The following is a 42,985-nucleotide window of genomic DNA, read 5'->3' as shown; positions in this document are numbered from 1 at the left end:
TACACCAAAAGTGTCTGTTGCCATATTTATATTTTAGGTTTGCGTGTCTATCGAATATTATCAGTGAACTTTTTCCTTTTAAATATCCCATTATTTGTGATATTGAGTACTTTGGTGGTATTTCTACCAGCATATGGATATGATCTGGACATAACTCTGCTTCTATTATGTTTATCCCTTTTCTTGAGCATAATTCTCGAAGTATGCTGCCTATGTCTTTTCTTAATTGTCTATATATTTCTTGTCTTCTGTATTTTGGTGCAAATACTATATGGTATTTGTATCTCCAACTTGTATGTGATAAAGTATTTTTATCCATGATTACCTCCTTGTTTAATTGTGCATGTGACTATCACAATTATACATTTAAGGAGGTTTTTCTTGGTGCTTAAAGCTAAAGCTTAATACCTCCACCTGCATAGCAGGTGGTTTTTTGTTCGCTCTCTTTCGTTCGCTCAACTCACTTAAGTGGACAAAAAAATACCAGAGCAAGCTTTATGCTAACTCTGGTATCAGATCTAATATTTGCTTAGCTTATATTAGGTCTTTTTATTTTCTTTTTTTAGTCTTGAACAAGGCAAGGCTTGCTGCAAATAATCCCATAACTACTGATGATAAGCTCTCTACTCCTGTTTTAACATTTTTGCTTATTGGAGCTTTCTCATTCTTTTCTTGTGATTTTCCCTCACTTCTTTGGGTCTTATTTTCCTTTGCTTCTTCTTTATCCTTATCTTCCTTAGTATTTTGAACTAAGGTATTGCCTTTTGAAGGATCTCCTTCAAGCTTTTTAGTCTCTGAGCTTGCCTCCACTACTAATCCTTGATTATCTTTTTGATTTTCACTCTTATGAGCTAAATTTATTTCTGGAATTTGTGGATTTTCTGAAGGAATTACAGAAGGATTCTCTGAAGGAGTTACAGAAGGATCGTCTGAAGGAATTTCAGAAGGGTTTTCTGAAGGAATTACAGAAGGGTTCTCTGAAGGAGTTTCAGAAGGATTCTCTGAAGGATCTTCTGAAGGATTTTCTGAAGGAATTTCAGAAGGATCTTCTGAAGGATTTTCTGTATCACTTGGGCAAGTTATATTCCAAATCTTTGAATAATCCTCATCTTTTTTCTTTGTTTCATCAAAGGTTTGTTTATTTTCTTCTTTAACTTCTTTAGGAAGCTCGTAGAAGTCTGGTTGAACACTTAGATCTTCCATAGCAAATAGGAAGGCACCTTGTGCTTTAATTTCTTCTTTTCCGTCTTTGCCTATGACTTTCCAACCCTTGAAGCCTTTACCTTCTGGAACTTCTCCCTTGTATTCTGGTAATTGGAAATCCTCTCCCTTCACAAGTTCATTTTCCTTATTATCTATTGTAATCTTGACTTTTTCTGGAGCTTTAGGAGTTAATTTGCCACTTTCTTTATCAAAGCTAAATTCCTTTACACTAGTATTGTTTGCAAAGTCTTTTACTACAAACTTGATTGTTAGCGTATTGTCCTTTATATCTTTTATATCAGCTAAGGACTTGTATGCTCTACCATTTACAAAGATTTGTTTGTATTGGATTTCTCCAGCTTTATCGCCATCTCTCTTGTCTGTAACATTGAATTTGATAAATTTATCTTTATCATATTCAATAGCTGTGTTACCATCCTCTTTTTGTTCGATTTCTGGTTTTACAGTATCATAGAGGAATTGATAGTGAACTCCAACAGCCTTGGCATTAAGATTACTATAACCAGTTTGTAGGTAGACATTGCCATCCATATCTTTGACCTTGTCTGGGAATCCATTTGCCTTGTAGTCCTTCATTCCCCAGTCCATGATGTCCCCATCTTTTACATCAAGCTTAATGTTAAAGTCTCTTGTATTATCTATGTGTAAATCACCATAGATTAGGTAGTTGTCTACAACTGACTCGTTAACTCTCATTTCCCAGTTGAAACCACCCTTATCTCCTATTTTTCCTCTTAAATAGAATTCTGGTTTTCTTACATAGATTTTATTGTCCTTTGTTGGATTGAAATAGTTTCTATCCATAGTCAAATCTACTGGTTTTGCATCTATAAATAGCATTGCTCCGTCTTCTTTGATGGCTTCTACGTTGGATTTATCATCTCCAAGGTATTCCTTGCCATCTTTGCCAAGAAGAACTAGTTTAGAAGGATCATCTACAAGATTTCCATCTTTATCTATAGCTTCTCCCTTTTCATTAGTTTTGAATTTAAAGACTTGATATCTAACTATATTAAATCCGTCCAAGGCTGACATGAGAACTGATTGAGTGCTTCTACCATCTTCAACATTTCTACTATCACAGTAGATTGTTTTTTGTGATAGGGCCTTGATGTTAGGGGCAGTATTTTGGATTTTTTCTATAACTTCCTTGCTATAAACTCCATTACCATCAAGCATATCAGTTTTTCCTGGGTTAAATGTCGTAACTCTTAGGGCATATCCCTTTCTTACAATCATATTATCATTTAATACATATTGACCCTTTTCATTATCGAAGAACATCTTGTTTGTATCCATCTTGCTTGGATCTTTTGGTTTTTGTTTAGTTAGTTCACCTTCACCTAGTTCGATAATATTTCCATAGCTTGAAGCATATGGTGAAGCTTCCTCGGCTTCATCCTTCTTTTCTGACATTCTTATTATAGTTTTAGCTTTTGTTTGACCCTTATCTTTTACGATAATATTCATATCTCCAGTAAAGGATAGACCATCGACTACATCATTTGTGTTTGCAAATAAGTCAAAGGTTAGAGTTTTTGTTTGTGGGTCGTATTTACTTGCCTTGATTTCTATTAGTTTAAAGTCATTACCATAGTAGGCCTTAGCATCTTTTGATACATTATTTACTTCTCCAAGAATTTCAAAATGGCCATCCTTTGATGGACTTAACACTCCACCAAGCCTTGATTTAACATCATCAAGTTTCTCAGTTTCATATTCTAGATCACTTCCATCTTCGTAGGATTTTACATTTCCTTTTTCATCATATAGATAATCAAGCTCTACTGTTTTCATTCCACCAGTTGTAAAGTCTTCTATTTCCTTATATTTCTTTTTAATTAGTTTCTTTAGGTCTTTATTTTCAAATTCTCTAATTGTTGAAATATTTTTATCTATTTCAAGGCTAGCTTCTCCCTCAACTGAACTTTCTTCAGCTGGTTTTGAGTCTTCATCCTTAGCTTTATTATTATTGGTATTTTCCTCTGAGCTTATTGCATTTTTGAGTTTTTCTTCAGAAATTTCTCCAAGTTTTTTGTAAGAAGAAGAATCTTTGTCAGGATCTACTAGGTAATAAGAAATCATTCCCTTTGCATCAGCTTTACTATCAAATTTTATCCTATGGATTTTGGTGAAGTTGCTTGCACCATCTAGGGCGATTACTTCGATAATTTTTCCTCTTAAATCTCCAGCTCCTTTAATTTCGTAGATAGTATTTCCTTTAGCATCAAGCTTTCTATGTCTACCTTCGCCTTCTCCTGCATATTTTACATCAAGGTTTCTTTCAACATCACCATACTCGTCAACTATAGCTGCACCTGCATACCATACTTCGTTGGCTACTTCTTCAAATTTCTCTGGATGGTCTTTTTGATCTCTTACAAACAAGGTTTCGTTTTTGTACTTATCTTTTGCCTTGTGGTAAGTATCTTTTGCTATTAATTTGATTTTGTTTGGATCAGAGAAATCAACATCGACAATTGTTGGAGCTGTATTGTCAACTTTTACTGGTATATAAGAAACTTGCCATGGATAATCCTTAGTTAATCTGTATTTGAACTTGTAGAAGTATTGACCCTCAGCTATTGGTTCAAATTGACCCCTAAGTTTTGTTTCCAAGTCTTGGTTATTATTATCATCATTAGCGCCTTCTTCTCTTCCTCTAGGATTGTAAATAAGGCCATCCCATTTCAAATCTCCCATAACTTTTAACTTGGATGACTTAATACCCTTAGCATCGTTTCTCTTTGAGTTTAGGATTCCTTTGATGAAGTGCTCTCTTGATACAACCTTGAGGTCTTTTTGTCCTTCGCCCTCTTTGTCTGTATTTACAATTGAGATTAAGCCTTCTTCTGCACTTCTTAGAACGAGTGGGGAAGGTGTTAGCCCTCTTTCTATTTGAACTTCTTGTGTTTCTCCCTTATTATCAAGTGGATAAATTCTTGCGACTTTTGATTCGCTTTGTGATGGATCAAATAATCCTTGGTTGTTATTTAGTGCAAATAAATCAGGATCTTGATCAAGTGATTTTGTATTTCCATCTTTTCTGTTTTGGATAACGGCAGCTGGATTGAATTTATCGATGTCATGTTCTCCACCTATACCCTTGTTCAAGGTTCCAGGTATTTTTGGTTTACCATCATCGTCATAACCTTCCATGGTTTTTGATTTAGAGCCTTCTTCCCAAGCCCACTTGTCAAGGATTGGCTCCTTGTTCCAGTTTCCAGCAAAGCCCATAAGTGGCATTGATAGAGATGGTTGGAATACTGTCTTGTTTTCCCCACCACACATTGCCTCAAGTTCTTCTTTAGATTCAAGTCTAATGAAAGATTCTACAAATTGGTTTTTATCTTTTGCTTCTCCTACATTTATTACAGCCTTCAATTCATATGAAGAGTTTGGAGCAATTGTAAATACATCGTGTTCGAAAGTAATATTTGCACCCTTAATCTTTGCTGGATGAATTTCTGGAACAATTTGTTTGCCATCTAATGATTTCTTATCCTTGTAAGTTTCATCAAGTTTTAGCCTATTGGTAAGGGAATCTGTGGTGATTGCAGATGATGAAGCCTTAAATGTAAGAGGCCTATCTGATGTATTAATCAACTTGATTGTGAAATATTTCTTGTCTCCCTTAATTTCTCTAAGTGATATAGATCCATATGAGTTTACTAGACCTGCGGAGTCAACATTTTTAAAGCTTGCTATAACATCACTTCTTAGTGCATTAGCAACGTTAATTAGACCTGCACCTTGTTGTCTTGGCGAAGCATAATATAGTGATTTTTCCTTCCAAGCTGTTGGATCCATCATTGGTCTTGCTGTGTTTTGTAGGGCAATCTTTGTAAGAGTAGTTAAGTCGATTTTATCCTCACCTTCTAGGTTTTTGAGGACAGATTTTTCGAGCATCTCTTTTAGTTTTGGTCTAATCAATACTGTTGATGCTGCGACCACTGGTGTTGCCATACTTGTTCCTGACATATAACCATAAGTTGATTTGCCATCAATTACATTTAGGGTTGATTTGATGTTCTTTCCTGGTGCTGATACATCTGGTTTTAGTAGGAGGTCAACCCTTGGACCCCATGATGTAGAAGCTGCTGGCACGATTACTTCTTCTTTATAAAGTTCCTTGTCTGTATCAGGAGCAAAGTTAAAGTCTAGCTCTTTCTCATCACCAAGCTTTGGACGGTTTTTGTTGAAGCTTTCCATATCAATTGGATAGTATTGGTCAAGCTTATCTTTGAAGTCTTCTTTCTTGTTTCTCTTAACCTCAGTTTTATTGGCTGGAGCAATCATATTCCAAATTTTAAGTCCATCATCACCAGATACTGAAAATACTTGGCAAGTTGTTCCTTCATCTTCTTCGTAGCCCATGGCTGGAAGCTCTGTCCAGTTATCCCTGTTATAGTAGTTAACAGTATTTACAACCATGATTGCGCGAGCACCTTTATCGGCAGCTCTTTTGAAGGCATATTTTAAATCCTTTGTATATATTCTATCCATAACGGCAATTTTGCCTTTAAGATCAAGCCCAACTAGATCTTCATCTTGACCCTTGCCTATATAAACAAATTTCATTTTGTCTGCTGCTTTGCTTCCGTCTTCATTTCTAATAATCTTATTTTTATCGAAGAAGGTACCGATATTTCTATACTTAAAGCTTTCGCCACCAATATTTACCTTATCAAACTCTACTATTTGATTTTTAGCTGATGCAACAGCTATGGCATCTTCATGGGCAGCAGTTCTAGTTACATTTCCTGTATCGGTCATCTTTAGTTGGTTATTAGCAGCCAAGTCCCATGATGAGCTTGAAGCAGATGTTGCATAGTTACCAGTAGCAACTACCATAGGAATCCCCGCTTTTCTTAAAGCCCTAACTGCTTGCCAATATTTCTCACCTATAAGACCTGTTCCTGTAAATCCAGAAGATACAGATACTACATCAACTTTATGTTTGATTGCATCTTCAATAGCGTGAAACATTGTTTCATCACCAGCAAAGCCATCACCTGAATCTGAGTACATCTTGTAAGAGAAGATTTGAGCATTTGGTGCTATTCCGTCTATTCCATTGTACTTAGCTATATCCTTATCAGTATCATTACCAGCAAGGATTCCCGCTATATGCATACCATGTGGATCATGATAGTCAGAACCATCGTCATATTTTTCGACAGTGATTTTGCCACCGTTATAATAGTTAAAGGCATGAGGAATTTTATCACTCAACCAAAAGTCCTTGTCAGTTCCCTTCATGTCCTCTTTTTTATATCTCATATAAGGCTTAGCATCATCGTCAATTCTCATAGCCTTGTGCCTATAATCAGTCCCAGTATCGATATTTGCAATTACCATGCCCCTACCGTCAAACTTCATTACCATGTCTTTGTTGATGGCCTTTAGGTAGTCGATAGCTTCATTGACACCGATTTCTTCTCTTGCGTGATTCATCATTGGCTCAACTTTTTGAGATCTTTCTACAGATGATATTCCTTCGATATATTTAATCAAATCAAGATTATCTTGTTTTGTTTCAATTGCACAACCATTGAAAATAGTATTATAGGCATACAAAACTTTTGTAGAAGAAAGTTTTGATATTTCCTTAATCGCCCTTTCACCAGCCTCTTTATCTTTAAATTCGGCTATGTATATGACTCTACCCTCATCTTTATTATCTACAGCCTTATCATCTTTCTTTTCTTCAATAGATGAATCCTTATTAAGGTCAGCTTTATGTGTATCTTCTATTGATTTACTTTCTTTTTCATCAGACTTATCTTCTTCGAGGGAAGTTTCTAAAGCAGGAGCTTTATGTGTATCTTCTGTTGATTTACTTTCTTTTTCATCAGACTTATCTTCTTTGAGGGAAGTTTCTAAAGCAGGAGCTTTGTCTTTATCTTTGTTTTCATCTTCTTTCTTTTGTTCATTTTCTTTATCAAAAGATTGTTCACTCTTTGCCTCTTCTTTTTTTTCTGTAGCTTCTTCATTTTCACTAGCAAGGCTTTGGCTATTTGCCTCTAGCGGTTTTTCTTCTTCGCCACTTGCGAAGGAAGGCTCATTAAATAAGAATGAGATAGACAAGGCGGCAATTAATGTCGCCTTAATAATTTTTTTATTATTCATTTATTTCCCATATCCTCTACTAATTATTTTTTTAACATGTTAAATATTAATTCATATTAATGTACAAAATATAAAATTATGATAACAATTTTCAGTATCACGAAAGTAATTATAAAACTTTTATATCACCTTGTCAATATAATCATTAAATATTTTAACACTTTTTCAAGATCTCAAATACCTGGTTAATCAAGCCTATATAGCCATTTATTTTGTAGTTTGAAAATAATTAACGATTTACTTTCATTTTTTATTATATTTTAAAATAAATTCCCCTTGTATTTTTTACAAATATTTATAGCAGAAAATGACTCTGATTCAAAAAAACATTTAATCTTTAATGTATATATATTAATAAAGCATTATACGATAATGCAAATCAATTTCTTTAACTCTTTATTTCTCCATGCAAAAAGCTATCCTGAAATTTTATCAACTTTACATAATTTGCTAAATAAAATTTTTAGAAAGCTTTGTTTTTTTAGAATTTCTTTATTAAATTTAACCTTCCTTTTTCATAAGGGGGATATTTTATTTTAGGTCTAAATAAGGATGAAGCATGCATTATACTTTTTTTGTTAGAGAAGTTTACAAAGCCATGATAGCCTCCCATCCCACTTGGCCAAATACCACCAAATTCCAAATATGGACTTGCAATTTGCATGATGCAATCATTGACGCAGCCATTATTCCATGTTATACATGACCTTTTCTATAAGCCTATTATCTTCTGAGAAGAGGTAAAAGGCCAAAGGCTTAGGCAAAGTCTTAATCTTATAGAGAATTGGGTTAATATTGTCGTAAGTTATTATTAGAAGAATCGGTCCAAAAATCTCATCATACATTAGCTTATTATCAAAGTCTACCCCATCGACTATAGTTGGTGCTAGTTTTAGATTAATCCTATCGAAATTTCCTCCTGCGATTATATCTTGGGCAGATAAAAGGAATAGCAACTTATCTAAATGCTCTTCATTAATAATCTTAGGGTAGGATGGAGAGTTTATTGGATCTTTTCCAAAAAATTCTTCTATAGTTTCGATTAATTTATTAATGAATTTTTCCTTGATAGCATAATCCACTAGGATATAGTCAGGGGCAACGCAAGTTTGACCAGCATTTAGGCTTTAATGGATTTAGCAGCACTATCAAGATTTGCGCTCCTATCAACTATACAAGGGCTTTTACCTCCAAGTTCAAGAGTAAGCTTAGTCAAGTTCTCACTCGCCTTTTTCATTATCTTCTTTCCAACAGTCTTGCCTCCGGTGTAGAAGATATGATCATATTTGCCATTAAGTAGTTCTTCATGGATTACTTAATCATTGTCTACAACATAGATGTAGTCTTTTCTAAAATAATCATTTAGGATAGACCTTATAAGCTTTGAAGTTTCCTTAGTCTTTGATGAAGTCTTAAGAATTACAGTGTTTCCTGAAGCCATAGCTGCTATTAGCGGATCTATAGCTAATTGGAAAGGATAATTCCAAGGAGCTATTATCAAAGTTACACCCAAAGGTTCATAGAGAATGTAGGATTTAGCTGTCATGGCCTGGATTGGAGTCTTCTCCCTAATAGGCTTCATCCATTCTTTTAAATTGTCCAAGGCAAAGTCTATTTCTTGTTTGAGAAAAGATATCTCTGAGATATAGGCTTCAAGGTTTGATTTGCCCAAATCTTTTTTGAGAGCTAAAAGAATATCATCCTCATGAAGGTTGAGCAAGGCTTTTAATTTCTCGAGATTTTCTCTCCTAAAATCTTCTATTTTACTTTCTCCAGAAAAGAAAAACTGTCTTTGTCCGTCGATTATAGAATTTAAATTACTCATTTTTCCTCCTTCAGCTGGTTTTTCAGTTCAACTTTTGGGGGGGCAGTTCATTAGTTTCCTCGTCTTTTTTCTATATTGGGACTTTTGCAACATCCCCTTTTTAAATATTATTTTCTTTGATCTTTAATTCCCTTTATTATTTTTTCTATAATTTAATTTCTCTTTTTCTAATCCTAAAGGACACTAGCTTTCTTATAGGCTTAGACTTGAAAGATTTCTTTTATAAAAATTATCCACCCTTTCCTATCAGATAATTCATTAGTAAAATATATTATTCTAAAACAATTGAAAAAATGAAGTCCATAATTTAAAATCATTTTTAAAAATTGTTGCAAATCACTTGCAAGTAAAATTTTTTTATAGTAGAATTATGAAGATAATATTGCAAATCATTCGCAAAAGGAGATTTTATGAAAGAAAAAAGAAAAATATTTCTAGGAATTTTTCTAATTTTGGGACTATTTTTAGCATCTTGTTCTAACAATTCTAAAAATATTTCAAAAAATGAAAATTCTTCTGAAAAAAAATTAATTTATACAAGCTTTTTTCCTGTAGAAGAGCTTACTAAAAGAATTGTCGGTGATAAATTTGAAGTGAAATCAATTATAGACAAAAGCCAAGAGCCTCATTCTTTTGAGCTAAAAACTGAAGATATTAAAAATATAATCAAGGCTGATTTGGTTATTTATAATGGAGCAGGTATGGAAACTTTTATTGATGACTTGAAAAATTCTACTGATGATAAGGAGAAATTTGTTGATCTTTCAAAAAATTTAACCCTCCTTTCATCTGCTAAGGATGGGAAAGTTTCTAAGGATAAGGTCAATCCCCACACTTGGCTTTCTATTAAAAATGCCATGGTTGAGCTAGAGGAAATTTATGAGAAAGTTTCAGAAATTGATCCTGACAATAAGGATTTTTATAAGAAAAATCTTGATAAAAACCTTGATATGTTTAAGAAAATGGATGAAAAGTTTGCAAATGAGCTTAAGGATGTTGACCAAAACAAGAGATATTTTGTAGTCTCCCATGCAGCTTTTAATTATCTAGCTGATGATTATAATTTGAAACAAGTTGCCGTTACAGGAATTTCTCCTGAAGATGAGCCTTCTGCTAAGCAATTAAAAACAATTGCTGATTTTGTAAAAAAACATGATATTTCTACTATATTTTTTGAAGGAAAGGCTACTCCAAAGGTAGCTGAAACTTTGGCTAAAACTACAAATACAAAAACTTCTACCTTATATACTATGGAGAATTTGACCAAAGAAGAAGCTGAGATGGGTTATTTGAAACTTATGGAAGAAAACTTAAAGTCTTTGAAAGAGTCTTTTGATGAATAAATATGCTTTAGAGATTGAAAATCTGTTTTTTTCTTATGAAAATGAAAATATTTTAGAAGATTTATCTATGAAGATTGAAGAAGGGAAATTTGCCTTAATTATTGGTGAGAATGGAGCTGGAAAGACAACTCTTATTCGCTTGATTTTAAATCAATTAAAAAAAGATTCGGGAAGTATAAAGATTTTTTCTGATCCTATAGAAAAATCTAATCACTACCAAGATTTGGCTTATATTTCTCAAGCTTCTGTAGCTTCTTTTAAACTTTTTCCTACAAATGTAAAAGAAGTTATAGAAAATCACTTAAAATTTTTGAAAAAATCTTATGATATTGATAAGTTATTGGAAGATTTTGATTTGATAAATCAAAAAAACCATGCTCTTTCAGACTTATCAGGAGGGCAGATTCAAAGACTTTCTTTAATTTTGGCAATTATAAAAGATCCTAAAATTTTGATTTTGGATGAGCCTACTGCCGCAATTGATATGAAATTTTCTAAGGATTTTTATGAGCATTTGAAAAAATTAAGTGAAAGAGGAAAGACTATTTTGATGATAAGTCATGATTACAAGCTTGCTTCTATTTTTTCTGATGAGATTTTTCATTTATCTAATAAGAGGGTTAGAAAAATTGATAGGACAAGACTAAGAGAGGGTTTGGGAGATTTTTATGTTTAATATTTTTGAATATGATTTTATGCAAAGAGCCTTTATTGCTGGGGCTTTGATTGCTGTAATTCTTCCTTGTATCGGTCAATTGGTTTTGATTAAAAGGCTTTCTATGATCGGAGATACTCTTTCCCATTCTTCTTTGGCAGGACTTAGTATTGGGCTTTGTTTTGGAATTAGTCCAATTCTTTCTGCCATGCTTTTTTGTGTTTTTGCAGCCTTTTCTATTGAAGTTATTAGAAATAAATTAAAAAATTACCAGGAAGTTTCTACAGTAATTATTCTTGCAGCCTCTATTGGAATTGCAGGAATTATGGCAGACTTATCGGCAAGTGCAAACGCAATTTGTTCATATCTTTTTGGTTCCATTGTCACCATATCCGACCAAGAATTTTATTTATTAATTGCTTTGAGTCTTTGCTTTTTAATAATTTATTTTACTTATTACAATGATTTTTACCTTTTACTTTTTGACCCAACCTCTGCTCAAATTTTGGGACTTAGGGTCAAGTTTTTAAATTTTACCATTAGTTTTTTGACAGCAATAGCTGTTGCAATTTCTGCAAAAACCATTGGATCTTTGATCGTTTCGTCACTTTTAGTCATACCTTCAATTATGGCTATAGAAATTTGTAAATCTTATAAAAAATCACTCATGCTTTCAATAATATTTTCATTAATATTTGTATTTTTGGGCTTGTTCTTATCTTATATTTTTAACCTAAGACCTGGTTCAGTTATAGTTTTGATTGCAGTTTTGAGTTTGATTTTAGTACTTTTAATAAAAAAATAGGAGCTTATATGAAAAATAAAAAATTACTCGCCCTAGTTTTGGCTACTTCTTTTGTTTTAACATCATGTTTTAGTCAAAATAAGGAAAATATTATAGATAAAAAAGAAAAAAAGTAAGTGTAAAAACTGAACAAAAAATTAAAGAGGATAAGACTACAGAAGTTTTATTAGATTCAGAAATTAAAAAGGAAGACATAGTAAAGTTTTTTAAACACGGAGATCACTGGCATATTTTTACAAAAGATGGCAAGGAGCATATCTCCTACAAAGACCCTAATTCTTTTGGAAAAGATGGAGGAGTTGACCTTGTTGATGTAGTTGATAAGAACAAATTAAAAGATAAAAATGTAGTCGCTATAAAAAAACATGGAGACCACTGGCATGTTTATACAAAAGACGGGGGTGAATATTTAACATATGATAATCCATCAGGGCTTTTCCCAAATATAAAAGTTGGAATATACACAGGAAGCCATGGTTCAAATACTACAAATTCCTCATCAGCTCTAAATAAAAATTCTTCCCAAAAACTTTCAGGAGATAGGGTTGTAAAAATTCTAAGACATGGAGATCACTGGCACATATATACGGCTAATGGAAATGAATTTATTTCATACACAAATCCAAGTTCTGCCTATCCAAATATAAGGATTGGAACATATAGAGGAAGTCATGGATCAAATTCACAAAATATAGCCAACAATAAGAATATTTCTAATAAGAATATTTCTAATAATATTGTAAAAACAAATAAGAAAAACCATCAAGTTTTTGAAAACAATAAAAAAATAGGAAATAGTCAAACAACAAAACCACTTTATAGAAAAGAAAATTCCGAAGATCAAAGAATAAAGGCTATTAAAAACTTAAAATTAATACCAATTTTGGGACAAGGAAAAATAAATAGGTTTGATATTGTAAAAATTCTTGTCCACCAAGACCACTATCATATTTACGATTCAAACAACAGGGAAGCTATAACTTATACAAATCCAATAAACTTATTCCCTAATGCATATTTTGGTGAATATGGAAATAAATCTCATACACAAGCATCTGAAAATAATAAGCCTCAAAGTAAGCCTAATGATAATAAAAAACCTCAAGTTAGACCTGAAATCAAACCTGATGAGAGTAAAAAACCTCAAGTTAAACCTGAAATTAAACCTGATGAGAGTAAAAAACCTCAAGTTACTCCTGAAATCAAACCTGATGATAATAAAAAGCCTCAAGTTAGACCTGAAATTAAACCTGACCAAGATAAAAAAGATAATGAAAAATGGCCAAGTGGAATTACAAAAATTGTAGACCACAAAGACCACTGGCACCTTTACAGGGGAAATGAAGAAGTAGGCGTTGTAAAAGAAAATCCAAAAGATATTTATCCAAACGCTGAATATATAGTGGAAAAATCAGAAAGCGATGATATAGACGTATCAGATGATGAAATTTTCAACTACCAAGACGTAAGAGCTGAGCTAATAAAAGGAGTAATCCCTTATCTTGAAGGAGACCTTTCTAAATTTACAAATTATGGAAATTTATCTCAAGAAGATGCAGTCTATGGGTCAAATGGAGTAAGGGAAAATATATTCTATTGGTTCCACCAAAACCACTACCATGCCAAAACTATAAAACAAATAATTCAAATGGAAAAGGATAATAAATTTGGAAAATACACAGCCAAAGATGTAGTGAAAACAATAAAATACAAGATAGAAAATCCACAAACACAACTTGAATACAAACCTGAGGTAAAAATTGAAGATGTAAAAGAATTCTTGAAAAACCACTACCAAGTAGAATCTTACGATATACTAAATATTGGCGATTCACTCGTCCAAGTATTTATAAAAGATGAGACCCTAAATTTCTACCTAAGAGATTTTGAAATGAAAGATGGAAAACTATCCTACAAAAAACAATTGCCAGTAGTAGAAGATAAAAAAGAAGAAAATGAAGAAAATATCAAAGAAGATGAAATAAAAGAAAAATCAGAAGATGAAAAAATAGAAAATACTAAAAAGACAGAAAATAAGGAAACAAACAAAATAGAAAATAAGCAAACAAATAAAGTAGAAAATACTAAAGTAGAAGATACAAATAATACAGAAAATAAAAAAGATCAAACAAAGACAAATCAAGAAGAAAAAGAAGGTAAGCTAGAAACAGAAAATAATATAGATAAATAAACAGTATCAACTAGCTTAATTTATGAAATTTATAAACTTTAGGGATGCTTGTGCCATATTAAGGCACAAGCATCCTAGTTAAGAAAGCTTATCCTTATTTTAAGCATTAATAATTAAAATACCTAAAATTAAAATCCTGCCTAAGCAGGATTTTTTTTTAATATTATTTTCTTTGATCTTCAATTCTTTCAATTCCCCTTATAATTTTTTCAGCAATTTGATTTCTCTTCTTGCTCATCCTAAAGGAAACTACCCTTCTTATCGCCTTTGGATTGAAAGATTTCTTTCTTTTATAAAAATTATCCACCCTTTGGGTCATTTTTTCTTGGAAATTTTCCTCAATTTCATCCAATTCCTTTTGGAAATTAGTCAAGTTGACAACTGTGAGGGTTATATCTGATGAATGGATTCCTATAAGAATAAAGGGCAAAATAATTATTAAAATCTCTGGCAAAAGATAATAAAAACTTTCAGCCTTTGGTATCAAATAATCCATTACCAAAATAGCCCCAAGACCAAAACCAATAGATGTTGGAACTGAAGTTCTTCCATTTAAATTCAAAGGGACATCCGAATAATCCCACCACCTAGCGTGAAATAATTTCTCCAAAATATATGAAGTTGGATATTCCAAAACCATTGATACAATAAAGCCCACAATAAAAATTTGTGGAATTGAAAGCTTTTCCAAACTCCCTTTATTTACTAAATCATAAGCAAAGAGGGCAAATATTGAACCAAAACCATAAATCGGGCATAAGGGCCCATACAAAAATCCCCTATTTTGCCATTTTTGACTTTGAGATGTGCAATAAATGCTCTCCCAAACCCAACCCAAAAGGGCAAATAAAAATAAAAATTATATACCTATTAATAACCATAACATACCCATTTCTTTCTTTTCATATTATTATTAACATTATAAGGGATTTTGAAAAAAATTTAAAATTAAAAAAATTTTAAAAAACCAAAACAAAAAAAACCCATTTGCTTCGCAAATTTTTCCGTGCTCATGAAAACTCATTTACTAGGTAAATTCTTCCGTGCTCTCGCACTAGTTTTCAGGATTTATAACCGAAATCAACGGTTATAAATCTGCACTAGTTTTAGGGATAAATATGCCAAATCAAGACATATTTATCGGCTCCATATGGGTGATTATTGTATTAATTCTACTTTTTGTCTTTAATTGTTATAAATATTTTAAGAAGTTTTTTAAGCTAAGGTCGATTTTATTTTTTCTACTTAGCATTAAAGCTTTCTAGAGCTTTCTAGTCCAGGCTAAATTTAAAAACTCTTTTATTTTCCCTTAAAAAATCAATTATTCCTATCAGCTCTTCTTCATTTTTGTTGTGATATTGAAGTTCTAGGGTTAATTTGTCTTCTTTATAATTAATAGATTTTTCTACAAATTTTATATTTTGAGATTTTAAATATTTATTTATTTTTTCTATACTTTCAGGTCCATCGAGAACTATATCTAGGGTATAGGGTTTTTTCATAAATTTAAATAAGCCATAATCTTCATTAAAAAATAGCTGGAGTAAAAGTATAACAAGACTTGCTGTTATTCCTACTGCATACATACCGGCTCCTATGCTCATGCCTATTATGGCAGTTGTCCATATTCCTGCTGCTGTTGTAAGGCCTGATATGTAATCTTTTTTTATAAATATTAATCCACCGCCCAAAAATCCTATACCAGATACAACTTGGGCTGCTATTCTTTGGGCATCGTAACGACTTGAATCGAAAAAACCATATTTAGAAACTATCATTGCAAGAGCAGAACCCAGTGCCACTATGGTATGGGTCCTTATTCCTGCAAATTTCCCCTTAAATTCTCTCTCAAGACCTATCATAACACCTATAAAACAAGATAAAAATAATCTTGCAACAAGTATTTCTATAAATCTTAAGTTTTCCATATATGCCTACTTATTTTCAAAAAAATCTTTTGTTTGTTCTCTAACTTTTTTAACCAAGACTAAAAGGGCTAGTACATTTGGAATTATTACAAGTCCCATTGCTATATCTTGTATTGTCCAAACTAGGCTTATTTTTCCAAGACATCCTACTATGCAAAGGAAAGGATAAACATATTTAACTTTTTCTGTAAATTTTTCTCCATAAGCATAAGTAAAAGATTTGGCAGCGTTAAACCATTGTCCCATCAAGGTTGTAAAGCAAAATATTAAAAGGGCAAACATAGCAATGTATGAAAGTGGTCTATAAACTGTTCCTATAGCGTGAATTGCCATGCTTGATGCTTGAATACTTTCTCCATCGAGGGGTATTTGTGAAACTCCTATTGTTATAGCTGTTAGTGAACAAATTATTATTGTATCTAAAAATACTTCTGTAACTCCAGTGATTCCTTCTTCTACTGGATGATCTACAATTGCAGTTCCGTGAGCAAAGGGTGCTGTTCCTTCACCGGCTTCATTTGAATACATTCCTCTTGCTATACCATATTGCATAGACCTTGCTATAACTAAGCCACCAGCTCCACCAGCTGCTGCCTTAAATGAAAATGCTCCTTCAAAAATCGCCTTAAATACTAGGGGAACATTTTTTATATTTACAATAATTACTAAAAGGCATAATACAAGATAAAGTATAGACATAATAGGTACTAGACTTGTTGCAACTCTTGCCAATCTTTTTAAGCCACCTACTGCTATCATAAATAGTAAAATTGTTAAAATAATTCCTGTCAAAAGACTATTAAAGTTAAAATTATCTGAAAGAATTGTCGCTATAGTATTTGATTGAACAAGGTTTGCCCCCATCATTTTTATGGTCATCAATACTGCTATAACTACACCTAGAGCTGGTGCTTTTAGCCCATCTCTTATGTAATACATAGGTCCTGATAAAATATTTCCATCTTCATCTTCACCCCTGTACAATTGTGATAGGATAATTTCTCCATATTTTAGGGCCATACCAAAAAATGCTGCAAGCCACATCCAAAAAATCGCCCCATATCCACCGGCAACTATTGCTGTAGCAACTCCTACTACATTTCCTCCACCAATATTTCCAGCCAGAGTAACCATCATGGCTTGGAAGGTTGATAAGGATCCTTCTCTTTTTTCAACATTTCTTTCCTTAAAACTTTTGACCAAGGTATTGTGCATTATATATTTAAAATGCCTAACTTGTACAAAGTTTGTAGCAATTGAATATATAATTCCCAAAGTCAAAAGCACAAATACCAGCCAATTTCCCCACAGTATTTTATTAACCTTATCTAAAAATAATTCCAAATTTTCCATAATATCTCCTATTTATTTTTTAATAATTCACCAACTTCATCAGGAAAATCGCTTATGATTCCATCTAAATCCATGTCTAGACAATCTTTCAAATTATAAGAAAGTTTTGAAGAAAGCCAAGCGTTTACCTCTATCCCTTCTTTGGAAAATTCTTCTAACAAATTTTCATCAATAGTATTTATTAGAGGGTGGAAACAAGAAATTCCATTTTCCTTTAAATATTTGATAGGATTTACTAAAACAGACTCCTCCAAAAAGGCATATTTCAAATTCTTATCGATTTCCTTCATCCTAAGAACAGATTCGTGGTTAAATGAAGAAATAATTACCTTATCAAATAAATCATATTCTTTTATCATTTGGTATAATTTCTCCTCAATTCCCTCATATTGAATTACTCCATTTTTAATTTCAATATTTGTAATTAAATTTGTATCTTTTACAAAGTCAAAATACTCCCTTAAAGTTGGAATCTCTTCATTTAAGCCCTCATAACCTACAGCTGCATTTAGCTTTTTAAGCTCTTTTAGGGAAAAATCTTTTACTAGTCCGTCCACTCCACAAGTTCTTAATAAATTTTCATCGTGAATAATTACAAGCTTTCCATCTTTTGATAAGTGAACATCTAGCTCTATTCCGTCAGCTTTTGCCTCATAAGCTTTTTTAAAGGCAAGCATGGTATTTTCGGGGTATTTAGACTTAAATCCCCTGTGTGCAAAATTTAACATAAAACCTCCTTTATAAATAAAAGCCCAGAAAAATTTCCGGGCTTTTCTGTCGTATATTTATACATGAATTATAACAATTTTTTATTATCTAGTCAATTTTTTTTACTAATATTTCTCTTTATAGGACTAAATTTTTAAATTTATTTTTCTTCCCATAAATTTGGTGAATATATTCCTTTTTCAAACATTTTTTTAAATTCTTCTTGGGCTGGTTTTAAATCTTCTTTGTAGGTGATTCCAATCCATTGATCATCAGTTGGAATTACTTTTACTCTTGCTTTTTTATCTTCCAACAATTCTTCTACCATATCAGCTAATATATATTCGGCCTTCATCAAATTATCCTTATTTTTTTCCAAATATTTTTCAAAATATTTTTCACTTATTTGAATAAAATTTGGGAAAGATGCCCATACATTCATTGAAACTAGAGATTCAAGGTTTAAAAATTCTGTTGGACGATTTTCTTCTGATTCTATTTTTCCACCCTTATTTTCGATAGCATGGGTTTCTTTTATACTTATAAGTTCATGATTTTCATTTTCCAAGCAAACTCCCCTGTTTACTGATCCGTTGTCTGATAAGGTGTTTTTTAATTTGTAGCCTGCCATGGCAATTTGAATTTGATCTTTATTTAAATTTTCTGGATTATTTAAATATTTATACATCAAATCAAAAACTTCTCTTCCATAATAGTCATCAGCATTTATTATCAAAAATGGTTCATTTATAAATTCTTTGGCTGAAAGGATGGCTGGAACTGTCCCCCATGGTTTTTTTCTTTCTTTTGGGACTTGGTATCCCTTAGGGAGTTCATTTTTTTGGAAGGCATATTCCACATCTATTACTTTTTCAATTCTTTTTCCAAGAATTTCCTTAAAATCTTTTTCAATTTCTTCTCTTATTATAAAAACAACCTTGTCAAAGCCAGCTTTTTTTGCATCATAGATTGAATAATCCATAATTGTGTGACCATACTCATCCATTTTGGCAAGTTGTTTAACACCTGCCCCATATCTTGAGCCGATTCCTGCTGCAAGAATTACTAAACTTGTAGTCATTATTCCCCCTCGTATCCATTTGGATTATTTTTTTGCCATCTCCAAGAATCCTCACACATTTCATCAAGTCCATTCTCACAAACCCAACCAAGAACTTCTTCTGCCTTTTTTGCAGAGGCAAAACATTTTGCTATATCTCCCTCACGTCTATTTTCTATTTGGTAGGCAATTTTTTTACCACTTGCCTTTTCAAAGGCCTTAATCATTTCAAGAACAGAATATCCAGATCCTGTTGCTAGATTAAAAATTTCAACCCCATCAAGTTTGTCTATTGCCTCAATAGCCTTTACATGGCCCTTGGCAAGGTCTACAACGTGAATATAATCCCTAACTCCAGTTCCATCTTCTGTGTCGTAATCATCTCCAAATACATGGACATAATCATATTTTCCAACAGCAACTCCTGTTATATAAGGAATCAAATTGTTTGGAATACCTTTTGGATCTTCCCCAATAAGGCCAGATTTGTGGGCACCAATTGGATTAAAATATCTAAGAAGAATTATTTTCCATTCATGATCTGAAATATATAAGTCTGTCATAATTTGCTCCATCATGGACTTACTCCAACCATATGGGTTTGTGCAAGCTCCTTTTGGGAAATCTTCTGTTATTGGACAAGATTTTGGGTCTCCATAAACGGTTGCAGATGATGAAAATACAATATTTTTTACCCCTGTATCATTCATTGCTGAAAGAAGAGTCAAAGTTCCTGTAAGGTTATTATGGTAGTATTCCAAAGGTTTTTTTACACTTTCTCCAACAGCTTTTAGGGCTGCACAATGAATTACTAGGTCAATCTTTTCATCTTTTAAAACTTCCCTTAACTTATCCCCATCTAGCACATCTGCCTTGTAAAATTTTAATTTTTATTTGTAATTTTTTCAACCCTTTTCATTGATTCAAGGGATGAATTTGATAAATTATCATAAATTATAACATCAAAATCTTTTTCTAAAAGTTCAACAGCAATGTGGGAGCCAATATATCCTGCCCCACCTGTTATCATTATATTTTTCATATTTTCTCCTAAATTATAAGTCTTTATCTTAAGTCTACTACTTTCATTATATATAAATTACAAATACTAATCAAGAATGGGTATTAGTATAGGGAGGTGAAATATGAAAATAATAATAATCGGAGGAGTTGCTGCAGGAGCAACTTGCGCAACTAATATAAGAAAAATTTCAGATAAAGATCAAATAATTTTATTAGAAAAAGGCAGGGACACATCTTTTAAAAATTGTGAAATCCCTTATTACCTTTCCTACATGGTAGAGGATAAAGAGGATTTAATTGCAAGAAAGCCTGATGAATTTAAGAAAAAAAATAATATAGACGCTAGAAATTTTTCAGAAGTTGTAAAAATAAACAGGGAAGAAAAGTTTGTAAAAGTTAAGGATTTAAGAGAAAATAAATCCTACAAAGAATCCTACGACAAATTAATTATAGCCACAGGGGCGTCTCCTTTTATACCTGATTCTATTAAGGGTTTGGATAAGGAAAGAGAAAATGTCTTTAAGGTTGAAAATGTAGTTGACGTTGAAAATATTAGAAAATATATCAAAGATCATAATGCAAAAAAAATTATAGTTAATGGGGCAGGTTTTATTGGAATTGAAAGTGCAGAAAATTTGAAGGAACTTGACCTTGATATCTCTCTTGTAGTAAGGACGAGAGTTTTGGGAAATATTGACGAAGAGCTTGCAGGATTTGTTGAAGAAAACATTTCAAAACACATAAATTTAATAAAAAATGATGAAATAGTAAAAGTAGACGACCAAAAATTAATATTTAAAAGTGGAAAAGAAAAATCTTATGATGTATTGATAAATGCAATTGGAGTAAGGCCAAATTCAAAAATCGCAAAAGAAGCAGGCCTTAAACTTACCAAATCTGGAGCAATAGAAACCGACAGAAATTTAAAAACAAATGATGCTGATATTTATGCCATTGGAGATGTAATCGAAGTTTATAACCCACTTACAAAAACCAAAGCAAAACTAAACCTAGCATGGCCGGCTCACAGACAGGCGAAATTTGTGGCAAGACACATAAAGGGACTAGGACAAAAATCCCCATCATTTATAGGTTCCTTTGCCCTAAGATCATTTGATATGAACGTGGCCTCAACAGGTCTTAGCAAAAAACAATTAGATAGTGCAAAAATCCCCTACAAATCAACCCTAATAACCCACAATGATTCAGTAAATATTCTTCCATATTCAAAGCCTATGAATATGAAAATTTCCTTTGATCCCTACACAGGAAAAATTTATGGTTTTCAAGCAGTAGGAGAAGGTGATGTAGTAAAAAGAGTTGATATAGTGGCAGGATTAATTGGCATGGGAGCAGATATTTACGATTTGTATGATACAGAAATATCCTACCAACCAATTTATTCAACCCCAGAAGATGCCCTAAACACCCTCGCAAGTCAGGCTATAGATATTTTTGAAGGAAAAATCAAAAATATTGAAATTCCAAAATTTCAAGAGAAAAAAGATGAATTTATCATAGTTGACGTAAGAGAAAAGGAAGAATTTGAAAAATCTCACATAAAAAATGCCATAAATATACCGGTAGGAAAAATTAATCCTGATTATTTCAAAAACAAAAACAAATACCTAATCTATTGCCAAAGCGGCAGGAGGGCAAAAACTGTAGTAAATAATTTACAAAAAGAAGGCTTAGAAAATATTTACTACCTAGAAGGGTCAATGAACTATTTAGAAAAATACCAAAAAACTATGGGAGTTAATATTTTACAATAAAGAAAAAACACTACTATGTATTAATTAGTAGTGTCAGACTGTTGACAAAGTATGCAAATCCTCTTGCTAAGAATATCATACGTAAAAAATTGATTTGATTTCAAATTTTAAAATTCGTCAAAAATCGCACTGTTTGAGCGTTAGCGAGTTTGCGATTTTAGAATTTTAAAATTTAGAAATCAGCAATTTTTGAAGTCAGATATTCGTGCTTGAGGGTTTGTCTACGCTCTGACACACTATGTATTAATTAGTAGTGTTTTTTTCTTTATTTTTAATATTTTCATCCAAATTTTGATCGGACTTATTTATTTTTTTAACTCTTACAATTTTAATCCTAGTTTCTTCTATATAGAGGATTTTAAATTCGTAATCCTTATAAATTACAGTTTGGTCGCAATCATCATCTGGGATAAAGCCTAACTTATCGATTATAAAACCACCAACTGTATCATATTGGTCGTTTTCTTCATCTATATCAAGACCCAAAATATCATTTAAGTCCTTTATGGAAGTTGAACCCTTTACTATATAAGATCCCTTTGTCGACGTTCTAATATCTGGAAGGTCCTTATCAAAAGTATCATCCATATCACCAACAATTTCTTCAACTAAGTCTTCCATGGTTACAAGACCCGAAAATCCACCGTACTCATCAATCAAAATTGCCATGTGGGTGTGGTCTTTTTGCATTTGGGAAAATAATTTGTCAGTTTCAATCTTCTCTGGCACAAAAAATGCAGGTTTTATTAATTTTCTAATATCAACACTAGCGATACCAACATCTAACGCCTCCAAGAGATAATCTTTGGTATAAATTATTCCTAAAATATTATCAACTTCTTCATCATAGACCGGGATTCTTGAATGTTTTAATTTTATAAATTCATCCAAATATTTTCTATCCCTATCCTTTATGTCAATCATAAATACTTCAGGCCTTGCTGTCATTATCTCCTCAGCCCATACATCATCAAAATCCATAATTGAATTTATCATTTTTGACTCCAAGGGCCTTAAAACTCCCTGGTCTTCTCCAACTTGGACAATTGATTTAATTTGCTCTGCTGTAACTTCTTTTTCAATAGCCTTAGATTCTATACCAAAAATATTCATAATGAGGTTGGTTACCTTATTAATAATATTTACAAAAGGCTTGGTCAAAAACAAGATAAATTTTGCAAATCCAGCAGTTTTTTTAGAAATTGTATAAGGATTTCTAATGCCTATTCTTTGGGGGATCATATTTGCAAAAATTCTTTTAAAAACTACAAATAAAACCACCATAAAAACCATAATCACAAGTTGCATAAAATCAGATTCCCTATTCAAAAATATTGCCAAAGAATCCTTTATATTTAACAAAAGATAGGTAATGGTAATTATAGACAAGACTGCATCTTGAAAATTTTGACTTTGCATAAGTCTTTGTTGGTCTTGGGATATTTTTAAAACATCCTTTGCTTTCTCATCTCCATTTTCAACCATATCCCTTAATTTTTGGTGGTTTATGGAAGTTAAAGATGAAAAAATCATATTTATAAGGGCATTTAAAAAAATAAGTGCCAAAACTATTAAAAAAATTCTTAATTTCCAGTAGGGTCCTTCAGTATCCATTCATTTCTCCTTTAAAATTTATGTATTAAAAGGACGCTTTAAAAACGTCCTTTTTATCCTTATTACTAAACTATGAATTTTTTTCTTTTCAAGACCTAGGCTTCAGATATAATATCTTTTACCTTCATTAGTCTTGAAATAGTTGCTCTTTCATTTTCTTCTAGCTTAGCTCTAATATATTTTATTGTCTCTTCCAAATCTGGAATTGTCCTATATTCTAGGGCATTTACCCTTCTTCTTGTTCCTTCAATTTCATCTGCCATAAGTTGGGTTGATTTTTCAAGCTCTGCCAAGGCTAGAAGTTTATCCATAACCTTGTTTAATCCTTTTATAGCAAGGTCCAAATCAGCTGATGTTTGGGCAAGGCCATAAGGATACATAGAGGCATTTTCATTTCCACCCTTGTCAATTTTAAATTCCATTTGAGGAATTCTTACACTCATGACATTTTTTACCTTTATATCTACCCCGATTTTTTGTGTTGGAAAACTAACTGCTTCTTGTAAAAATTCTGGGCTCATAAAAGATGACGCCATCAAAAATCCTTTTGATGATTCTTTTAAATCAGCCTCAACTTCTTCACGAAGTCTTTTATTTTCTCTGATTTTTTCAAGAAATTGTCTCATTAGCTCATCTTGCTTATCTTTTAAAAGTTTGTATCCTCTTTTTGATGTAGCAAGTCTTTTCTTTAGGGTATTTAAATTCATCCTGGTTGGAGTTACATTAAGCCTTGCCATAGCCTAAGACTCCTTTTTGTTTTCGTCTTTATCCAAATATTTATCGATTAATTCGTCATCGATTCTCTTAAGTTCAGATTTTGGTATGATTTTTAATAATTCCCAACCAAGATTTAGGGTATCTTCTATGGTTCTATTTGTGTAGAATCCTTGATTTATATATTCTTCTTCAAATCTTTTTGCAAATTCTGCAAAGGCAAGATCTGCTTTTGATAGGGCAGAATCTCCAAGGATTTTTTGAAGCTCTCTTGCATCAACTCCTGATGCGTATGCTGCATAAATTTGGTTCATGGTATCAGCATGGTCTTCTCTAGTTTTTCCCTCACCAATTCCCTTATCCTTAAGTCTTGATAGGGATGGAAGAATTGAAACTGGTGGTTGAACACCTTGGTTATACAATTCATTTGAAAGAATAATTTGTCCTTCTGTAATATATCCTGTCAAGTCTGGAATTGGGTGGGTTATATCATTTTCTGGCATGGTTAAAATTGGAATTTGGGTAATAGTACCTGGTTTTCCTTTTAATTTTCCAGCCCTTTCATATAAAGTAGCAAGGTCTGTATAAAGATATCCTGGATATCCACGACGACCTGGAACTTCTTTTCTTGCTGCTGAAACCTCACGAAGGGCCTCTGCGTAGTTTGTCATATCTGTCATTATTACCAAAACTTGCATGCCTTTTTCAAATGCCAAATACTCTGCTGCTGTAAGGGCCATTTTTGGTGTTGATAAACGCTCGATTGCAGGGTCATCTGCAAGGTTTATAAACATTACTGACCTATCCAAAGCTCCTGTTTTTTCAAAATCTTGTCTAAAAAATTGAGCTTCTTCGAAGGTGATTCCTATAGCTGCAAAAACTACAGCAAAGTCTTCGCTATCATTTAAGACTTTTGCTTGTCTTGCAATTTGGGCTGCAAATTTGTTGTGTGGAAGTCCTGATCCTGAAAATATTGGAAGTTTTTGTCCACGAACAAGGGTATTTAATCCGTCGATTGTTGATACACCTGTTTGGATAAATTCTGATGGGTAGTCACGGCTTACAGGATTTATTGCAATTCCGTTTACATCTCTTTTTTCATCAGGAATTATTGATGGGCCATCATCGATTGGTCTTCCAAGTCCGTCAAAGGTTCTTCCTATCATATCTTCGCTTACACCAAGCTCAAGTGGTCTTCCTAAAAATCTTACAGATGTTGATTTTAAGTTAATTCCAGAAGATCCTTCGAAAAGTTGAACTACAGCGTTGTTTTCATCAACTTCTATAACTCTTCCCCTTCTTCTTTCTCCTGTTTGAAGTTCTATATCTACAAGCTCTTCGAAGTTAACTCCACTAACATCTTCAACAAGCATTAGGGGTCCAACTACTTCTGATACGCTTTTATATTCTTTTAGCATTATTCATCCTCCCCCTTTGCTACAGCTTCTTTGCATTCTCTATCAATTTGTTCTTTTACTTGATCAAATTCTTCCAAGTTTTCATCTTTTATTAATTTTAATCTTGTAATTTTTTCTTTTACTTCAAGCTCTTCAAGCTCATCAAGATTTGCCCCATCAGATAAGGCTTCTAGACTTTTATCGTAGAAATAAAGAATTGTATCAAGCATCAAATCTTGTTTTTCCATTGGACAGAAGGCATCTGTTTCATGGAAGGCATTTTGTTGCAAGAAATCTTCTCTTAGTGATTTTGTTACATCAAGTTTTAATTTATCATCATCACTTAAGCCATCACGACCGATTAGTCTTACAATTTCTTGTAGGGATGATTCTTGTTGAAGAAGACTCATTGCTCTCATCCTATTTTTTGAGAATTTTTCATCTACAGTCTTATCTATATATGAATCCATCTTATCTTGGTAGAGTGAGTAAGAATTTAACCAGTTTATAGCTGGGAAGTGTCTTTGGTAAGATAAATCATAATCAAGTCCCCAGAATACTTTTACTATACGTAGGGTTGATTGGGTAACAGGTTCTGATAAGTCTCCACCTGGAGGAGAAACTGCTCCTATAACTGAAAGTGATCCTTCCTTTTCCACTTGTCCATTTACTATAACTTTTCCACTTCTTTCGTAAAAATCTGCTATACGACTTGCAAGATATGCAGGGAATCCTTCATCTCCTGGCATTTCTTCCAAACGTCCACTCATCTCACGAAGGGCCTCTGCCCATCTTGATGTAGAATCTGCCATTAGGGCAACTGAATATCCCATATCTCTGTAATATTCTGCCAAGGTAATTCCTGTATAAACACTGGCTTCTCTGGCTGCTACTGGCATGTTTGATGTGTTCGCTATAAGTACAGTTCTTTTCATGATTGATTCGCCAGTTTTTGGATCTATTAGCTCTGGAAATTCATCAAGTACGTCTGTCATTTCGTTTCCACGTTCTCCACAACCTACATAAATTACAACATCAGCATCAGCATATTTTGCAATTTGGTGTTGGATAACTGTTTTTCCTGAACCAAATGGTCCTGGTATTGATGCAGCTCCTCCTTTTGCAACTGGGAAGAAAGTATCAATAACTCTTTGTCCTGTTATAAGTGGAGTATCTGGGTCAAGTTTTCTATTAAATGGTCTTGGAGTTCTTACTGGCCATTTTTGAATCATATTTATTTCTTTATCGCCATTTTCTGTTTCAATTACAGCAACTGTTTGATCAACTGTAAATTCTCCATCCTTTATTTCTTTAACTTTTCCCTTTATTCCATTTGGCACCATAATTTTATGGTTAATTACTGAAGTTTCATCAACATTTCCTAGGATATCTCCAGGAATTACTTGGTCTCCTACTTCTTTTTCTGCTTTAAATTCCCATTTTTTTTCTCTATTTAGTGGTGGGGCTGTAACTCCTCTTTTTAGGAATTCTCCTGCTAATAATTCAAGTTTTTCTAGTGGTCTTTGGATCCCATCATACATTCTTTCAAGTAGTCCTGGTCCAAGTTCAACTGAAAGTGGAGCCCCTGTTGAAACTACTTCATCTCCAGGCCCTATTCCAGTTGTTTCTTCGTAAACTTGAATATTTGCAACATCCCCTCTCATCTCGATGATTTCTCCGATGAGCTTATCTTTTGAAACTTCGACCACATCATAGATATTAGCATCAGATAATCCCTTTGCTTCTACAAGTGGACCTGATACTTTTGTGATTTTACCTTTATTCAAATTTGGTCTCCTTTTAGTTCAAAATGTTAGCTCCAACAGCTTTTTCTACACTCTTGTTTATATCTGCCATTCCAAGTCCAAGATCTTCTTTGTTGGATGGTATAAGTATAATTGCTGGAGTCATTTCTTCTCTGTATTTGTCTATAGTATCTTGGATTTTAGCTGCAAAATCTTCTGTAATAAATATTATGCCAACATCTTCTTTGGCAAGTTTATTTACAAGTTTTTTAGCCATATCTCCATTAACTGCTGTATATACATCAACTCCCAACGCTTTAAACATTAGGACTGAATCTTTATCTCCTATTACGGCTACCCTATACATATAGATCACGCAACCTTTCTTCCATAAATTCACGAGAAAGTGAATTTAGTTTGGCTGTTAGGATAATTCTAAGATTTTTAATTTCCATTTCACGACTTATAAGATATCCCATAATAACTTCTGGACCATAGCTTACTTTTTTACTTTCTTTGGCAAAGTCCATCAAGTGATTGTCTATTACTTTTTCAAGTTTTTGCATAGCTTTATTCAAATCATTTTCTTCCATAGATTTTTTTACCTGTGGGTAAATTTTTTCTTTGAAAAATAGGTTTGAATAGGAGTTTTTGTCGGCATTAAGTGAATCTCTAAAGAGATTTTTGTCGATATTTCCTCCATCTATTAGGGCTTTTTCTAATAAGTCCACACTTTGACCTTGACCTTTTATTCTCAAAAGTGTTTTTAAGTTTGTTAGGTCAATTCTTTCTTTGGTGAAATTTATCAAACTTTCATAGTCTAGATTTTCACTATCTTCTAGAAGTTTTTCATAAAAATCTTTGTCTAAGGATAAGTCTATATCCTGAGGATCCTTATTTTCTTTATATAGGTCTAGAGCTTTTTTGGCATAGGATAGGTACTTGTCATTATCAGTTAAATCTTCTTTTAGATTTCTTTTGATTTTTACAAGGTCAATTTTTCCTATGTCTATATAAATAGAACTATAGTCAGCATCTTGAATTAGCTCTTTTACTAGAGTTTTTAAATTATGAAAATTATATTTTTCTTCCAAATAATGCACTAAATTTTCATCAGGGCTTACTTTTATCATAGCCTTGTATGAATCTAATAGCATTTGGGATAGGATTTTTTCATAATCTTCTGCTCTTTCTAGTTTTTGTATAAGCTCACCATACTTTGTATCGTTTAATGATGATAAGGCCTCTTCTAGATTGTCTGTATCTATTATCCTTTTTAAATTTTCTGAAGTAAGGAGATTTTTTTCATATACTCTTGTTGTAATGGATGCTCGAATAAATTTTTCTCTATCCACCTAAATCACCTCACTTAAATATTTCATCTACTATAATTTTTCTAAAGAATCTTTTTCAAAATTTACCAAGGACTTGTAGGTGTTATCATAAGAAATTTTTCCATCCCTTACTACAAAGCCACCTTCTACAAATTCATCTGATATTTTAAGGCCCTTAAAGTCTTCTTCTTTGAAGTGGTATTTCATATCTTTTTGTAGAATAATTTCTCCTTTTTCAATTTTTGAATCTTTTAGTCTATTCAAAACAAAGGATTTGTATGAGTTTGGACCTAATTTTTCTAATTTTTTTACTAATTTTTCCAAAACATCTTCTACAACTTGGTTTTTTGCTCCAATTTTTATATCTCTTGCCTGTCTGTTTGCAGTTACTTTTGAGTTTTCTTTTATTCTCTTTGCTTCTTTTTGGGCATTTTCTATAATTTTTGAAACTTCTTTTTGGGCTTTTTCTTCTGATTCTTTTATTATTTCTTCTTTTCTTTTTTGACCATTAGATAAAATATGATCGGCTTCTTTTTGGCCATCATCTTTTATTCCATCTAATAATAAATCAAGATTGTTCATAATAAAGCCTTATATATTGTTTACTAGAAGTAGGGAAATTACAAATCCTAAGATTGCATATAACTCAACCATTACTGAGTAAACTATACCTTGTACGAAATTATCTTCGTTTTTAGCTAGAATATTCATACCTGATACTGCAACTTTTGCTTGGGCTACTGCTGAGAAATATCCTACTACTCCAATTGGAAGTGCTGCAAATATATAATAAAGTCCTTGTTGGAAGTTAAGATCTCCACCCAATTTTCCTAAAATCATAAATCCAATTACAAATCCGTAAAGTCCTTGTGTACCTGGTAAAAGTTGTAGTACAAGTGCCTTACCAAATTTTGCTGGTTCTTCTACAGTTAAACCTGCAGCTGCTTCTCCTGTCATTCCTGTTCCTTTTGCAGATCCCATACCTGATAAGAATACTGCTATAGCAACAGCTACTGCTCCCATTATGTTTCCACCGTTTTGAACTAAAAAATCAACCATTGTATCCTCCTGTGATTATATTTATAAATTTACTGTTTTCTATCATCTGTCTAAATTTCTTGCCGCCACCTTCATAAAACTTGTTAAACATTTCTACATAAACAAGTCTTAAAGAGTGAACATATGCTGATAGGGTTGATAGGAATAGGTTAAATAATTGGAAAATTACAAAAATTATAACAGCTCCTATCTTTCCTAAAATTCCTGCAGGCCATAACATTCCTACAATCAAGTTTACTGAATAAGCTACAAATCCTCCTGAAAGAACAAGGGCCATAAGTCTTAGAAATGATACGAAATCTCCAATCCAAGAACTCAAACCATATAGAGAATATAATCCTCCAGCAGCCTTTCCTCCAATTGATTTATTTTCACGTCCTCCAGTAAGGACTATGCCTACCATACCTATTATCATTATTATCTTGGCTATATTTTTACCTGATCCATCAAGTAAATAAAGGGCTATTGCTCCTCCTACTGCCATGTACCATAAGACAGCATCAAACAAGGCTCCGAGTGGATCTCCATCTCGAATTAGCATGTAAGCCTTTACTCCAAGAGCTGTAAAAAGTGAAATTCCACCGATAATTAATGAAATTACCATTAGGGTGTTGAAATCTTTTTGTGTATCAATTAATCCTGGTAAAGGAATTATTCCTCCAAAAAATGAACCAAATATTAATCCAAATACACAGCCTGAAAGTCCTACTCTTGTAAAAAGTCTTGCCATTTTGTCAGTTGACTCTGGTAAATCTTTATATTTTCTAAGTAAAATTGTTCCAATAAAAAGTATTAGTCCATAACCTAAATCTCCAAGCATAAAACCTGTAAATATTGTATAAAAAATTGAAACCAGTAATGTTGGGTCAATTTCGTTATATTTTGGTAGAGAATAAGTTTCTACTACTGATTCATAAGGTTCAATAAGCTTGTTATTATCAAGAATTATTGGAACATCTGGGTCGTCTTTGTCTGCTTCTTTTAAATCAAGTACAAAATCATCTCCCAAAACTTCCTTCAAATCACTAGAAAATTTATCCTTTAATTTGTGAGGAATGTAGCCTTCAACAAGGTCTAATCTTTTTGTTTTTAGGAAATATTCGCTACTTGCTTCTTTTCTTCTTAAATTATCTAAATAAGCTTGGTAAAGGTAAAAATCTGGTAAGAATTTTTTGTTTTCTTTGATTTTTGCCTCGCTTTCTTTTAGATTTTTTTCATATTTTTCAATCTCTTCTAAATTTAAAGCTATTTTTTCACTAACTTTTTTACGGGTCTTGATATTAGCTTTTGAAAAACCATGGTCTCTTAGAAATTCTCTAAATTCATCCTTTTCTTCAAGATTTGATATGGCAATTACATAATTTAGGCTTTCCTTTTTATTAAGATCTATAACCATAGCTGTTTTGAAGTCTTTTTTTACAAAATCTGTATCAAAATCCTTATAAAATTGGTCAGCTATTGATCCTACTTCTACGAAAAATCTGTGAGAGTCTTCTATAGATTTAATATCCACATCAAGGTCTTTAAACACTTCCAACTCTTCATTTGAAGCCTTTAAAGATTTGATTCTTTCTTGACTTTTTTCTCTCAAATCCAATTGTTCTTTTAGGAGAGGATATATTTCGTCAAACCTAAAATTATTACCTTCTTGGTATAAAAGATCAAGGCTCATATCCTTTTTTTCTATAGAATTTTTCTCATCATCATCTAGAAATTTTTCTATAGAATTAATGGCATATTCTAGTTTTGATCTTTTTTCATCAATTCTTGTAAGCCTGTCTTGGTTTTTTACCTTTCTTAGGTAATCTTCCCCATCATCGACCTTTAAATCGTTAAAATGAACATAGTTAAACTTTTGTAAAATATCTAGAAGGCTTGTTCTATTATTTTCAAAAGAGAAAAGATTAAACTTATCCATTTTAACTATCGCCATTCTTTACAATCCTTTCTGTTAAAGAAGTTAAAAGTGAATCAATTTTTCCCTCATCTTGCTTTAAAATATCTTGGCTTTCATCTTTTGCCTTTTGGATAAGGGGCATTTTTTCATCTTCTGCTTCTTTTTTTGCCTTGTCAATTAAATTTTGACCATCTTTTTTTGCCTTTTCTATTTTTTCTTTGTAGGCCTTTGAAGCTTCAGCTTTAGCTGATTCAATTATTTCTTTGGCACTTTTTTTTGGCATCGTCTACAAGTTTGTCAGCAGCAATTTCTGCATCCTTAACTTGGTTAATTACATCACTTGCCATCCTTCACCTCCTACTATATACAGTTTAATTATAACATATTGACCATATAAATATATTTTACCCAATTTGTTCAATATTTATAGAAAATTTAAAAAACTTACTTATCTTTATCACAATCATTTTTAATAACAATATTTAAATTTTCTCTTTTATTATATTTTGAAATCTTATTATTTTTATGTAAGCATTGACAAAAAATTCTCTAATTTTGTATAATGTAAGTGATAATTATTATCATTATCAGAAAGGAATTTTTATGCAAGCTTTCAACAATTCAAATAATTTAAAAAATAGTAAAAAATTTTTTTGCCTATTTTTACTTACATATTTAATGGTAAGTCTTAGCCATCTTTTGATTAGAAATTTTTTCTTATCAAATATTTCATGTGTTTTTTTGGGGATTATTAGCTTATTTTTTTAAGTAAGGCTAAGTTAATCCCCAAAAAATCTCAATTTATTTTAAAAGCTATCCTTATTATTTTTATTTTTATAGCTTTTTTGTCCTTATTTTTGGTCTAATTTTTGGTCAAGTTTGTGGACAGAATCTATAAATCTTATTGTTCCTGAAGGAAGTCTTAATAAAAGGGATTGGGTTTTGGCCATATTATTTTTCATATAGGATACTCCCTTTAAAAAACTACTATCTGTGATTCCTGTTGCTGCAAATAATACGTCATCGCCTTTTACCAAATCATCTATGGTGTAAACTTTGTCAAAATCCACTCCCATTTTTAGGCATCTTTTTACTTGTTTTGAATCTGATGGGGCAAATACTCCTTGGAAGTCTCCTCCCAAACATTTTAAGGCTGCGGCTGCTATTACTCCTTCTGGGGCCCCACCTATTCCCATTATTAAATCAATTTTTCCATCGGATAATTCTGTGGCTATGGCTGTTAAGACATCTCCATCTTCAACCATAGAAATTCTTGCCCCAGCATCTCTTATTTCTTCTATTAATTTTTCATGTCTTGGCCTGTGCAAAACTGAAACTGTTATATCTGATACTTTTTTATTTAGGGCCTTGGCTACATTTTCTATATTTTCTTTGGTTGATTTATTTATATCTATTACACCTTTTGCCCTACTACCTGTGGCGATTTTGTTCATGTAAACATCTGGTGCATTTAATAAACATCCTTCTGGTGCAACTGCAATTACTGAAATCGAATTTATTGTTCCATTTGCAAGGGATGCTGTTCCGTCTATGGGGTCAACAGCTATATCTACCAAATCGTCTTGGTCCATATGACCAATTTCTTCTCCAATGTATAACATAGGAGCCTCGTCAATTTCACCTTCTCCAATTACAACCCTTCCATTTATGCCCAAATAATTGAACATGGCCCTCATTTGGTCAACTGCAATATTGTCAGAATCGTTTTTCTTTCCTTTTCCCAAATATTTTCCACTTGCAAGGGCTGCAGCTTCCGTTACCCTGCATAAGTTGATACCTAAATCTCTATTCATTTTTTCTCCTTTAAATAAAATAGTAAAACCATTTCCTATAATTTATAATACCAAGAAGTTAATTTTTTTTAAAGACTTTTTTTAATTTGTTTAATTTTTAAAGATTTATGATATAATCAATAGGTAAAATAATTTTTGGAGTTAATATGAAAAAGTTTTTGATTTTTTTATTTATTTTAATTTTTTCATCTTGTACTAAGAATGAAGGAAAAATAAATAGCAATAATACCAGTATAAAAGATAATAAAATTTCAAGTTCTTCTAATGAAAATAAAAAGGAAAAAAGATTAGTTTACAAGCACGATAATATGGAAGGTTTTGTAAGGGATGATTCTATTATTATTGATAGGATGCTTGGCGATTATCCTAATGATATTTCAAGTGATCCCAAAGATCCTTATACAAAAGATGAATTAGAAAATCTTGATTATGATAAAAATATTTCCCTTTCTGCCTTTAATATAAGGATACCAAAAAGGTGTATGGTTTTTTCAAAAGACGGGGAATATGTAATAGATTTTCCAAAAAATGACCAATATGATATTGAAATCAATGTTAAAAAATTATTTGAAGATGGGGAAAAATCTGAAGCTGAAATTAAAGATGAGCTTTATACTATAGCTGACAAAGAAACTTACAATTCTTCAATAAAAAATGCAAATGTAGTTCAAAAACCTATTCTTCTTGAAAGTGACTATAAGAAAATCTCCTATTCTATAATTGAGGATAGTAAATTTTCCTACACAAATATTTTTATGGCAACACCTACAAATATTTTAAAATTTCAAATTGTTGAAGATAAGGAAAAATCATCATCATCTCCTTACATAATGGCAGATTTATTATCAACAACCTATCCTGAAAGTGAGGATGTGGATATGGTGGCAAAATCTTTTAAAAATTTTGAGAAAAATATAGACCTTTATGCCACAGAAAAAGTTGATATGGGAGAATTTTCTCTTAACCTACCTGCTAATATGAAAAATGTGCAAGATAGCGAATCCCTTACACTTTATGAAAGCCAAGTTTCTGGCAAAACTGTAAACCAAGTTTTAATTTCAAAAATAAAAAAAGACAAGGACCTTGATTTAGCTAAGTCCTTTGCCCTAAGCCAAGGAAGTAAAATTCCACCAGCCTTTATAAGTCCAATGGGAGAGGTCAAAGAAGAGATGGTCCATGATAAATTATTTATGAAATCAAAAGTTAGAATTTATACAGAGCAATTTACAAAAGAAGGCGAGAAGATAGCCTTTGAAACTGAAAATTATTATGTAAATATAATCCTTACAGGGCCTTTGAAAAATACAAATAAGACTAGACTTTTAAATGATAATATTATAAATTCTTTGAAGTTTGAATAGTAAAAGCAAAAGACAGGTTAATCCCTGTCTTTTTTAGTGTTTATAAATGAAGATCTAATGCTGATATTTGAGGCAAAAATACTTCTAGAAATGACCTTAATTCTATATAAATTTAATAAAAGAGATCTCTCCACAAGGTCGAGATGGGTAATGGGTTTATTTATTTAATAGCTAAAGTTATATAGTTTTTTATAGTTTTAAAATTAAATATTTTCCTTAGGGTTAATTAATTATAAAATCCACCCCACACCAAGTATAGTCGGAGATTTCAAGAATTGACCTTAATACTTTATAAATTTAATCAAGGAGATCTCTCCACAAGGTCGAGATGGTAATTGCTGAATTAACTTTAATTACTAAAGTTTATGTTTTTATAATTTAAAAATTATTTTTCCTTTAGCCATTAAAAAAATATATCATTAACCCATCTCGAGCGCAGTCGAGAGATCTCTTTATTTACTTTGCTATTATAAAAAATTTCTTCCTTGATATAAACACTAGCTTAAAGAATTTGGAAATAAGAATTTTATTTTACAAATAATTGATAAACCTTCTCATTTTCTGATAGAATGTTAGGGGGTTTTTATGAAAAAATTTAGCTTTACTTACAAATTGAGGAAAAATTTTCTAGTTTTTTTCGCAATTCTTATAATTTGGCAAATCATTTATAAAATGAGGATTTTTTCGCCAATTTACCTACCTGGGCCTTACAAGGTTTTTCAAACTTTTCTTGCTATGGTTTATGATGGGTCGATTTTTGAAAATATTTTGGCTTCCCTTTATAGGGTTTTGGTCGGATATTTTTTAGCCTTTGCCTTTTCCTTTATTTTGGCTTTGATTTTTTATTTAAAAGCTGATATTTTCCCATATTTTTCAAATATTTTGGATTTTTTAAAAAATATTCCTCCCCTAGGTCTGGTTCCTCTTTTGATTTTATGGGTTGGAATTGGTGAAGTTAGCAAGATTTCCATAGTTTTTATGGCATCTTTTTTCCCGATTTTTTTAAATATTCAAAAGGGTTTTATGGAAGCTGATAAGGATATGATAGAAATGGGCAGGGCCTTTTCTTATAATGATAGGGAAATTTTTACAAAAATTGTCCTTCCTTCAAGCTTAAAGGATATTTTTGTGGGAGCAAGGATTGGTCTTGGCTATGCCTACAGGTCCATTATTGCTGCAGAAATGCTTGCTGCATCCAAGGGCTTAGGATATTTGATTAATTTTTCAAGGCTAATGTCAAGAACTGACAAGGTGATTGTGGGAATTTTGGTAATTGGCTTTGTCGGCATGGTATCTGATAAGATTTTTGTTAAATTTGCAAGCTTATTTTTGAAAGGAGATTTGAAAAATGACTGGTATAAATCTATCTAATCTTTCAAAATTCTATGAAATTGATGGCAAAAAAATCAAGGCCCTAGATAATTTAAGCCTAAATCTTGATATTAAGAAAAGAAATGTCTTGATTGGCCCTTCAGGCTGTGGAAAATCTACCCTACTTAGGATAATTGGGAGACTTTTGGAAATTGACCAAGGGGAAATTTTAAAAAATAAGGTTAAAACTTCCTTTGTTTTCCAAAATCCAAGACTTTTAGCTTGGAAAAATGTAGAAGAAAATATAAAATTTTCAAACGATGACCCAAAACTTTGCCAAAAATGGATAAAAATAATGGGCCTTGAAGGATTTGAAAAAGCCTATCCTTACCAACTTTCTGGAGGAATGAAGGCAAGAGTTTCCCTTGCCCGAGCCCTGATTTTTCCAAATGATTTTATGCTTTTAGATGAACCCTTTGCATCTTTGGATGAAATTACAAAGGAAAAATTGGAAGTAGAGTTAATTAATTATATGAAAATCAAAAAATCCGGCTTTTTATTTGTAAGTCATGACCTTGAAGAAGCCCTCAATGTGGGCCAAAGACTTATAATTATGAAAAAAGGAAAAATTGTTTCTGATTTTGACCTTGAAGATAAGAAATTTTCCAAGGAAATTTTGAGAAATAAATTTAAAAAAATAATAGGAGAAGAAAATGAAAAATAAATTATTAAAAATTTTATCACTTTTTGCCCTAGTTTTTGCAATTACTGCTTGCTCAAACAAGGATAATAAAGAAAATAATTCAAATGAAAATGTATCAAAACAAGTATCAGAAAGTAATGAAAAATTATCAATCGACGAATTAAACATAACATACGTAACAGCACCCTTAAATGTTCCATCAATAATTGAAAAAAATAAGGAAATTTTTAAAAACACCTACCAGGTGTAAAAATCAATTACAAGGAAATCACAAGCGGAGCTGACCAAACAGCTGCTCTTGCAAGCGGAGATGTTGATGTGCTTTATGCTTTGGGAGGATCTTCTGCAATCCTTGCCAAGGCAAACGGCCAAGACATAAAAGTTTTAAATATGTATTCAAGAGCCCCAAAGGCCTTTTCACTTTTTTCAAAAGACGATTCAATAAAAAATCCATCAGATTTAAAGGGTAAAAAAATCGGAGGACCTGCAGGAACCAACCTACACCAAGAACTTTTGGCATATTTAGAAAAAGATAAAATGAGCGAAAAGGACGTAGAATTTTCAAATATGTCAATTCCAGATGCCGCAGCTGCCCTAGATTCAGGAAATTTGGACGTGGCACTTTTGGGAGGACCTGCAGCTTATAAGGCAAAAGAAGCGGGATTACATGAAATTACAAATGGTGAAAACCTAATCGATGCTATAATCTGTGTAGCAAGCTCAGAAAAATTTACCAAAGACCACCCAGATGTTATAAAGGCCCTAAATGATGCCCAAGCTGAAATTTCTAAATTTATGATAGAAAATAAAGACCAAACAAAAGAAATAGTAAAAAAAGAACTAGACCTTGACGATAAGGCCTACGATTATATGTTTCCAATGTATGATTTTTCAACAAAAATCACAGACAAAGATAAAGAAGGTTTCGAAAGAACAAAGAAATTTATGTTAGATAATAAAATGATAGAAAAAGATTTTGATATCAATCTTTTGTTTGAATAAAATTTTAAGACATACAAACCATCTCGATAAAATCGAGGTGGTTTTTTTTATAAAAAATTAAAGATATAATTTAAAATAAGGATAGATTTGCTCAACTTTATACGAATATATAGGCAAAGGAGGAAATAATGGATGATAAAAATTTAATAAAAGGAATTAAAAACAAAGATGAAAAATATTTGATTGAATTCATTAACCTTTATGGGCCTATATTAAAAGGAGTTATTGTAAAAACTATAGGAAATAGGAGAAATATTTTAGACGAAATTTTAAATGATGCTCTCCTTGGAATTTGGGATAATATAAATTCTTATGATCCTACTAGGTCATCTTTTAAAAATTGGTGTGCAGGAGTTGCCAAATACAAGGCAATTGACGCAATTAGAAAAGAAGCAAAACACGACTGTCTTGACCTTGATGATATTTCAGGTTTTATTTATGATAAAAATTTAGAAAATTATGATGAAAGCGAAAAAATTCTTAAAATGTTGTCAAAAAAAGACAGGGAGATTTTCAAAAAATTATTTATAGAAGGATATTCCTACGATGATTTAGAAAAAATTACAAAAATCCCAAAAGACAGACTCTACAACAAAGTTAGCCGTGCCAAAAAAACTTTAAGGAGCAAATTATGAAAAATATCTATGACAAAATAAATGATATGGATTTTGAAATTGAAAAAATCGAATTAGACGACTTTGAAAAAGAAAAATTAATAAAAACTGCAAAATCCTACAAAAAAAATAAAAAATCAAAAAAAATTTTACCAATAGCAGCTGCATTAATCCTAGTAGCTGGACTTAATATTCCAATTGTAAAAGCCGAAGTTTCAAAATTTACAACAGACATAAAAGTAACAATGATGGAGACCTTTGGTGCAAGTCCTGATTCCTACAAATATATAGCAGAAATTAATAAGCCAGTAACAGTTGGAGAAGATTCATTTGTGATAGGAAATATAGCCTTTGAAGATAATAAAATCTTTATAAATACCCTAAGAAATGGAGAAAATTTTAAAGAAAATACAAAAAACAATTCAAATTTGTATAAGGTCGTAGTTGATGGAAAAACTTATAAAGCTATGGGCTCATCAGGAAGCGAAGGTTTGTTAGAAGATAAAAAAACATCATCAGAAAATCTTATGATAAGTTTTGACAAATCTTTTCCAAAAAAAGATAAGGCGAGCGTAGATTTATATTTCGCAGACAAAAATAAAAGCCAAATAATTTCAATAGAATCTCCAATGAATACAATAAATAAAGACAACAAAATTTTCGCTGAAAATTTAAAAATAAAAGGAACAAAGGCCACAATTTCATTAATGAAAATAAATCCAATGACCCTTACAGCAACAATAAAAAATCTCGATAAAGCCTATGTTTATGAGCTAAAAGGAGTTGACGAAAAAGGAAATAAGATTTCTTTAGATGAAAGGGTTGCAGATGAAAATTCAACAACTTTTATCTACAACAAAGATTTCTCTGACCTAAGCCTAGACGAAATAAAAGACGGAAGAAAAATTAATTTTACCCTAAGCCGTTCAAAAATAAATGAAAATTCCGGCAAAGAAAGTGATGGAAACTTTGAAAAATTTGCAGAATTTTCATTAAGTGCCAAATAAAATAAGGACAAAAAAATCCTCAAATGAAATTAAATTCATTTTGAGGATTTTTTATTTCTATTTTGCCAATGATTTTTGCATTTTTATATTTCTTTTTCTCAATCTTAATACTACATAAGATGCATATATGATAGTATATACAATTATCCCTAACATATTATCCTTCACATTAGCAGAATATAGTACCATAACATGAACATATATGCCTATAAAAAATGGATAGGCCATTTTTTGCAAATTTTTCCAATTTTTAGCCTTCATTTTTTTGCGTACACTCTTAAAAGAAGTTACAAAAAGAGGTATTAACATCAACAATAAAAATATTGTTATTATTGATGCTATTAATTCCCTTTTAGGCATAGAACTAGGATTTGTAAAAAGAGTTGGGAAATAACGTAAACCAAATATTATATTATGGCTAAAAACTAATAAGCTTGCCATTATAGATATTTCTCCACGAATTGCCATCAATTTTTTTGAAAAATCATTATGTTTTGTAATTGTTCCTAAAAACATTACTATCATAAATGTAGCTGTAGCAAATATCCCCCTTGAAAATATCTTCATAAAATATTCATTAAACCAAGAAGGTAAATTTCTATCATAGCCCATATTATAGTAATAAACTACAAAACAGGTCCAAACATACACACCTACATAAAATATTACAGGTCGTTTTTTAATAAATTTGGCAGCTAAGCCGTAAAAAATTATAGTAAACAGTATTCCAGTAATTAAAGTCATCTTATTCTCCTTTCTATTTTCATAAGCTTATTGTTCCTTTTCAATAGGATTTTTACTTTCATCAATGATAATTTCCTCTTTATTATTTTCTAAAGGGGGCAATTGAGAGTTTTTTGTGCTTTGAATTTTGAGAGAATCTTTTTCGCTTTCACTATTTTCTTTTTCAGTTTTTTCTAACTCTTTATTACCAGAATCTTTATTCGATTCATCTTTATCAGGATATTTTTTCTCACTTACAGAAGGTTTTAAAGAAGCTTTTTCTTCTATTTTATTTTTAGAATTTTCCTTTTTCTTTATAGCCTTTTTGCTAGAAGATTTATCTTGACTATTTTCATTTTTAACAGCCTTTTTTACTATAACCATTACATAGGCTTCTCCTACTTGTTTTGAATATTTTGATTTGAATTGTAGGTAGACTCTTTGTGGCCTGTCGCTTACCTTGCTATAGTCTGGCTCTTTTTTAAAGCTTACTTCTACCGAACCGTCTTTTGGTATATTTGAGAATTTTGCCTTGTAATCTTCTAGGCTTGGGGCTTTGCCTTCTACTATTATTGGCTGTCTATTTGAGCTTATAGGTGTGAATTTTTCACCTTGGTCTATATCTTCATCATCAGATATGCCGTCTCTGTCTTTATCTCTGTACAACCAATATTCAATTGTTCTTACTAAAATCTTATCGCCTTTTTCCGCCTTGAATTTTAGTTTTATAGTTTTAAAACCACTTCCATCATTTGGCCATCCCTCTTCACTTCTTTCTGGAGTTCCACTTATGGTTTTTCCATCGAATTTCAAACCTTTTGGCAAGCCTTCTATTTCTGGAATTATATTTGCACCATCTAAAAGACTTGTTACTGTGGCTGGTCTTATTGACTGACCCTCTACCCATTTTTGTCCGTTTGATTCCATAAGGCTTGTATCTATTACTTTTTGGTCTACTTCTATTTCTTTTTTAACAGCTTTTCTCACTACAACCATTACATAAGCTTCGCCTATCTCTTTAGCATTTTTTGTTTTGAATTGTAGGCTTACTCTTTGTGGTCTTTCGCTTACCTTGCTATAGTCTGGCTCTTTTTTAAAGCTTACTTCTACCGAACCGTCTTTTGGTATATTTGAGAATTTTGCCTTGTAATCTTCTAGGCTTGGGGCTTTACCGTCAACTATTATTGCTTGTGAATTTGCCCTTTGAGGCGTGAATTTCTCACCCAAATCTTTTTCGTCACCATCTGCAAGTCCATCTCTATCCTTATCTCTGTATAACCAATAAGTTATTTTTCTTACTAATAGCTTATCTCCTTTTTCTGCCTTAAATTTTAATGTCAGTGTTTTTATGCCACTTCCATCTTCTGGCCATCCTTTGTCACTTCTTTCTGGAGTACCTGTTATGGTTTTTCCATCAAATTTTAAGCCTTTTGGTAGTCCTTCTATTTCACCAACTATTTTTGCTTCTGGATCAAGACTTGTTACTGTCGCTGGTAATATTTCTTTTCCTTCTATCCATTGTTGCCCATTTGATTCCATAAGGCTTGTATCTATTACTTTTTGGTCTACTTCTATCTCTTCTTTTCCTTGTGGTTTTTCATTTTCAGCAGCTTTTTTCACCACTACCATCACGTATGCTTCTCCTACTTGTTTTGCATTTTTCGCTTTGAATTGTAGGTAGACTCTTTGTGGTCTTTCACTTACTTTGCTATAGTCTGGTTCTTTTTTAAAGCTTACTTCTACCGAGCCGTCTTTTGGTATATTTGAGAATTTTGCCTTGTATTCTTCTAGGCTTGGGGCTTTACCATCAACTATTATTGCTTGTGTGTTTGCTCTTAGTGGTGTAAATTTTTCACCTTGGTCTATATCGTCATCGTCAGAAATTCCATCTCTGTCCTTATCTCTGTATAGCCAATATTCGATTGTTCTTACTAATAGCTTGTCGCCTTTTTCTGCCTTGAATTTTAGTTTAATTGTTTTAAAACCACTTCCGTCTTCTGGCCATCCTTTGTCAATTGGATCTATTGTTCCTGTTATGGTTTTTCCATCAAATGTTAAGCCTTTTGGTAGTCCTTCTATTTCACCAACTATTTTTGCTTCTGGATCAAGGCTTCTTACTGTGGCTGGTCTTATTGACTGACCTTCTATCCATTTTTGTCCGTTTGATTCCATAAGGCTTGTATCGATTACTTTTTGGTCTACTTCTATTTCTTCTTTTACTTGTGGTTTTTCTTTTTCTTTTTGTCCATTTTCTTTTTCTTCTACCAAATGTTTATCTGATTCTTTTCCAGATAATTCGAATTTTGCATATATAATCTTTGGTAGGTTTGGATTATCTCCCTCTAGTAATTTGTATTGGACTTGTCTATTTACAGGCAATTTGTCCGTTACATATTCATAGCGATTACCCTTCTTTGATACTAGACGAATTTTAACTTTTTCAAATTCAAATGATTTTGGAGCATCAATTGTTTGATGACTTGCTATATTACGGCTATCTGCATAATCCATATCTACCTTATCTAGCTTGTACCATTTTTTACCGTCAGCACTATATTCCAAGCCGATTATATAATCTTTACTATACTTACCAACTAGTATTCTAAAGTCATCATAAGATAGTGATTTTTCATGGACTACTTTTGCCTTAATAATTCTAGTATCGCCA

33 protein-coding genes and 3 pseudogenes (1 of these 36 running past the window's edge) are annotated in these 42,985 nt (G+C 31.9%); 12 read left to right on the top strand and 24 right to left on the bottom strand.

Annotation, left to right across the window (positions count from 1 at the left end):
* The 5 genes and pseudogenes from tnpA to ANHYDRO_RS11370 all read right to left on the bottom strand — a co-directional run.
* Nucleotides 1-319, bottom strand: a 319-nt coding sequence (gene tnpA, locus ANHYDRO_RS08825) for an IS200/IS605 family transposase (protein ID WP_004815877.1), incomplete at its 3' end; no start/stop codon positions are given.
* A gap of 230 nt (nucleotides 320-549) precedes the next feature.
* Complete coding sequence (locus ANHYDRO_RS08820; RefSeq protein ID WP_004815876.1) at nucleotides 550-7,356, bottom strand: S8 family serine peptidase; 6,807 nt, start codon at nucleotides 7,354-7,356, stop codon at nucleotides 550-552.
* A 481-nt stretch (nucleotides 7,357-7,837) separates the two neighbouring features.
* The gene (locus ANHYDRO_RS11380; protein ID WP_004815875.1) at nucleotides 7,838-8,020 is read right to left on the bottom strand and encodes a hypothetical protein; all 183 of its coding nucleotides are present in this window, start codon (nucleotides 8,018-8,020) and stop codon (nucleotides 7,838-7,840) included.
* 22 nt (nucleotides 8,021-8,042) lie between these two features.
* On the bottom strand, nucleotides 8,043-8,438 hold the full coding sequence (locus ANHYDRO_RS11375; RefSeq protein ID WP_004815874.1) for an aldehyde dehydrogenase family protein: 396 nt from the start codon (nucleotides 8,436-8,438) through the stop codon (nucleotides 8,043-8,045).
* 38 nt (nucleotides 8,439-8,476) lie between these two features.
* Nucleotides 8,477-9,181 (bottom strand): annotated as a pseudogene (locus tag ANHYDRO_RS11370) (aldehyde dehydrogenase family protein).
* 410 nt (nucleotides 9,182-9,591) lie between these two features.
* On the opposite strand from ANHYDRO_RS11370, the gene ANHYDRO_RS08810 reads away from it, so the two are divergent.
* From ANHYDRO_RS08810 to ANHYDRO_RS11490, 4 genes and pseudogenes are all read left to right on the top strand, one after another.
* Nucleotides 9,592-10,524, top strand: a complete 933-nt coding sequence (locus ANHYDRO_RS08810) for a metal ABC transporter substrate-binding protein (RefSeq protein WP_004815871.1) — start codon at nucleotides 9,592-9,594, stop codon at nucleotides 10,522-10,524.
* Entirely contained in the window at nucleotides 10,517-11,200 is a 684-nt protein-coding gene (locus ANHYDRO_RS08805; protein ID WP_004815870.1) for a metal ABC transporter ATP-binding protein, read from the top strand. The genes ANHYDRO_RS08810 and ANHYDRO_RS08805 overlap by 8 nt, the downstream gene beginning before the upstream one ends.
* The gene (locus ANHYDRO_RS08800; RefSeq protein ID WP_004815869.1) at nucleotides 11,193-11,984 is read left to right on the top strand and encodes a metal ABC transporter permease; all 792 of its coding nucleotides are present in this window, start codon (nucleotides 11,193-11,195) and stop codon (nucleotides 11,982-11,984) included. The genes ANHYDRO_RS08805 and ANHYDRO_RS08800 overlap by 8 nt, the downstream gene beginning before the upstream one ends.
* Before the next feature lie 8 nt (nucleotides 11,985-11,992).
* Nucleotides 11,993-14,175, top strand: a pseudogene (locus ANHYDRO_RS11490) (hypothetical protein).
* Nucleotides 14,176-14,338: 163 nt separating this feature from the next.
* Here the strand turns inward: ANHYDRO_RS11490 and ANHYDRO_RS08785 are convergent.
* The 6 genes and pseudogenes from ANHYDRO_RS08785 to galE form a co-directional block, all read right to left on the bottom strand.
* Nucleotides 14,339-15,013, bottom strand: a complete 675-nt coding sequence (locus tag ANHYDRO_RS08785) for a putative ABC transporter permease (RefSeq protein ID WP_004815867.1) — start codon at nucleotides 15,011-15,013, stop codon at nucleotides 14,339-14,341.
* 433 nt (nucleotides 15,014-15,446) lie between these two features.
* On the bottom strand, nucleotides 15,447-16,103 hold the full coding sequence (locus tag ANHYDRO_RS08780; protein WP_004815865.1) for an MgtC/SapB family protein: 657 nt from the start codon (nucleotides 16,101-16,103) through the stop codon (nucleotides 15,447-15,449).
* A 6-nt stretch (nucleotides 16,104-16,109) separates the two neighbouring features.
* A complete protein-coding gene (locus ANHYDRO_RS08775) occupies nucleotides 16,110-17,456 on the bottom strand; it encodes an alanine/glycine:cation symporter family protein (protein WP_004815862.1) in 1,347 nt (448 codons plus the stop codon).
* Between the two features lie 8 nt (nucleotides 17,457-17,464).
* The gene (locus ANHYDRO_RS08770) at nucleotides 17,465-18,184 is read right to left on the bottom strand and encodes a glycerophosphodiester phosphodiesterase (RefSeq protein ID WP_004815861.1); all 720 of its coding nucleotides are present in this window, start codon (nucleotides 18,182-18,184) and stop codon (nucleotides 17,465-17,467) included.
* A gap of 140 nt (nucleotides 18,185-18,324) precedes the next feature.
* Nucleotides 18,325-19,245 carry a sugar phosphate nucleotidyltransferase gene (locus ANHYDRO_RS08765; protein ID WP_004815858.1) on the bottom strand — a complete coding sequence of 307 codons (921 nt, stop codon included), beginning with the start codon at nucleotides 19,243-19,245 and terminating at the stop codon, nucleotides 18,325-18,327.
* Nucleotides 19,245-20,266 (bottom strand): annotated as a pseudogene (galE, locus tag ANHYDRO_RS08760) (UDP-glucose 4-epimerase GalE). The gene ANHYDRO_RS08765 and the pseudogene galE overlap by 1 nt, the downstream one beginning before the upstream one ends.
* A gap of 103 nt (nucleotides 20,267-20,369) precedes the next feature.
* On the opposite strand from galE, the gene ANHYDRO_RS08755 reads away from it, so the two are divergent.
* On the top strand, nucleotides 20,370-22,022 hold the full coding sequence (locus ANHYDRO_RS08755) for an FAD-dependent oxidoreductase (RefSeq protein ID WP_004815852.1): 1,653 nt from the start codon (nucleotides 20,370-20,372) through the stop codon (nucleotides 22,020-22,022).
* 243 nt (nucleotides 22,023-22,265) lie between these two features.
* On the opposite strand, the gene ANHYDRO_RS08750 is transcribed toward ANHYDRO_RS08755, so the two are convergent.
* The 11 genes from ANHYDRO_RS08750 to glpX all read right to left on the bottom strand — a co-directional run bounded on the left by ANHYDRO_RS08750 (nucleotide 22,266) and on the right by glpX (nucleotide 33,596).
* Nucleotides 22,266-23,636, bottom strand: coding sequence for a hemolysin family protein (locus ANHYDRO_RS08750; RefSeq protein WP_004815851.1), 1,371 nt, complete (start codon nucleotides 23,634-23,636; stop codon nucleotides 22,266-22,268).
* A 95-nt stretch (nucleotides 23,637-23,731) separates the two neighbouring features.
* A complete protein-coding gene (locus tag ANHYDRO_RS08745; RefSeq protein WP_004815848.1) occupies nucleotides 23,732-24,373 on the bottom strand; it encodes a V-type ATP synthase subunit D in 642 nt (213 codons plus the stop codon).
* A gap of 3 nt (nucleotides 24,374-24,376) precedes the next feature.
* A complete protein-coding gene (locus tag ANHYDRO_RS08740) occupies nucleotides 24,377-25,768 on the bottom strand; it encodes a V-type ATP synthase subunit B (protein WP_004815847.1) in 1,392 nt (463 codons plus the stop codon).
* Nucleotides 25,768-27,534, bottom strand: coding sequence for a V-type ATP synthase subunit A (locus ANHYDRO_RS08735; RefSeq protein WP_004815845.1), 1,767 nt, complete (start codon nucleotides 27,532-27,534; stop codon nucleotides 25,768-25,770). Before ANHYDRO_RS08735 ends, ANHYDRO_RS08740 begins: the two co-directional genes overlap by 1 nt.
* 13 nt (nucleotides 27,535-27,547) lie before the next feature.
* On the bottom strand, nucleotides 27,548-27,859 hold the full coding sequence (locus ANHYDRO_RS08730) for a V-type ATP synthase subunit F (protein WP_004815843.1): 312 nt from the start codon (nucleotides 27,857-27,859) through the stop codon (nucleotides 27,548-27,550).
* Nucleotides 27,852-28,847 carry a V-type ATP synthase subunit C gene (locus ANHYDRO_RS08725; protein WP_004815841.1) on the bottom strand — a complete coding sequence of 332 codons (996 nt, stop codon included), beginning with the start codon at nucleotides 28,845-28,847 and terminating at the stop codon, nucleotides 27,852-27,854. Before ANHYDRO_RS08725 ends, ANHYDRO_RS08730 begins: the two co-directional genes overlap by 8 nt.
* 30 nt (nucleotides 28,848-28,877) lie before the next feature.
* A complete protein-coding gene (locus ANHYDRO_RS08720) occupies nucleotides 28,878-29,408 on the bottom strand; it encodes a V-type ATP synthase subunit E (RefSeq protein WP_004815839.1) in 531 nt (176 codons plus the stop codon).
* 9 nt (nucleotides 29,409-29,417) lie between these two features.
* Entirely contained in the window at nucleotides 29,418-29,885 is a 468-nt protein-coding gene (locus ANHYDRO_RS08715; RefSeq protein WP_004815837.1) for a V-type ATP synthase subunit K, read from the bottom strand.
* Nucleotides 29,878-31,818, bottom strand: coding sequence for a V-type ATP synthase subunit I (locus ANHYDRO_RS08710; protein WP_004815834.1), 1,941 nt, complete (start codon nucleotides 31,816-31,818; stop codon nucleotides 29,878-29,880). Before ANHYDRO_RS08710 ends, ANHYDRO_RS08715 begins: the two co-directional genes overlap by 8 nt.
* Nucleotides 31,805-32,065: an ATP synthase subunit B family protein gene (locus ANHYDRO_RS08705; protein WP_004815832.1), complete on the bottom strand. Its 261-nt coding sequence runs from the start codon at nucleotides 32,063-32,065 to the stop codon at nucleotides 31,805-31,807. The genes ANHYDRO_RS08710 and ANHYDRO_RS08705 overlap by 14 nt, the downstream gene beginning before the upstream one ends.
* A gap of 568 nt (nucleotides 32,066-32,633) precedes the next feature.
* A complete protein-coding gene (gene glpX, locus ANHYDRO_RS08695) occupies nucleotides 32,634-33,596 on the bottom strand; it encodes a class II fructose-bisphosphatase (RefSeq protein ID WP_004815828.1) in 963 nt (320 codons plus the stop codon).
* A gap of 146 nt (nucleotides 33,597-33,742) precedes the next feature.
* Between glpX and ANHYDRO_RS08690 the strand changes: the two genes are divergently transcribed.
* The 7 genes from ANHYDRO_RS08690 (at nucleotide 33,743) to ANHYDRO_RS08665 (ending at nucleotide 39,594) form a co-directional block, all read left to right on the top strand.
* Nucleotides 33,743-34,957: a hypothetical protein gene (locus ANHYDRO_RS08690; protein ID WP_004815827.1), complete on the top strand. Its 1,215-nt coding sequence runs from the start codon at nucleotides 33,743-33,745 to the stop codon at nucleotides 34,955-34,957.
* A 585-nt stretch (nucleotides 34,958-35,542) separates the two neighbouring features.
* A complete protein-coding gene (locus ANHYDRO_RS08685) occupies nucleotides 35,543-36,328 on the top strand; it encodes an ABC transporter permease (RefSeq protein WP_004815824.1) in 786 nt (261 codons plus the stop codon).
* Nucleotides 36,306-36,992: an ABC transporter ATP-binding protein gene (locus ANHYDRO_RS08680; RefSeq protein WP_004815821.1), complete on the top strand. Its 687-nt coding sequence runs from the start codon at nucleotides 36,306-36,308 to the stop codon at nucleotides 36,990-36,992. The genes ANHYDRO_RS08685 and ANHYDRO_RS08680 overlap by 23 nt, the downstream gene beginning before the upstream one ends.
* Nucleotides 36,982-37,221, top strand: coding sequence for a hypothetical protein (locus ANHYDRO_RS10950; RefSeq protein WP_004815818.1), 240 nt, complete (start codon nucleotides 36,982-36,984; stop codon nucleotides 37,219-37,221). Before ANHYDRO_RS08680 ends, ANHYDRO_RS10950 begins: the two co-directional genes overlap by 11 nt.
* Nucleotides 37,222-37,223: 2 nt before the next feature.
* A complete protein-coding gene (locus ANHYDRO_RS08675) occupies nucleotides 37,224-37,973 on the top strand; it encodes an ABC transporter substrate-binding protein (RefSeq protein ID WP_316244733.1) in 750 nt (249 codons plus the stop codon).
* 128 nt (nucleotides 37,974-38,101) lie between these two features.
* A complete protein-coding gene (locus ANHYDRO_RS08670) occupies nucleotides 38,102-38,608 on the top strand; it encodes a sigma-70 family RNA polymerase sigma factor (RefSeq protein WP_004815814.1) in 507 nt (168 codons plus the stop codon).
* Nucleotides 38,605-39,594 carry a hypothetical protein gene (locus ANHYDRO_RS08665; RefSeq protein ID WP_004815811.1) on the top strand — a complete coding sequence of 330 codons (990 nt, stop codon included), beginning with the start codon at nucleotides 38,605-38,607 and terminating at the stop codon, nucleotides 39,592-39,594. The genes ANHYDRO_RS08670 and ANHYDRO_RS08665 overlap by 4 nt, the downstream gene beginning before the upstream one ends.
* A gap of 57 nt (nucleotides 39,595-39,651) precedes the next feature.
* On the opposite strand, the gene ANHYDRO_RS08660 is transcribed toward ANHYDRO_RS08665, so the two are convergent.
* Together ANHYDRO_RS08660 and ANHYDRO_RS08655 are read right to left on the bottom strand one after the other, a co-directional pair.
* The gene (locus tag ANHYDRO_RS08660; protein ID WP_004815810.1) at nucleotides 39,652-40,338 is read right to left on the bottom strand and encodes a ferric reductase-like transmembrane domain-containing protein; all 687 of its coding nucleotides are present in this window, start codon (nucleotides 40,336-40,338) and stop codon (nucleotides 39,652-39,654) included.
* 27 nt (nucleotides 40,339-40,365) lie between these two features.
* Nucleotides 40,366-42,985, bottom strand: the 3' portion of a protein-coding gene (locus ANHYDRO_RS08655) for an FMN-binding protein (protein ID WP_004815807.1). 2,321 nt of this gene lie beyond the right edge of the window; 2,620 of the gene's 4,941 nt are visible here — the last part of the coding sequence; the start codon falls outside the window, past its right edge; its stop codon occupies nucleotides 40,366-40,368.

It is taken from the genome of Anaerococcus hydrogenalis DSM 7454, from assembly GCF_000173355.1.
Taxonomy (GTDB): domain Bacteria; phylum Bacillota; class Clostridia; order Tissierellales; family Peptoniphilaceae; genus Anaerococcus; species Anaerococcus hydrogenalis.
This window is presented reverse-complemented; position numbering and strand designations above follow the sequence as displayed.

Coding starts and splice junctions, on each gene's coding strand:
- ANHYDRO_RS08820 (WP_004815876.1), bottom strand. CDS start 7,356: ATGAATAATAAAAAAATTATTAAGGCGACATTAATTGCCGCCTTGTCT.
- ANHYDRO_RS11380 (WP_004815875.1), bottom strand. CDS start 8,020: ATGCAAATTGCAAGTCCATATTTGGAATTTGGTGGTATTTGGCCAAGT.
- ANHYDRO_RS08810 (WP_004815871.1), top strand. CDS start 9,592: ATGAAAGAAAAAAGAAAAATATTTCTAGGAATTTTTCTAATTTTGGGA.
- ANHYDRO_RS08805 (WP_004815870.1), top strand. CDS start 10,517: ATGAATAAATATGCTTTAGAGATTGAAAATCTGTTTTTTTCTTATGAA.
- ANHYDRO_RS08800 (WP_004815869.1), top strand. CDS start 11,193: ATGTTTAATATTTTTGAATATGATTTTATGCAAAGAGCCTTTATTGCT.
- ANHYDRO_RS08780 (WP_004815865.1), bottom strand. CDS start 16,103: ATGGAAAACTTAAGATTTATAGAAATACTTGTTGCAAGATTATTTTTA.
- ANHYDRO_RS08775 (WP_004815862.1), bottom strand. CDS start 17,456: ATGGAAAATTTGGAATTATTTTTAGATAAGGTTAATAAAATACTGTGG.
- ANHYDRO_RS08770 (WP_004815861.1), bottom strand. CDS start 18,184: ATGTTAAATTTTGCACACAGGGGATTTAAGTCTAAATACCCCGAAAAT.
- ANHYDRO_RS08765 (WP_004815858.1), bottom strand. CDS start 19,245: ATGACTACAAGTTTAGTAATTCTTGCAGCAGGAATCGGCTCAAGATAT.
- ANHYDRO_RS08755 (WP_004815852.1), top strand. CDS start 20,370: ATGAAAATAATAATAATCGGAGGAGTTGCTGCAGGAGCAACTTGCGCA.
- ANHYDRO_RS08750 (WP_004815851.1), bottom strand. CDS start 23,636: ATGGATACTGAAGGACCCTACTGGAAATTAAGAATTTTTTTAATAGTT.
- ANHYDRO_RS08745 (WP_004815848.1), bottom strand. CDS start 24,373: ATGGCAAGGCTTAATGTAACTCCAACCAGGATGAATTTAAATACCCTA.
- ANHYDRO_RS08740 (WP_004815847.1), bottom strand. CDS start 25,768: ATGCTAAAAGAATATAAAAGCGTATCAGAAGTAGTTGGACCCCTAATG.
- ANHYDRO_RS08730 (WP_004815843.1), bottom strand. CDS start 27,859: ATGTATAGGGTAGCCGTAATAGGAGATAAAGATTCAGTCCTAATGTTT.
- ANHYDRO_RS08720 (WP_004815839.1), bottom strand. CDS start 29,408: ATGAACAATCTTGATTTATTATTAGATGGAATAAAAGATGATGGCCAA.
- ANHYDRO_RS08715 (WP_004815837.1), bottom strand. CDS start 29,885: ATGGTTGATTTTTTAGTTCAAAACGGTGGAAACATAATGGGAGCAGTA.
- ANHYDRO_RS08710 (WP_004815834.1), bottom strand. CDS start 31,818: ATGGCGATAGTTAAAATGGATAAGTTTAATCTTTTCTCTTTTGAAAAT.
- ANHYDRO_RS08705 (WP_004815832.1), bottom strand. CDS start 32,065: ATGCCAAAAAAAAGTGCCAAAGAAATAATTGAATCAGCTAAAGCTGAA.
- glpX (WP_004815828.1), bottom strand. CDS start 33,596: ATGAATAGAGATTTAGGTATCAACTTATGCAGGGTAACGGAAGCTGCA.
- ANHYDRO_RS08690 (WP_004815827.1), top strand. CDS start 33,743: ATGAAAAAGTTTTTGATTTTTTTATTTATTTTAATTTTTTCATCTTGT.
- ANHYDRO_RS08685 (WP_004815824.1), top strand. CDS start 35,543: ATGAAAAAATTTAGCTTTACTTACAAATTGAGGAAAAATTTTCTAGTT.
- ANHYDRO_RS08680 (WP_004815821.1), top strand. CDS start 36,306: ATGACTGGTATAAATCTATCTAATCTTTCAAAATTCTATGAAATTGAT.
- ANHYDRO_RS10950 (WP_004815818.1), top strand. CDS start 36,982: ATGAAAAATAAATTATTAAAAATTTTATCACTTTTTGCCCTAGTTTTT.
- ANHYDRO_RS08670 (WP_004815814.1), top strand. CDS start 38,102: ATGGATGATAAAAATTTAATAAAAGGAATTAAAAACAAAGATGAAAAA.
- ANHYDRO_RS08665 (WP_004815811.1), top strand. CDS start 38,605: ATGAAAAATATCTATGACAAAATAAATGATATGGATTTTGAAATTGAA.
- ANHYDRO_RS08660 (WP_004815810.1), bottom strand. CDS start 40,338: ATGACTTTAATTACTGGAATACTGTTTACTATAATTTTTTACGGCTTA.